The 41323-nt window shown below is 74.7% G+C and carries 41 protein-coding genes; 11 read left to right on the forward strand and 30 right to left on the reverse strand.

The window, feature by feature from the left end:
• The 3 genes from EPD83_RS12250 to EPD83_RS12260 form a co-directional block, all read right to left on the reverse strand.
• On the reverse strand, positions 1–488 hold a 488-nt coding region (locus tag EPD83_RS12250), incomplete at its 3' end, for an enoyl-CoA hydratase/isomerase family protein (RefSeq protein WP_235950560.1).
• A 12-nt stretch (positions 489–500) separates the two neighbouring features.
• On the reverse strand, positions 501–1709 hold the full coding sequence (locus tag EPD83_RS12255) for an acetyl-CoA C-acetyltransferase (protein WP_128366172.1): 1209 nt from the start codon (positions 1707–1709) through the stop codon (positions 501–503).
• A complete protein-coding gene (locus EPD83_RS12260; RefSeq protein WP_165566638.1) occupies positions 1702–2748 on the reverse strand; it encodes a helix-turn-helix transcriptional regulator in 1047 nt (348 codons plus the stop codon). Before EPD83_RS12260 ends, EPD83_RS12255 begins: the two co-directional genes overlap by 8 nt.
• 56 nt (positions 2749–2804) lie before the next feature.
• Between EPD83_RS12260 and EPD83_RS12265 the strand changes: the two genes are divergently transcribed.
• Positions 2805–3380 carry a dienelactone hydrolase family protein gene (locus tag EPD83_RS12265; protein WP_165566639.1) on the forward strand — a complete coding sequence of 192 codons (576 nt, stop codon included), beginning with the start codon at positions 2805–2807 and terminating at the stop codon, positions 3378–3380.
• Positions 3381–3414: 34 nt separating this feature from the next.
• Here EPD83_RS12265 and EPD83_RS12270 read toward each other — a convergent pair whose 3' ends face one another.
• The 11 genes from EPD83_RS12270 to EPD83_RS12320 all read right to left on the reverse strand — a co-directional run bounded on the left by EPD83_RS12270 (position 3415) and on the right by EPD83_RS12320 (position 15499).
• Positions 3415–4743, reverse strand: coding sequence for an extracellular catalytic domain type 1 short-chain-length polyhydroxyalkanoate depolymerase (locus tag EPD83_RS12270; RefSeq protein ID WP_165566640.1), 1329 nt, complete (start codon positions 4741–4743; stop codon positions 3415–3417).
• Positions 4744–4948: 205 nt separating this feature from the next.
• Complete coding sequence (locus EPD83_RS12275) at positions 4949–5818, reverse strand: peptidoglycan DD-metalloendopeptidase family protein (RefSeq protein WP_128368611.1); 870 nt, start codon at positions 5816–5818, stop codon at positions 4949–4951.
• A gap of 320 nt (positions 5819–6138) precedes the next feature.
• Positions 6139–6426: a DUF3072 domain-containing protein gene (locus EPD83_RS12280; RefSeq protein ID WP_235950562.1), complete on the reverse strand. Its 288-nt coding sequence runs from the start codon at positions 6424–6426 to the stop codon at positions 6139–6141.
• Between the two features lie 184 nt (positions 6427–6610).
• Positions 6611–7504, reverse strand: a complete 894-nt coding sequence (gene dapA, locus EPD83_RS12285) for a 4-hydroxy-tetrahydrodipicolinate synthase (protein ID WP_165566642.1) — start codon at positions 7502–7504, stop codon at positions 6611–6613.
• A 108-nt stretch (positions 7505–7612) separates the two neighbouring features.
• Entirely contained in the window at positions 7613–8866 is a 1254-nt protein-coding gene (locus tag EPD83_RS12290) for an ATP-binding protein (protein WP_128367327.1), read from the reverse strand.
• Positions 8867–9024: 158 nt separating this feature from the next.
• Positions 9025–10695, reverse strand: a complete 1671-nt coding sequence (locus EPD83_RS12295; RefSeq protein ID WP_128367328.1) for an alkaline phosphatase D family protein — start codon at positions 10693–10695, stop codon at positions 9025–9027.
• 362 nt (positions 10696–11057) lie between these two features.
• Entirely contained in the window at positions 11058–11393 is a 336-nt protein-coding gene (locus EPD83_RS12300; protein WP_128367329.1) for a rhodanese-like domain-containing protein, read from the reverse strand.
• A 126-nt stretch (positions 11394–11519) separates the two neighbouring features.
• A complete protein-coding gene (locus EPD83_RS12305) occupies positions 11520–12563 on the reverse strand; it encodes a hypothetical protein (RefSeq protein ID WP_128368406.1) in 1044 nt (347 codons plus the stop codon).
• 83 nt (positions 12564–12646) lie between these two features.
• A complete protein-coding gene (locus EPD83_RS12310) occupies positions 12647–13507 on the reverse strand; it encodes an Fpg/Nei family DNA glycosylase (protein ID WP_165566643.1) in 861 nt (286 codons plus the stop codon).
• A 43-nt stretch (positions 13508–13550) separates the two neighbouring features.
• Positions 13551–14705 (reverse strand): App1 family protein, encoded by a 1155-nt coding sequence (locus tag EPD83_RS12315; RefSeq protein WP_128366587.1) that lies wholly within the window; start codon positions 14703–14705, stop codon positions 13551–13553.
• Between the two features lie 23 nt (positions 14706–14728).
• On the reverse strand, positions 14729–15499 hold the full coding sequence (locus EPD83_RS12320; RefSeq protein WP_164896351.1) for a GAF and ANTAR domain-containing protein: 771 nt from the start codon (positions 15497–15499) through the stop codon (positions 14729–14731).
• Positions 15500–15590: 91 nt separating this feature from the next.
• Here EPD83_RS12320 and EPD83_RS12325 point away from each other — a divergent pair, with 91 nt between their 5' ends.
• Genes EPD83_RS12325 through EPD83_RS12335 form a run of 3 tightly spaced genes read left to right on the forward strand, consistent with a single transcriptional unit; the run spans position 15591 to position 18297 of the window.
• Positions 15591–16358: a fructosamine kinase family protein gene (locus EPD83_RS12325; protein ID WP_128366589.1), complete on the forward strand. Its 768-nt coding sequence runs from the start codon at positions 15591–15593 to the stop codon at positions 16356–16358.
• 8 nt (positions 16359–16366) lie between these two features.
• Positions 16367–17602 (forward strand): adenylate kinase family protein, encoded by a 1236-nt coding sequence (locus EPD83_RS12330; RefSeq protein ID WP_128366590.1) that lies wholly within the window; start codon positions 16367–16369, stop codon positions 17600–17602.
• Positions 17599–18297, forward strand: a complete 699-nt coding sequence (locus EPD83_RS12335) for a dienelactone hydrolase family protein (RefSeq protein ID WP_128366591.1) — start codon at positions 17599–17601, stop codon at positions 18295–18297. Before EPD83_RS12330 ends, EPD83_RS12335 begins: the two co-directional genes overlap by 4 nt.
• A 28-nt stretch (positions 18298–18325) precedes the next feature.
• Here the strand turns inward: EPD83_RS12335 and EPD83_RS12340 are convergent, their stop codons facing one another.
• The 6 genes from EPD83_RS12340 to EPD83_RS12365 form a co-directional block, all read right to left on the reverse strand.
• Positions 18326–18607, reverse strand: coding sequence for a MazG nucleotide pyrophosphohydrolase domain-containing protein (locus EPD83_RS12340; protein ID WP_128366592.1), 282 nt, complete (start codon positions 18605–18607; stop codon positions 18326–18328).
• A gap of 45 nt (positions 18608–18652) precedes the next feature.
• Entirely contained in the window at positions 18653–19318 is a 666-nt protein-coding gene (locus EPD83_RS12345; protein WP_128366593.1) for an LON peptidase substrate-binding domain-containing protein, read from the reverse strand.
• A gap of 71 nt (positions 19319–19389) precedes the next feature.
• The gene (locus tag EPD83_RS12350) at positions 19390–20679 is read right to left on the reverse strand and encodes a cation:proton antiporter (RefSeq protein ID WP_165566644.1); all 1290 of its coding nucleotides are present in this window, start codon (positions 20677–20679) and stop codon (positions 19390–19392) included.
• 2 nt (positions 20680–20681) lie between these two features.
• On the reverse strand, positions 20682–21977 hold the full coding sequence (locus EPD83_RS12355) for an ArsB/NhaD family transporter (RefSeq protein WP_205859516.1): 1296 nt from the start codon (positions 21975–21977) through the stop codon (positions 20682–20684).
• Positions 21978–21979: 2 nt separating this feature from the next.
• Positions 21980–22531 carry a CBS domain-containing protein gene (locus EPD83_RS12360; RefSeq protein ID WP_128367129.1) on the reverse strand — a complete coding sequence of 184 codons (552 nt, stop codon included), beginning with the start codon at positions 22529–22531 and terminating at the stop codon, positions 21980–21982.
• A gap of 61 nt (positions 22532–22592) precedes the next feature.
• Complete coding sequence (locus EPD83_RS12365; RefSeq protein ID WP_235950561.1) at positions 22593–23528, reverse strand: N-acetylglucosamine-6-phosphate deacetylase; 936 nt, start codon at positions 23526–23528, stop codon at positions 22593–22595.
• 60 nt (positions 23529–23588) lie between these two features.
• Here EPD83_RS12365 and EPD83_RS12370 point away from each other — a divergent pair, with 60 nt between their 5' ends.
• Positions 23589–24296 carry a M50 family metallopeptidase gene (locus EPD83_RS12370; RefSeq protein WP_128367130.1) on the forward strand — a complete coding sequence of 236 codons (708 nt, stop codon included), beginning with the start codon at positions 23589–23591 and terminating at the stop codon, positions 24294–24296.
• Between the two features lie 260 nt (positions 24297–24556).
• On the forward strand, positions 24557–26032 hold the full coding sequence (locus EPD83_RS12375) for a DEAD/DEAH box helicase (protein WP_165566645.1): 1476 nt from the start codon (positions 24557–24559) through the stop codon (positions 26030–26032).
• A 104-nt stretch (positions 26033–26136) separates the two neighbouring features.
• Here EPD83_RS12375 and EPD83_RS12380 read toward each other — a convergent pair whose 3' ends face one another.
• On the reverse strand, positions 26137–29178 hold the full coding sequence (locus EPD83_RS12380) for an ExeM/NucH family extracellular endonuclease (protein ID WP_165566646.1): 3042 nt from the start codon (positions 29176–29178) through the stop codon (positions 26137–26139).
• A gap of 287 nt (positions 29179–29465) precedes the next feature.
• On the opposite strand from EPD83_RS12380, the gene EPD83_RS12385 reads away from it, so the two are divergent.
• Both EPD83_RS12385 and EPD83_RS12390 read left to right on the forward strand, forming a co-directional pair.
• Positions 29466–29672 (forward strand): hypervirulence associated TUDOR domain-containing protein, encoded by a 207-nt coding sequence (locus tag EPD83_RS12385; RefSeq protein WP_128368279.1) that lies wholly within the window; start codon positions 29466–29468, stop codon positions 29670–29672.
• On the forward strand, positions 29669–29995 hold the full coding sequence (locus EPD83_RS12390) for a hypothetical protein (protein WP_128368278.1): 327 nt from the start codon (positions 29669–29671) through the stop codon (positions 29993–29995). Before EPD83_RS12385 ends, EPD83_RS12390 begins: the two co-directional genes overlap by 4 nt.
• A gap of 88 nt (positions 29996–30083) precedes the next feature.
• On the opposite strand, the gene EPD83_RS12395 is transcribed toward EPD83_RS12390, so the two are convergent.
• Together EPD83_RS12395 and EPD83_RS12400 are read right to left on the reverse strand one after the other, a co-directional pair.
• On the reverse strand, positions 30084–30671 hold the full coding sequence (locus tag EPD83_RS12395; RefSeq protein WP_128368521.1) for a GNAT family N-acetyltransferase: 588 nt from the start codon (positions 30669–30671) through the stop codon (positions 30084–30086).
• Positions 30664–31485: an alpha/beta fold hydrolase gene (locus tag EPD83_RS12400; protein WP_165566647.1), complete on the reverse strand. Its 822-nt coding sequence runs from the start codon at positions 31483–31485 to the stop codon at positions 30664–30666. Before EPD83_RS12400 ends, EPD83_RS12395 begins: the two co-directional genes overlap by 8 nt.
• Positions 31486–31646: 161 nt before the next feature.
• Here EPD83_RS12400 and EPD83_RS12405 point away from each other — a divergent pair, with 161 nt between their 5' ends.
• Positions 31647–32510: an aldo/keto reductase gene (locus tag EPD83_RS12405; RefSeq protein ID WP_128368624.1), complete on the forward strand. Its 864-nt coding sequence runs from the start codon at positions 31647–31649 to the stop codon at positions 32508–32510.
• A 349-nt stretch (positions 32511–32859) separates the two neighbouring features.
• On the opposite strand, the gene EPD83_RS12410 is transcribed toward EPD83_RS12405, so the two are convergent.
• Both EPD83_RS12410 and EPD83_RS12415 read right to left on the reverse strand, forming a co-directional pair.
• Entirely contained in the window at positions 32860–34041 is a 1182-nt protein-coding gene (locus tag EPD83_RS12410; RefSeq protein ID WP_128367930.1) for an acyl-CoA dehydrogenase family protein, read from the reverse strand.
• A 3-nt stretch (positions 34042–34044) separates the two neighbouring features.
• Entirely contained in the window at positions 34045–35670 is a 1626-nt protein-coding gene (locus tag EPD83_RS12415) for a long-chain-fatty-acid--CoA ligase (RefSeq protein ID WP_165566648.1), read from the reverse strand.
• Between the two features lie 552 nt (positions 35671–36222).
• Here EPD83_RS12415 and EPD83_RS12420 point away from each other — a divergent pair.
• Positions 36223–36774: a YdeI/OmpD-associated family protein gene (locus EPD83_RS12420; RefSeq protein ID WP_128368582.1), complete on the forward strand. Its 552-nt coding sequence runs from the start codon at positions 36223–36225 to the stop codon at positions 36772–36774.
• A 417-nt stretch (positions 36775–37191) separates the two neighbouring features.
• Here the strand turns inward: EPD83_RS12420 and EPD83_RS12425 are convergent, their stop codons facing one another.
• Genes EPD83_RS12425 through EPD83_RS12435 form a run of 3 tightly spaced genes read right to left on the reverse strand, consistent with a single transcriptional unit; the run spans position 37192 to position 38284 of the window.
• On the reverse strand, positions 37192–37503 hold the full coding sequence (locus tag EPD83_RS12425) for a DUF3618 domain-containing protein (RefSeq protein WP_128367633.1): 312 nt from the start codon (positions 37501–37503) through the stop codon (positions 37192–37194).
• The gene (locus EPD83_RS12430) at positions 37500–37940 is read right to left on the reverse strand and encodes a phage holin family protein (protein ID WP_205859517.1); all 441 of its coding nucleotides are present in this window, start codon (positions 37938–37940) and stop codon (positions 37500–37502) included. The genes EPD83_RS12425 and EPD83_RS12430 overlap by 4 nt, the downstream gene beginning before the upstream one ends.
• Positions 37937–38284, reverse strand: coding sequence for a hypothetical protein (locus EPD83_RS12435; RefSeq protein WP_128367632.1), 348 nt, complete (start codon positions 38282–38284; stop codon positions 37937–37939). Before EPD83_RS12435 ends, EPD83_RS12430 begins: the two co-directional genes overlap by 4 nt.
• 237 nt (positions 38285–38521) lie before the next feature.
• Here EPD83_RS12435 and EPD83_RS12440 point away from each other — a divergent pair, with 237 nt between their 5' ends.
• Positions 38522–39196, forward strand: a complete 675-nt coding sequence (locus tag EPD83_RS12440; protein ID WP_128367631.1) for a VOC family protein — start codon at positions 38522–38524, stop codon at positions 39194–39196.
• Positions 39197–39341: 145 nt separating this feature from the next.
• Here EPD83_RS12440 and EPD83_RS12445 read toward each other — a convergent pair whose 3' ends face one another.
• On the reverse strand, positions 39342–40274 hold the full coding sequence (locus tag EPD83_RS12445; RefSeq protein WP_128367630.1) for an NAD-dependent epimerase/dehydratase family protein: 933 nt from the start codon (positions 40272–40274) through the stop codon (positions 39342–39344).
• Between the two features lie 9 nt (positions 40275–40283).
• Positions 40284–41210: an arginase family protein gene (locus EPD83_RS12450; protein ID WP_128367629.1), complete on the reverse strand. Its 927-nt coding sequence runs from the start codon at positions 41208–41210 to the stop codon at positions 40284–40286.
• Positions 41211–41323 lie beyond the last annotated feature (113 nt).

Here is a 41323-nt window from a genome sequence, read left to right on the forward strand (position 1 = left end):
AGCCCGAGCATCCGCACCAGCCGGCTGACCCCGCCGCCACCCGGCAGCAGGCCGAGCGTGATCTCCGGGACCCCGAGCCGGACGTCCGGCCGGTCCAGCACCACCCGGTGGTGGGTGGCGAGCGCGACCTCCAGCCCGCCGCCGAGGGCACTGCCGTTCACCGCGGCGACGACCGGCCGGCCGAGCAGCTCGAGCCGGCGCATCAGCGCCTTGAGGTGGTCGATGTGCCGCGCCGCCTCGGGCGCGGTGTCGGAGGTGACCTCGCGCATGACGCGCAGGTCGCCCCCGGCGAAGAAGGTCCTCTTGGCGCTCGTGAGGACCACCCCGGTGACGGTCTCCCGCTCGGCCTCCAGCCGCTCGACCGCGGCCTCGTAGGCCCGCGACCAGGTGTCGTTCATCGTGTTGACCGTCTGGTCGGGGTCGTCCATCGTCAGGGTGACGATCCCGTCCTCGTCCCGCTCCCAGTACATGCCGCGGATGTCGCCCACGCCGTTCCTCCCTCAGACCCGCTCGACGACGGTCGCGATGCCCATGCCGCCACCGACGCACAGCGTGGCGAGGCCGCGGCGCAGGTCGCGCCGTTCCAGCTCGTCGAGCAGCGTCCCGAGGATGACCGCGCCGGTCGCGCCGAGCGGGTGACCCATCGCGATGGCGCCGCCGTTGACGTTGACCTTCTCGTGCGGCACCTTGAGGTCGCGCATCCACTTGAGGACGACAGCGGCGAAGGCCTCGTTGAGCTCGAAGAGGTCGATGTCGTCGACCGTAAGCCCGGCCCGCGCGAGCACCTTCTCGGTCGCGGGCGTCGGCCCGGTGAGCATGATCGTCGGCTCGCTGCCGACGACCGCCTGGGCCAGGACCCGGGCCCGCGGGGTGAGCCCGGCGTCCCGGCCGGCGGCCTCACTGCCGAGCAGGACGAGGGCCGCGCCATCGACGATGCCCGAGGAGTTGCCGGCCGTGTGGACGTGCTCGACGCGCTCGACGTGCGGGTAGCGCTGGAGGGCGACGGCGTCGAAGCCCGCCGTGGCGCCCAGGCCGGCGAAGGCGGGGGGCAGTGCGGCGAGCGAGTCGACGGTGGCGCCGGGGCGGCGGTGCTCGTCGTGGTCGAGCACGAGCATCCCGTTGAGGTCGCGGACGGGGACGACGCCGCGGTCGAACCGCCCCTCCTGCCAGGCCTGCTCGGCGCGCTGCTGCGAGGTGGCCGCGTAGGCGTCGACGTCCTCGCGGGTGAACCCCTCGATGGTCGCGATGAGGTCGGCGCCGATGCCCTGCGGCACGAAGTAGTGGTCGTAGGCCGTCGTCGGGTCCTGGTGGAACGCGCCGCCGTCGGAGCCCATCGGCACCCGGGACATCGACTCCACCCCGCCGGCGAGGACGAACCGGTCCCCGGCCAGCACCTTGGCCGCGGCGGTGTTGACCGCCTCGAGCCCGGACGCGCAGAACCGGTTGAGCTGGACGCCCGCCACGGTCTGGGGCAGCCCCGCGACGAGGGCGGCCGTCCGCGCGATGTCGCCGCCCTGCTCGCCGACCGGCGACACCACGCCGAGGACGAGGTCGTCGACGTCACCCGGGTCGAGACCGGGGTTGCGGAGCACCAGCTCGTGGACGAGCCCGACGACGAGGTCGACCGGCTTGGTGCCGTGCAGCGCCCCGCCGCGGTTCCGGCCACGGGGGGTGCGCAGCGCGTCGTAGACGTACGCGGTCTCAGGCATGCTCCGCCTCCGGGGCTCGTCGGTCCGGGGGACGCCGCCGGTCCGCGTCGTCCTCGGCGTCTCCAGTATGCGCAGCACCGCCGGAGGCGTCCGCGACGGTCGCGGCCAGGTGCCGCACGAGGTCGGCCATGGCCTCCCGCAGCCCGGGGCCGCCGACCACCACGAACGGGGCGCGGATCGTCGTGAGGTCGCGCGCGTAGTCGGCGAGGTTGCTCGTCGACCCCGTGAGCCGGGTCCGTCCGTCGCCCGCCGGCTCGAGGCGGCCGAGCGTGCGCGGCAGCCGGGCGAGGTCGGCGAGCGCGGCCTCGACGAGGACCTCCACGGGGTGCTCCCAGCCGCTGGCCAGGTGCTCCTCCAGCGCGGCGACGGGGTCGAGGTCCGCCGGGAGGTCGAAGCCGCGGGCCGAGGGATCGGCGGCGAGGATGCGATCGACCCGGTAGGCCCGCACCGACCCCGACCGGGTCGAGCAGCAGAGCAGGTACCAGCGGCCGTGCCGCACGACGACCGCCCACGGCTCGACCTCGGTGGCGAACTCGCGTCCGCTCTCGGAGCGGTAGCGGACCGTGACGCAGCGTCCCTCGCTGCGGGCCCGGACGAGGGCGACGGTGGTCGCCGGGTCCGGCCGCGCGGCGCCGCGGTCCGGGGCCGCCGCGGCGGTCCGGCGGACGACGTCCGCCTGGTCGGCGACGTGCTGGGGCATGGCCCGCAGGAGCTTGCCGACCGCGGCGCCCACCGCGTCGTCGGGATCGGCGGCCTGGTGGTGCCCGTCGAGGACCGCCATGACCAGGCCGAGCGCCTCGGCGCTGCTGAAGACCAGCGGGGGCAGCCGGGTGCCCCGGCCGAGCCGATAGCCGCCGGCGGGTCCGCGGACGGACTCGACCGGGATGTCGGCCTGGCGCAGGATGTCGACGTACCGCCGGACCGCACGTGAGGAGACCCCGAGCCGGGCGGCCAGCCGGTCCGCCGTGACGCCGGGCTGGTCCTGGATCGCCTCCATCGTGATGAGGGCGCGCGCGGCGGGGCTCGTGTCCGGTCTCACCGGCCCATGGTCATCCCGGACGCGATCCGTCCGCAACGGCTCCTACAGTCGTGGGCATGACCGAGATCCTCCTCGTCCACCACATCCAGGGCCGCACCCCGGGCGTCCTCGCCCTCGCCGACGCGCTGCGGGCCGGCGGCCACACCGTCGAGGTGCCGGACCTCTTCGAGGGCCGCACCTTCGGGTCCATCGAGGACGGGTTCGCCCACACGAAGTCCGTCGGGTTCGACACCGTCCGCGCGCCGGCCCTCGCCGCCGCCGACGACCTGGCCCCGGGCTTCGTCGTCGCCGGCGTCTCCTTCGGCGTCATGGCCGCGACCCAGCTGGCGACGAATCACCCCGGTGTCGCCGGTGCGCTGTTCTACGAGGCGTTCGCCGACCCGGCCGAGTTCGGCACCTGGCCGGACGGTCTGCCCGTCCAGGTGCACGGCATGGCCGACGACCCGTTCTTCGGGAAGGAGGGCGACGCCGACGCCGCCTGCGCCTTTGCCGAGGGCCGCGAGAACGCCGAGGTCTTCCTCTACCCCGGCGAGGTGCACCTCTTCACCGACAGCTCGCTCCCGTCGTCCGACCCGGACGCGACGGCCACCGTCGTGGAGCGGTCCCTGCAGATGCTGGCCCGTCTGGGCTGAGCCCTCGGTCCGCGCCGTCCGTACGGCGCCGTGGTCAGCAGGTCTCCCAGTAGCCGGGGGAGGTCTGCGCGAGGGACGCGGTGTAGTAGGTGTTGTAGAGCCCGAGGTTCTCGTCCGAGCCGACCGACCAGGCGTACCCGCCGGACTGGTAGGCGCGGCCCGCCACCACGTGGTCGTAGTTGCTGGACGTGATGCACTCCGACGTCGCGGTCGGCGACGGGGTGGCCGTCGGTGAGGCGGTCGGGGTCGCGGTGGCCGTCGGGGTCGGGGTCGCGGTGGCCGTCGGGGTCGGGGTCGCGGTGGCCGTCGGGGTCGGGGTCGCGGTGGCCGTCGGGGTCGCGGTGGCCGTCGGCGACGGGGCCCCGCCGCCGGTGAGACCGAAGAACGTCGCGTCGTGGTGGGCCGCGCACACCGAGACGTCGAGGAAGTAGGCGCCCGCCGTGCCGCACTGGGTCGGGCCGGTCCCGGGGTCGACGGCCGTGCCGTGCCCCATGCCCTCGACGCGGGTCACCCGCACCGCTCCGGCGTAGTCCTCCCAGGTGACCCCGCTCGTGATCGTCCCGGTGGCCGTCGGCGTCTGCGCGACCCCGGCGACGTCGGTGAACTGGTCGCGCAGCTCGCCGGCGTTCATCGGCGCGACGGTCGTGTCCGAAGTGCCCTGCCAGACCGAGACGAGCGGCCGCGGGCCCGAGTACCCGGGGTACGCGCCGCGGACGAGGTCGCCCCAGGCCTTGGGCGACTTGTCGACGCCGGGGTTCATGCACGAGAAGGCGGAGACGAGGGACGTCGCGCAGCGGTAGGGCAGGCCGGCGTTGACCGACCCGCCGGCGTAGCGGTCGGGGTAGGTGGCGAGCATGACGGCGGTCATCGCCGCCCCGGCCGACAGGCCGGTGACGTAGACGCGGTCGGCGTCCAGGCCGTACGCGGCGACGGCGTGGTCGGTCATCTGCGCGATGCTCGCGGCCTCGCCCTGACCGCGCGCGGTGTCGCCGGACTCGAACCAGTTGAAGCACCTCGAGGAGTTGTTCCCGCTGTTCTGCTCGGCGAGGACCAGCGCGAACCCGTAGCGGTCGGCGAGCTCGCGCCAGCCGCTGTTCGCGAAGTACGTCGCGGCGTCCTGCGAGCACCCGTGCAGCTCGACGACGAGCGGCGCCCCCGCGGGCAGGCCGTCCGGCCGGTAGCTGTACATGGCGAGGTTGCCCGGGTTGCTCCCGAAGGCGCCGACCTGCTGGAGCCCGGCCGCGCGCGCCGGGCCTCCGGCCGCGAGCACGAGGCCGACGGCGCCGATCACGGCGGCCGTGACGAGCGCCGCGAGCGTGCGGACACGAGCCGCCGGGGCGGGTGGGGTCGTGGTGCCGGTCATGACGTCCCTTCCGTTCCGGCCGTCCCCGTCGACGACCGGTGCCCGCCACGTTCGCACCCCGACGCGACCCTCCGGGTGGTCGCGGACCCCACAACGGGACATCGTCACTGGCCCCGCCGCCCATTGACCGGTGACGTGACGACCCGGCCGCCCGCGACGGGGATCGCGGACGGCCGGGCCGGGTGGTGGTGCCGGAGCGCTCAGCTCACTGGCAGCAGGCGTTGTACCCGCGGTCCATCCAGAACTGGGTCGGGACCGGGTTGACGAGCACGTTGTCGCTGCTGAAGGTGGCGGCGGTCTGCCGGCCGGGGCGCATCTCGACGTGGGTGTGCGCGCCGTTCGCGCCGCGGGAGGCCTCGGTGCCGATCTTCTGGCCGCGCGAGATCTTCTGGCCGACGGTGAAGGACAGCGGGTTCAGGTGCAGGTACACGATGGTCTTGTCGAAGCCCGCGTTGTAGACGGCCAGCGTCGAGAGCGAGCCCGAGGACCCCTCGGTGACCCGGGTGACGGTGCCGTTGAGCATCGAGTAGACCGGGGCACCGGGCTGGTAGGCGACGTCGATGCCCTCGTGCTTGCCCGAGGTGTAGCGGTAGCCGTCGAACCAGGCCGTGACCTGGGCCGCGCGGGTGTGGTAGACGCCGTACTCGAAGTTCTCGTTGCCCGTCACGCCGACGACGTGTCCGGCGTTCTCGTTCTTCATGTCGGCGCGCAGGTCGCCCTTGACGTCCTTGCCGAAGGTGTCGATGGAGCCCGACCAGCCGCTGTGGTAGAAGACGGCGACCGCGGCGGACTCGCGGTTCCAGACCGACGCGGCGTTGTTCTTGACGCACTGGCCGCGGCCGGTACCGCGGGACACGAACTTCACGCAGTTCGTGCCGGTGCCGTAGTCCTTGTGGCCGTTGGCCAGGTCGACCATCGAGCCCTGCTGTCCGGAGTTGTAGTACAAACAGAACTCGCCGGTCTCGCAGACACCGTTCCGGGCGGTGGCCGCCTGGGCGGTGGGTGCGGTGGCGACGGCGGTGCCGATCATCGCGACGGCCGCGGCGAGCACGGCGATCCTGGAGCGTGCGGACATGGGTGATCCCCCTCGGTGGTCGGGCCGCGCGCAAGCGCTACCCGTGATGATGTCGTCCCGCACCGAGGCGGTACGGGACCTTCCCCCGGGTCCGGTGGACCCGCCATCATCGTGCCGCAGCCGGGCGCGGCCCGCCACCGGAGGCGCGCCGGAGCGTCACGCTGCGCGCGTCGGGGCTGGTCGCAGCCGACGGACGTGAGGGCCGCGACGCCGGCCGATAAGGTGCCGGCGCACGGGGCTCGCCGCGCCGCCGTCGCGAGGGCTCCGTCGTCGGAAGGGACGGTCGCTCCGACGGCGCCGCCGTCAGGGGCGCTCCGTCGTCAGGAGGTGCCGTCCACCTTCTCCTGGAGCCGGTCGATGTGCTCGGACGCCTGCGCCTTGGTGAGGTCCGCCGGCAACTCCTCGCCCGCCCGCCGGGCGAGGGAGTCGAGGTAGCTGCGCTGGGGTCCGGTCATCGGCTCGTCGCCCGTGACCCACTCCTCCGGGTCGCGCTCGGGGCCGGACTCCGCGGTGGCGCTGCCGAGGGTGCCGCCCTCGGGGGCGCCGGCGGTCTCGGACGTGGCCGCGGCCCGCGTGCCGCCGGTCTGCTGCTCGGCCGGCTCGACCACGGGCTCGTCACTGCTGGGGATCGTCGAATCGCTCATGCGTTCGACCCTACGCGCCCCCACCGACACCCGTCGCGCGCCGTCCACACCTTCGACAGTCTCGCTCGTCCCGGCCGGCCGGCGGGGCGCCGGCCGCGAGGACGGTCCACGTCGCGCGGCAGGGCCCGGCCATGCGCCGCGAGAGGGCTCAGCCGAGCAGGCCGGCCGCGCCGAGACCGGTACGGAGCGCGTCGACCTCGTCGTCGTCGAGGGCGACGAGCGGACCGCGCACCCGGCGGTTGTCGAGGACGCCGAGCAGCTCCAGCGCCGCCTTGGCCGTCGTGGCGCCGTAGTTCTGCACGCCCATGACGGCGTCGAAGGCCGGGGACAGGCGCAGGTGCAGCCGCAGCGCCTCGGCGTGGTCGCCGGCGAGGAAGGCGTCGATGAGGGCCTTGAGGTCTCGGCTCGCGGCGTGGGCGACGACGCTGACGAGCCCGACGGCGCCGTAGGCGAGGTAGCCGAGCAGCTGGGAGTCGTCGCCGGAGTAGACGTCGTAGCCGAGCTCGGTGATGCGCGCCGACGACGCCGGGTCGCCGGTGGCGTCCTTGACCGACACGATCGTGTCGACCTCGCGCGCCGCCCGGTAGGTGGCGAGGTCGATGCGGGTGGCGGTGCGACCGGGCACGTCGTAGAGCATGACCGGCAGGTCGGTGGCCGCGGCGACGGCGCGGAAGTGGCCGAGGACCCCGGCCGGTCCGGGCTTGCTGTAGTACGGCGTGACGAGCAGGACGCCGTCGGCACCGACCTTGGCGGCCTGCTGCGCGAGCTCGACCGAGTGCGCGGTGCTGTTCGTGCCCACCCCGGCGATGACGACGGCCCGGTCGCCCACGGCGTCCTTGACCGCGGCGAGGATGTCGCCGTCCTCCCCCACGCTCGTGGTCGGCGACTCCCCCGTGGTGCCGGAGACGACGACCCCGTCGTTGCCGGTGTCGACGAGGTGCCGGGCGATGCGCTGGGTGCCCTCGAGGTCCACGCCGCCGTCGGCGTCGAAGGCGGTGGCCATGGCCGTGAGGAGGCGGCCGAACTGCGGGGTGCTGCTCATCGCCCCAGGGTATCCGCCCCCGCCCGGCGACCCCGGCGCCGAGAGGTCACGGCGCGCTGCACCCGCCGGCTCCGGTACGGCGCGTCGTGGCCCCTCGTCCCGGACGCCTCAGGTGTGGTCGCGCAGGTAGCGGCCGAAGTGCGGGACGGTGAAGGCGATGAGCCCGCGCTCCCCCGAGTAGATGAGCCCCTTCTTGAGCAGGGCGTCGCGGGCGGGGGACAGCGACTGCGGCTTGCGGCCGAGCCGGGCGGCGACCTCGGCGGTCGGGACGGCCTCGGGCTCGTCGGCGGGCCCGCCCGGCAGGGCGTCCGGCGCGGCCCCGGACGGACCGGTCGTCGCCGCCGCGACCTCGGCCATGGCGCGCAGGTACTCGCGCTCCCCCGGGGTCGCCCGCTCGTAGCGCGAGCCGAAGAACCCGACGGCGAGCTCGGCCTCGGCCTCGGGGCGGGCGACGTCGACGTCCGCGACCGTGATCGGCGAGCCGGGCGCGCGGTCCCAGACGGCCTTGCCGTACGCCTGGACGAAGTACGGGTAGCCGCCGGTCGCGGCGTACATCGCGTCGAGGGCGTCGGGGGCGTACTGCGCGCCCTCCTCGGCGGCCGGCCGGACGAGGGCGGCGTCGGCGGCGGACCGATCGAGGCGGTCGATCCGCGAGTAGCGGAAGAGCCGCTCGGAGTACGACTTCGAGGCCGACAGCACGGCGGGCAGGTGCGGCAGCCCCGCCCCGACGACGACGAGCGGCAGCCCGGACTGGCTGATCTCGTGGGCCGCCGCGCAGAGCGCGGAGACGTCGTCCGGGCCGAGGTCCTGCATCTCGTCGACGAAGACGGCGATGCCGCGCCCGGTGTCGGCGGCCATGCCGCCGAGGTCGGTCAGCAGCTCGACGAGGTCGATCTCGATGTCCCCGGAGTCGGCGCGCCCGGCGACGGCCGGCACCTGGATGCCGGGGTTCCAGCGGTCCTTGAGCCGGGGCGCCGACCGCCCGCGCCCGCCCCCCTCCGGCTCGCGCTGGGCGAAGGAGCGGACGACGCCGAGCGCGTGGTCGCCCGCGCCCCCGGACGGCCCGAGCTCACGGACCGCCTGGTGCACCGCCGAGGCCAGCGGACGGCGCAGGGACTGGTCCGGGCGCGCCTCGAGCTTGCCGGTCCCCCAGCCGGCCCGGACGGCCGCCGAGCGCAGGGTGTTGAGCAGCACCGTCTTGCCGACGCCGCGCAGGCCGGTGAGGACGACGGAGCGCTCGGGGCGTCCGCGGGCCACCCGCTCGAGGACGACGTCGAAGGCGTCGAGCTGCTCGTCGCGGCCGGCGAGCTCGGGCGGCCGCTGGCCGGCGCCGGGCGCGTAGGGGTTCCGGATCGGGTCCACGATCGCAGCGTATGGGCTTCTCTAGCGTCAGCCCGATACGTGGCCAGACACCCGTAGCGGCGTGTCGCCACCCGCCCGTCAGGCCCCGCCACCCCCTTCGTGGCGAGCGACCGGGCGAGAGGGGGGCGCCGAGTCCGGCGGACCGGCGCCCCCGGACCTCAGGAGGCGTCGCCGCCGGTCTCGGAGCGCAGGGTGTCGGCGATCTTCTGCGCGTCCGTCCGGCCCGCGGCCCGCAGCGTGGCCGAGCGCTGCGGCGCGTCCTGGGTCTGCCGCAGCCCGCGCTCGCCGTCGTCGAGGACGAAGGTCGCGCGGGTGAACGCCTCGGCGCCCGGGCTGGAGACGTACGGGACGCAGCGGTAGCGGGCCGTCAGCTCGGTGGGCGTCACCGTCGTCGAGACGTAGCCGCGCAGGTTGGTCCAGAAGCGCAGGTTCGGGTTCCACTCGGCCCACGGGTGGGTGCCGTCGGCCTCGTCGTACCCGTCCCCGCCGGAGGTGATCGAGGAGGTGATGAGCTCGGACCCGACGACCTCGCCCGGCTCGTCGTAGTCCAGGTACAGGTCCGAGGCCCAGTGCGCGTGCACGTCGCCGGTGAGGACGACGGGGTTGCGCACCCCGGCGTCGACCCAGCCCTGCGTGACGCGCCGGCGGGAGGCGGGGTAGCCGTCCCAGGCGTCCATCGAGACGACCGTCGCCTCCTCGGAGGCGTCGCGGTCGCGGCGGCCGAAGAAGACCTGCTGGCCGAGGAGGTCCCAGCGGGCGCGGGAGCGGCGGAAGCCGTCGAGCAGCCACGCCTCCTGCGCGGCGCCGGGCAGCGAGCGGGCGGGGTCGGCGGCGTCGGGGCAGTCCTTGTAGCCGTCGCCGCAGGCCTGGTCGTCGCGGTACTGGCGGGTGTCGAGCATGTGGAACGTCGCGAGGTCGCCGAACGCGACCCGGCGGTAGAGCTGCAGGTCCGGACCCTGCGGCAGCGAGGACCGGCGCAGCGGCATGTTCTCGTAGTACGCCCGGTACGCCGCGGCCCGGCGCTGGAGGAAGGTCGGGGCGTCGGCGGCCCGCTCGGGGACGTCGTCGGCGTAGTTGTTGTCGACCTCGTGGTCGTCCCACACGGCGAGCCACGGCGCGGCGGCGTGCGCGGCCTGCAGGTCCGGGTCGGTCTTGTACTGGGCGTAGCGCTGCCGGTAGCCCGCGAGCGTCGTTGTCTCCGGTCCGGCGTGGTGGCGGCCGACGCCGTCGCCCCCGCCCTCGTACTGGTAGTCCCCGAGGTGCAGGACGACGTCGGGACGCTCGGCCGCGAGCGCGCCGTAGGCCGTGAAGTACCCGGCCGGGAGGTTGGAGCAGGACACGAACGCCATCTGCAGCGCGCTCGGCAGGGTGCCGGCGGCGGGAGCGGTGACGGCGCGGCCCGGCGCGCTGAGGTGGCGGCCCAGGCGGAAGCGGTAGAAGTACTCGCGCCCCGGCTGCAGACCCCGCACCTCGACGTGGGCCGAGTGCGCCCAGGCCGGGTCGGCGGTGGCGACGCCGGCCTTGACGACGTCGGCGAACCGCTCGTCGGTCGCCACCTGCCAGACGACGCCGTAGGTCGAGGTCGGCATGCCCCCCAGCCCGTCGGGGGCCAGAGGGTCCAGGGCCAGGCGCGTCCACAGGACGAACCCGTCGGGTGTCGGGTCGCCGCTGGCGACACCGAGGAGGAAGGGGTTGCTGCGCGGCGGGACGGCGGCGGCCGAGGGGCGCGCGTCGGCGACGACGAGGCCGGCGGACGCGGCCCCGGCGGCGGCGACGACGCCGGCGCGCAGGACGGATCGGCGGGAGGAGGTTCTCGTGGTGGTGGTCATGCCGCACACCCTGTCCGGAGGCCGGCGACGCCCGGCGGAGCGGGACGTGAGCGCTCGGTGAAGGGTGTCCGACCCCCGGATGGCCGCCCGGTCTGCCGCAGGTCAGGCGCGGGTCAGGAGGGCGTCGCCCGTCCGCGCGCACGGCCGGTGTCGGCACCTGCCCGCCCCGCGCTCGGCGACCCGGGGCCGTGGGCACCGGCCGTCGCCTGCCGTCGATGCCCTCGTCTGTGCCTGTCTAGCGCGTAGGCTAGATCGGGCCAGACGGGCCGATCGTCGCTCCTCCGCGGCGCCGACGACCGCCAGACGCCGCGCGGGCTCCAGCGCGAGGGCGAGCAGGCTCGACCCCGCGGTCGACGCGGCGGTCAGGCGACGGTCGGGGTGCCGTTCTTGGCCTCCATCGGGCGGCCGGCCTCGTGCCAGGCCGTCATCCCGCCCTCGAGGTTGGCGACCTCGAAGCCCTGGTCCGCCAGCCACGGCAGCACCCGGGCGACGCGGCCGCCCGACTTGCAGGTGACGAGCAGCGGTCCGTCGGCGTCGCGGAAGGACGACAGCTCGCCGACGCGGTCGGACAGCTCGGACATCGGGATGTGCACCGCCTGCGGCGCGTGCCCGAGGTCCCACTCGTCCTGCTCGCGGATGTCGAGGAAGGTCGTGTCGTCGGAGACGTCGGACACCGGCACGTCGGGGAAGTCGCTCATGCCCCCAGTATCCCGGTGCCGCCCCGCCGGGGCAGCCCCGACCTCACCCACCCGGGGTCGCCGGCCGTCGCGGCGGGTCGCCACGCACCGGCGGACGAGGTCGGGCACGCCCGGAGGCGGGGGAGGTCAGCCCCTGGCGGCGAGGTAGCCCTCCCACGTCGTGACCGTCCGGCTGGGGGCCGAGGAGGGGACGCGGTCGTCGCAGTTGCCGAGGCCGTCGGCCCGGAACTTCCACTCGTAGACCTGGCAGTAGCCGCGCGGGTAGCCCTGGTCGAGGACGGCGGCGGGCGGCGTGGTGTCGCCGTGGACCGTCCACGCCATCTGGTAGTCGTTGACCGCGACGGCGTGGATGTGGTTGCTGCGCTGCCAGGCGGCGAACCCGACGTCGCGCAGCGCCTTGAGCCGGTTGCCGATGACGGTCTGGCTGCTCGTGTCGACGATGCGGACGTCGATGATGCCGCCGCCGTCGTGGGTGCCGTACGAGGTCGAGGCGCAGCCGGACCCGCAGTAGCCACCCTGGGTGACGACCATCGCCCAGCCGCTCTGGCCACGGCTCTTCATGAGGCGCCGGGCCTCGTGGAACATCGAGCGGGTGCGCTCGTTGACGACGTCCGTGCCGTCGTTGCTGACCCCGCCGGCGGCGACGCTCTTGAGCGTCACCCGGCTGCCGACGTCGTAGGACTTCACGACGTCGAACCGGTTCTTGCCGATCTGCCGCAGCTCCCACGGGCTCGGGATGCCGTTGCGGGTGTGCACCGCGTCCTGGCCGATCGACCGCTCGAAGGACGCCCACGCCGCGGTGGTCGTCGTGCCCCAGTAGCCGTCGGCCCACTGCGAGGCCAGGAACCCCTTGGCGACGAGCGCCCGCTCGACCCGCAGGACGTGGTCGTGCGCCGTCGTGGCGGAGTCGGTGCGGTAGGGGTCGATGGTGGAGGCGAGCATGACGCGTTGGGCGTCGACGTTCGGCAGCGCCGTGCACTGGTCGCCGGTGGGGCAGGCGGCGAGCGCGGGCGCGGCCGGCATGCCGACGACGGCGGCCAGGGCCCCGGCGGCGAGCACCCCGCGGACGACGGTGCGGCGGCGACCGGTGCCGGACGGGGCAGCACCCCTGGACACCGGGCTCCCCGACACGACGCCGCGGATGCCTCGGACGGAACGGATGACGGACATGGTGGGCTCCTCCCCTCGGTGCGCCAGCTCCCCCCGGCGCGACCCTGCGAACCCTAGCCCGGCCCCGCCGGACCTGCCACCGCTCACTTGAGGAACTTGCTCGTCCTGCGGTCCGCGAGCGGCTTGCCGCCGGTCTGGCAGGTGGCGCAGTACTGCAGCGCGGAGTCGGCGAAGGACACCTCGCGGACGACGTCGCCGCACTCCGGGCACGTCTCACCGGTCCGGCCGTGGACGCGCATCCCGGCGCGCTTGGCGTCCTTGAGCTCCTTGGCCGGCTTGCCCGACGCGGTGGCGACGGCCCGGGTCAGGGTCTCGCGCAGCGCGGTGTAGAGCCGGGTGACCTGGTCGCCGTCGAGCGTCGCGGCGAGCGCGAACGGGGAGAGCTTCGCGACGTGGAGGATCTCGTCGGAGTAGGCGTTGCCGACGCCGGCGATGACGGACTGGTCGCGCAGCAGGCCCTTCACCTGCTGGCGGTGCGCGGCGAGGATGCCGGCGAAGACCTCCTCGGTGAACCCGTCGGCGAGCGGGTCGGGCCCGAGCGAGGCGACCCCCGGCACGTCCTCGACGCGGTGGACGACGTAGGCGGCCAGCCGCTTCTGGGTGCCGGCCTCGGTGAGGTCGAACCCGGAGCCGTCGTCGAAGCGCACGCGCAGCGCGATCGGGGACTTGCCCGGCCGCAGCCGGGTGGCGGACAGGGCGTCCGACCAGCGGAGCCACCCGGCCCGCGCGAGGTGGAAGACCAGGTGCGTGCCCCCGGCGTCGAGGTCGAGGAACTTGCCGTACCGGCCGACCCCGTCGACCGGCGCCCCGACGAGCGCGTCCGGCGGCGGGGTGAAGGTCTTGAGGACGTGGAAGGACCCGAGCTCGACGCCGGTGACGACGAGCCCGTCCGTGCGCTCGCGCAGGAAGTCGCTGAGCGCCTGCACCTCGGGCAGCTCGGGCATGTGCCGAACCTACCGCCCGGCGCCGACACCCGGGAGGCGCCGGTCAGCGCTCGTCCGGGTCCTCGACTGTGTAGTCGGGCGGGTCCTCCAGGCCGCCGGTGACGACGGCCGAGGCGTACTCCCCCAGCGTCTGCCCGCCGACGACGTCGTCCCACACCTCCGCTAATCGCGGGCCCAGGGCGTAGCCGTCCGGTCCGCGCAGCACCGGGACCTCGAGGCGCGCCGACGGGGTCGGGGCGATGTCGTCGGTGGCCACCGGGATGGCGTGCGAGAGCACCTGCTCGCCGGCGGTCAGCTCGCGCAGCGCGATGCCGCGCACCCGGTCCGGCCGCCTGCTCGCGAACTCCGAGTACAGCGTGGGGTCGTGCTGGCCGTCGTCCCCGACGAGCAGCCAGCGCACGTTGGGCAGCTCGCGCGCCAGCCGGTGCAGCTGCGCCCGCTTGTGCTCCTGCCCGGAGCGGAACCAGCCGGTGTTCGTCGGTCCCCAGTCGGTGAGCAGCATCGGCCCGACGGGGTAGCCGTTGCGCTCGAGGAACCGGGTCAGCTGTGGCGCGGTGTTCCAGGCGCCGGTGGACAGGTAGACGACGGGAGCCTCGGGCCGCGACTCCAGCAGGTCGCGGTACATCGTGGCCATGCCCGGCACCGGGCGGCGGGCGCCCTCGGAGCGCACGAAGGTGTTCCAGGCGGCGATCATCGGCCGGGGCAGCGAGGTCGACAGCACGGTGTCGTCGATGTCGGAGATGATCCCGTGCGTCACCTGCGACCCGACGACGAGCACCGGCACGTCGATCGGCTCGGCGCGCGGGGAGTCGAGGAAGACCTGGTGCCACCCGGGCGTCAGCCCGTGGCCCCGCACCGTGAGGTCGAGGTAGCCGCCGCGGTCGGTGCGGGCCTGGACGAGCCGCTCGTTGACCCGCACCGTCACCGGCTCGTCGGCGACGGGCGTCGCGAAGAAGGCCCGCCAGCCGCGGGTCTCGGTCTCCAGCGCGCGCAGCCGGGCGGCGTACGTCGGCTCGGTGGGCTCGTCCTCGGGCAGACCGCGGGTCATGACGACCCGCCCGAACACCCGGATCTGGGTGGCGCTGCCGTACCCGGTGGACGGGACGATGCGGGTCACCCAGCCACGTCGTTCGAGGAGGCGCGCCTTCCGCTCGGTGTAGGCGTCCTCGACGAGTGCTGCGGCGTGGGGTCGCGCCATGTGGCGACTCTAGATCAGGAGGCTCAGTCCTGTGGGCGCAGGCCGTCGGAGCCGTGCACGACGCCCTTGACGACCTGCTCGGCGAGCAGCCGCACCTTGACGTTGCGGTCCTGGGAGGTCTTGCGCAGGATCTCGAACGCGTCGTGCTCGCCGACGCCGCGCAGCGCCATGATGACGCCCTTGGCCTGCTCGATGGCGGCCCGGCTGGCCATGGCCTGCTCGAGCTGGCCGGCGAGGCGTCGCATCCCGTCGTACTGGGTCACGGCAAGCACCGCGTCGGCGCACCGGCCGGCGGCCACGCGGACGAGGGAGGCCTCGAAGTTGTCGAAGGCGTTGCGCTCCCAGCCGTAGAGGTTCAGCGCCCCGACGCACTTGTCGCCGCTGACCAGCGGGACGGCGTAGAGGCTGCGCATCCCGTCCTCCCGCACGGCCTGGGCGAACGCGGGCCACCGGCCGTCGTCGTGGCAGAGGTCGCCGACCCCCTGCTCCTCGCGCTTCCGCGCGGCGTCGAGGCACGGGCCCTCGTCGAGCGCGTACTGGACGGCGTCGATCTCGAGGGTCTGCACGGTGGAGTACGCGGCGGTGTGGGGCCGGTCGGCGCTGAGGACGGTGATGCCGACCTCGTCGCACCCGCTGACGTGCCGCCGCACGGAGTGCACGACCCGTTCGAGGTAGTCCGAGAGCTCCTCCAGGGACTCCAGGACGCCGCCGATGTCGGCGCTCATCGCCTCCCAGGCTGCCTTGAGGTCGGTGTCCGCGTCGTCGGGAAGCGGGTGGGTCAGGGTCTCGGCCATCGGTCGGTCCTCCGGGATCGAACGTCGTGCGCACCCGCACGATAGCCCGTCTTCGGCCCGGCGCGTGAGCGCTCGATGCCACGATGGACGCATGACCCGCCGCCACCGCAAGTCCTCGGCGACGGCGCCGGCCGGCTACTTCGCCTGGGAGGCAGCCGGTCTGCGCTGGCTGCGGGCGGCCGACGGCGCCTCGGTGGTCGAGGTCCGCGACGAGGGCGAGGACTTCCTCGAGCTGCCGTGGCTGGAGTCCGCGGGGGCGACCCCGGAGGGCGCCGAGGCGCTCGGCCGGGGGCTCGCGCGGACCCACGCCGCCGGTGCCTCCGCCTTCGGCGCCCCGCCCGAGGGCTGGGAGGGCGACGGCTGGCTGGGACCGCTCAGCGAGCCGCTGCCGCTCACCGTCGGGGCCTGGGACTCGTGGGGCCGCTTCTACGGCGAGGCGCGGGTCCTGCCGATGGCCCGGGCCGGACGGGAACGGGGGACGTTCGACGCCACGGACGTGGACCGGCTGGAGGCCCTGGCGTCGCGGCTGGCCGGCGGGGAGCACGACACCGACGACGCCCCCGCCCGCCTCCACGGCGACCTGTGGTCCGGCAACGTCATGTGGACCGCGGACGGCGCCGTCCTCATCGACCCCGCGGCGCACGGCGGCCACCGCGAGGGCGACCTGGCGATGCTCGCGCTCTTCGGCTGCCCGCACCTGGACCGCGTGCTCGCCGCCTACGACGAGGCCGCGCCGCTGGCCGCCGGCTGGCGGGACCGCGTGCTGCTGCACCAGCTCCACCCGCTGCTCGTGCACGCCGTGCTGTTCGGCGGCTCCTACGTCCGGCAGGCCCTGGCCGCCGCCGACCGGTACCGGTAGGCCGCGGCATGGGTGCGCAGGGGGCCGGCGAGCCGCCGGTCGTGGACGCCTTCGGTGTGCGCTGGGTGCTGGACGTCGCCGGGCTGGGACCGGCGCTCGCGGACCGGCTGCTCGGGCTGTGGGAGCGCGCGGCGCTACCCGGCGTCACCCGTGCGTCCGTCGACCCCGACGAGGCGCCCCCGTACGTCGTGACGTGGGGCGAGGACGGACTGGTCTCGATCCACGGGGACGACCACCGCCTCGAGGAGGACGCCGTCCCCTACGCCGTGTCCCGGGGGCTGACCGTCGCCTCGATCGGCCGGCGGGTGGGCACCTGCCTTCTGCTGCACGCGGCCGGTATCGCGGCCCCGGACGGCGCGACGCTGGCGCTCGTCGCCGCCTCCGGCACCGGCAAGACGACCGCCGCACGGGTGCTCGGACGCACGCTCGGCTACGTCACCGACGAGACGGTGGCGGTCGAGTCCGACCTCACCGTGCGCGGCTACCCCAAGCCGCTGTCGGTCGTCGTCGACCCCGACGCGCCGTTCGACAAGGCCGAGTCCTCGCCCGACGAGCTCGGGCTGCTCGCCGCGCCGTCGCCGCTGCACCTGGCCGGGGTCGTCCTCCTGGACCGGGTGCGCCCGGACGACCCGCCGTCGGACGCACCGGACCTCCCGGACGGTCCGGTGCTCGAGCCGGTGGGGCTGGTCGAGGCGGCCGTGGCGATGATCCCCCAGACCTCGGCGCTGCTGCGGATGCCCGACCCGCTCGGGTCCCTGGCCAGGGCGCTGACCCGGGGCGGCGGGCCCTGGCGACTGCGCTACACCGAGGTCGAGGAGTGCGCTGACCTGCTCGCCGACCTGCTCCGGCAGGGCGACGCCGCCGGGGGTGGGTGCGCGTGGACGACGGAGGTGGGGCCCGAGGCCGTGGTCGGCCCGGAGGACGGCGTCTCCCTCCCGCCGGCGGTCGAGGTCCGCGCCCTGGCGCCGGACACCGTCGTCGCCCGCGCGCCGTGGCGGCACGCCCTCCACGCCGAGGGCTCCTCGCTCGTCGTCGTGGGCTCGGTCCCGCTCGGGCTGCCCGGGGTGGCGGCGACGCTGTGGCGGGCGGTGACCGAGCCGCAGCCGGTCTCGGCCGTCGTCGACGCGGCGGTCGCGACCCTCGGCGCGCACCCCGACGCCGCGGACGTCGTCGACGACACCGTCCGGAGCCTGCTGCGCACCGGCGCCTTCGTCCTGATCGACCCGGACATACTGGACGGATGAGCGAACGCATCGAGGTCGAGACCCCCGCCGGCGCCATGCCCGCCCACCTGTGGCTGCCGTCCACGGGCCGCGGCCCCGGCGTCCTGCTGCTCCAGGAGATCTTCGGGGTCAGCCCGTACATCCGGCGCCGTGCCGAGGACCTCGCCGCGCTCGGCTACGTCGTGCTCGCCCCCGAGGTCTTCTGGCGGATCGGCATCTCGGAGATCGCGAACGGCCCCTCGATGCTCGAGGAGGCCATGGCCGCCCTCGGCCGGCTCGACTGGGACGCGGCGGTCGCCGACTCGACGCTCGCCTTGGAGGCCCTGCGCGCCCGGCCGGAGGTCGCGAACGGCACCGGGGTCGTCGGGTTCTGCTTCGGCGGCGGTCTCGGGTACGCGGTCGTCGCCGGCGCTCCGGCGGACGCGCTCGTGTCGTTCTACGGGTCGACGCTGCCGAACCTCGTCGAGGCGGTGCCGTCGGTGTCGACGCCCTCGCAGCACCACTTCGGCGAGTCCGACTCCTACATCCCGATGGACCAGGTGACGCGGATCCGGGAGCAGGTGACCTCGGGCGGGGCGCCGGTGGACTTCCGCACCTACCCCGGCGCGGACCACGCCTTCGACAACGACGACTTCGTCAACCACGACCCCGTGGCCAGCGAGCAGGCCTGGAGCGCCACCACCGACTGGCTGACCCGCACCCTGCCCACCGGCTGACCGGCCCTCCCCCGGCCCGGGCGTCCGGTCAGGGGCAGGCGCAGGGCACCGACGCGCACTTCGGGCAGCCGTGGGCGTACCGCTCCATCGCCGCGTCGAGGTCGACACCGGTCTGGTTGGCCAGGCTGACCACCCACGCGAGCACGTCGGAGAACTCGTGGACGCGCTCCTCGTGGGTGCCCTTGCGGACGGCCTGCGCGAGCTCCCCGACCTCCTCGGCGATCCACGCCACGGTCGCCGGCGTGCCCCGTCCGCGGTCGCGCTCGCCGTAGGTGTCCTCGATGACGCGCTGCAGGTGACCGAGCTCCATGCCGGCCAGCGTACGAGCCGCCGGACCGGCCACCCGGACGGCGGCTCAGTTGAGCGCGGCCCCGCCGGGATCCGGCGGCGTCGGCAGCGCACCGAACCGGTCGACGATCGCGGTCTCGCGCTGCAGCAGCGCGAGCACGGTCCGCAGCCGGGTCGCGGCGTCGCCGCCCTCGAGGACCCGCTGCCGGTCCCCCGGGTCGAGGACCATCCGCTCGACGATCCGGTAGGCGAGGTCCCGCGGCCCGGACTCGACGGCGTCGGTGGTCGCCCCGAGCGTCGTGAGGTACGTGCGGTGCGCGGCGAGCGCCCGCCTCCCGAGCGTCTCGACCTCGGCGTCGCCGGCGGGGTCGGGCTCGGTGAGGAAGCTGACCTCGGCCGTGGTGTACGAGGTGACCGCGGCCTCGTCCAGCGCGTCGAGCCGGAAGCGCCGGGCGCCGCGGGCGACGAGGTGGACGACGGTGCCGTCGCCCGCCTCCGCGAGGGCCATCGCGTCGACGACCGCCTCGCAGCCGACGGCGTGCAGGTCCCGCACGGCGCCGTCGCCGACCTCGTGGCCCTGCCGGATGAGGACGATGCCGAAGCGCCGCTCGTCCTCGGGCTCGGCGGCGAGGCGCTGCGCGAGCTCGAGGTAGCGCGGCTCGAACAGCTGCAGCGGCATCCGCGCACCCGGCAGCAGCACGCCGCCGAGGGGGAAGAGCGGGAGGGAGGGCACGCGATCACTCTAGGCAGACCGGCGGCGACGGCGGACCCGTCGGACCGGGCGGGCGCCGCCGGCCGGGAACCTCAGGCGTGCGACTCCTGCGGGCTCGGCGAGGGGCCGTCGTCGACCGCGCCGGCCGCCGCGCGGCGGATGACCGGCATGACGGTGAGCCCCTGGACGGCGATGCTGAAGAGGACGACGGCGTACGTGGCGGTGACGATGACGGGTCGCTCGCCGACGTCCGGCAGCGAGAGGGCGAGCGCAATCGCGATGCCGCCGCGCAGGCCGCCCCAGGTGAGCAGCCGCACCGTCCACGGACCGAACCGCTGCCGGCTGCGCACGAGGGCCATCGGGATCGACACCGACACGAACCGGGCGGCGACGGTGACGGCGATGACGACGACGCTGGCGAGCACGAGCCCGGGCTCGCCGTCGGCGAAGAGGACGTCGAAGCCGATGAAGGCGAACAGGAGGATGTTGAGCACCTGGTCCAGCAGCTCCCAGAAGCCCTCGACCTGGTGGCGGGTCTCCCCGTAGTACGCGACCTCCTTGCCGGCCGACATGACGAGCCCGGCGGCGACCATGGCCAGCGGCCCGGACACCCCGAGCGCGACGGCGGCGCTGTACCCGCCGACGACCATGGCCAGGGTGATCATCACCTCGACGACGTGGCCGTCGATCGTCCGGCACAGCGTGTAGCCGACCCAGCCGATGGCGACGCCGAAGAGGATGCCCCCGACGGCCTCGCGCAGGAAGATCGTCGCGACCCCGGCCACCGACGGCGCCTCCCCGCCGTGGGCGCCGATGCCGACCGCGCCGGCGAGGACGACGAACAGCACGACGCCGATGCCGTCGTTGACGAGCGACTCGCCGGCGATGAGGTGCCGCAGCCGCTCCGGCACGCGGGCCCGCCCCAGCAGGTCGAGGATGGCGACGGGGTCCGTCGGGCTGATGAGGGCGCCGAAGAGGAAGGCCCACAGCAGGGGGATCCCCACCCCGAAGGCGCCGAACACCGCCCAGGCGCCCACCCCGACGAGCGCCGTGCTCACGAGGGTCCCGAGCACGGCGAGGGTGAGGATGGGGACCTTCTGCTGCAGGAGGCGCCGGGTGTCGAGCCCCAGCGCCCCGGCGAAGAGGAGGATCGCGAGCATCCCGTTGAGGACGAACTCGGTGAAGTCGAGGGTCTTCAGCAGGGTCTCGACCTGGTCGCGCAGCCCGACGCCGACCCCGACCGCGTCGAGGAGCGCGAGCACCCCGGAGGCCAGGGCCGCGGCCAGGGTGACCCCCACGGTCGTGGGGATGCGCAGGAAGCGCTCGTTGAGCCAGGCGAGCAGGGCCGTCGAGCAGAGGAGGACCGCGAAGGACGCCAGCATGCTCAGCCCACCCCGAAGTAGCGCAGCCACACGTACGGCACGCACAGCCCGATGGTGACGGCGGTGACGACGAGGCCGTACCTGGTGAAGGTCCAGAAGGAGATGGGGTGCTCGTTCCGCCTCGCGATGCCGGTGATGACGACGTTGGCGCTGGCCCCGATGGCCGTCGCGTTGCCGCCGAGGTCGGCGCCCAGCGCGAGGGCCCACCACAGGGACTGCCGCTCCGGGGGCAGCCCGTTCCCGGGGCCGACGAGGTCGTGGACCAGCGGCGCCATGGTCGCGACGTAGGGGATGTTGTCGACGATGCCGGACAGGATGCCCGACCCGAGGAGGATGCCCTGCGCCGCGAGGAGGTAGTCCTCCCCGATGGCTCCGGTGAGCTCCCGGGCCAGGACGGTGATGACGCCGTCGTGCACGAGGGCCCCGACCATGACGAACAGGCCGGCGAAGAAGAGCAGCGTCTCCCACTCGACCTCGGCGAGGTACTCCTCCGACGGCATCCGTGAGGCGAGGACGGCCGCCCCGGCGCCGAGCAGCGCGACGAGCGAGGGGTCCAGGTGGGTCCAGTTGTGGGTGAGGAACCCGACGAGCACGAGGCCGAGGATGACGAGCATCCGGCGCAGCAGCGTCGGGTCGGTGATCGTCTCGCGCGGGGTCAGCGCCATGACCGACTCCGCGCGCTCGGGGTCGTAGCGCAGGTGGCGGCCCCACAGGACCCAGGCGAGCCCGACGAAGACGGCGACGAGCACGACGACGACGGGCGCGAGGTGGACGAGGAAGTCGTCGAAGGTCAGCCCTGCGCGGCTGCCGATGATGATGTTCGGCGGGTCGCCGATGAGCGTGGCGGTGCCGCCGATGTTGCTCGCCATCGCCTCGGCCAGGAGGAACGGCACCGGAGCCAGGGCGAGGCGCTCGCAGAGCAGCAGCGTCACCGGGGCCACGAGCAGGACGGTCGTCACGTTGTCCAGCAGGGCCGAGGCGCCGGCGGTGATGACGACGAGCAGCGTCATCATCCGGAACGGCCGGGCCCGCGCCCGCTGCGCCGCCCAGATGGCGACGAACTCGAAGACGCCGGTCCGCCGCAGGATGCCGACGATGATCATCATCCCGAGCAGCAGGAAGATGACGTTCCAGTCGATGCCGGTGTCCTCGGAGAAGAAGACGTCCCGGCCGCGGACGGCGCCGATGAGCACCATCCCCGCCGCACCGGCCAGCGCCACCGCGGTGCGGTTGACCTTCTCGGACGCGATGAGGACGTACGCGACGACGAAGATGCCGACCGCGACGACGGCGGCCACCGTCATGGCGCCTCGCGGGTGGGGCCGGACTGCTCGGGGGTGCCGCGCAGGATGATGTCCTTCTCCAGCCGGCGGCGGATGAGGTCGCTGTCCTGCCCCGCGGCCGCGGCGATGGCGGCGACGACCCGGGACATCGTGATCACGCCGTGGAAGACCCCGTCACGGTCGCGCACGACGAGCATCGGGCTGTGGTGCTCGTCCATCGCCGACGCGATCTCGAGCAGCGTGTCCTCGGGCAGCACCGACGGGGTGTCGTCCGGCGTCAGCCGGCTCTCGTCGAGGAGCTCGCCGATCGTCGACCGGTTGAGGCGCCCGCACATCTCGTCGGCGCCCTTCTCGTCGTAGACGTGGGCGAGGCGCCGGTCGTCGCGCACCCAGCGGGGCAGGACGATGCCGAGCAGCTGGCTGCCGGGGACCACCGCGAGCGGGTCGCCGTCGTCGTCGACGACGAGCAGCGCGGCCAGCCGGTACTCGGCGAGGACGCGCGCGGCCTCGGCGCCGGTCGTCGCGCGGCCGACGGTGGGGACCTGCTCGAGGAGCTCCTGGGCGTGCACGGCGGCTCCTGGGTGTCGGGGGCGGTCGGGGGCGGTCGGGGGAGGTCGGCGGTGCCCGCGGTCAGGGCGCCGCGGCCGGCGCGACCGCCAGGCCCAGCGCCCGGGCGGGGGTGGTCGTCGCCGCGGCCGTGACGTCGGCCTCGGGCAGCCCGGCGACCTCGACGGCCCAGGCCACGCACTCGGCGAGGGTGCTCGTCCCGCCGGCGATGGCTCCGGACCCGGCGAGCCGGGCGGTCCCGTCGTCGACGACGACCTCGAGCCCGCCCAGGGTGTACTCGCCGTCGCCGAGGCCGGTGGCGGGCATGGCGTCGGACACCAGCGCGAGGGCGCCCGGGCCGACGGTCTCGAAGAGCATGCGGACGACCTCGGCGGAGACGTGCGTGCCGTCGGCGATGAGCTCGAGGACGGCCTCGCCGCGGGCCGCCGCCGCGAGCGCCGCCGCCACCGGTCCACCGGCCCGGTGGTGCAGCGGCGGCATGCCGTTGAAGACGTGCGTGACCAGGGCCGGCGCGCCCTGGAGGTCGGCGACCTCGGCCAGGGTGCGGGCCGTCGTCGCGGCGTCGGCGTCGGTGTGCCCCACCGAGGGCCGGATACCGTGCTCGACGAGCGCGCGGAGCAGGTCGACCGCCCCGGGCAGCTCGGGCGCGAGGGTCATGTGGCGCAGGGCGTCCGGGGCGCCGGCCAGCGCGGCGGCCTCGGCGAGCCGGTCGACGAGACCGGGGTCGGGGGCGGCGAGGGCGCCGGGGTCGTGGGCGCCGCGCCGCTCGTGGGCGAGGAACGGCCCCTCGAGGTGGATGCCGGCCAGCACGCCGTCGGCGACGAGCGGTGCCAGCGTCGACACCTGGGCGACGAGGGTGTCGAACGGGGCGGACACGAGGCTCGCCACGAGGTGCTCGGTCCCCATGGACGCGTGGTGCTCCACCGCCCGCGCGGAGTCCGGCCCCCCGAGCTCGGTCCCGACGGCCCCGTGGCAGTGGATGTCGACGAGGCCGCTCACGCTGCCCGACGGTACTCCTTCCCCCGGGCGCACAGACCGGGCGGCTACGGTCACCTGCCCATGGACGTCGGCGAGGTCTGGGACCGGATGCGCGCGAGCGGCGAGGTCGGCCTGACCGGCACCCCGCTCGTCGTCGTCCTCGTCGCGGCGCTCGTCGTCGTCGGGGTGCGTCCGCTGTGGCAGGTGCTGCGGCTCGGGGTGACGCTGGTCCACGAGCTCGGGCACGCGCTGGTCGGCATGCTCGTCGGGCGGCGGTTCACCGGGTTCGTCCTGCGCGGCGACATGTCCGGGGCCGCCGTCACCGTCGGTCGGGCGCGAGGGCCGGGACGGGCCGTGACGACGTGGGCCGGCTACCCCGCGCCGGCCGTCGTCGGGGGTGCCGGCGTCTGGCTCGGCGCCCACGGCTGGGCGGGCGCCGTGCTCGCGGCGGTCGTGCTCGTCCTGCTGCTCACCCTCCTGCGGGTGCGCTCCGGCCTGACCCTGCTCGTCGTCCTCGTCGTCGGAGCGGCGACGGCCTGGGTCTGGTGGGCCGGCGAGGACCTACTGCGCGCCCAGGTCGTCGTCGGGGCGGGGCTCGTCCTCGTGGTCGGCGCCTGGCGGCACCTCGGGGCGGTGACGGCGAGCCACGAGCCCGGCAGCGACGTGGCCGTCCTCGCCCGCCTCACCCACCTGCCGCGGGTGCTCTGGGTGGCGTCCTTCGCGCTGGTCTGCGCCGGGGCCACGTGGGTCGCCGCCGACACCGTGCTCGCGACGCTGCGCACCGGCTGACCGGGGTCCGCCACACCCCTGGCCGGGGACGTGCGGCGGGGCGGCGGCGTCCGCACCGCCCCCGAGCGCGTACAGTGGACGTCAGCGGTCCCGCCCCGTTCTGCCTCGGGGCCCGCTTTCTTTGATGTCGATGCCTGAGTGACGGACCTCGTCCGCACCGTGCGCCGCGGCCCCAGAGCCCGCCCGGCAGAACATCCCGCGTCGACGCCCCCGGCCCCGTGCCGCGCGTGCCGACACCAGTACCTGGAGTTCACATCACCGTGTCCACTGACACCTTCGGCGCGCTCGGCGTGCCCTCGTCCCTCGTCGACGTCCTCGCCTCCGGCGGGATCACGACGCCCACCCCCATCCAGGCCGCGACGCTGCCGGACTCCCTCGCGGGTCGCGACGTCCTCGGCCGCGGCCGCACCGGCTCGGGCAAGACGGTGGCCTTCCTCCTGCCCCTGCTCACTCGGCTCGCGCAGAGTCGCAGTTCGCGGACGCCCAAGCGGCCCCGGGCCCTCGTCCTCGCCCCGACGCGCGAGCTCGCCACCCAGATCGAGGAGGCGATGGCGCCGCTGGCCCGCGCCCTCGGTCTCACCTCCCGCACCGTCTTCGGCGGCGTCGGGCAGGGCCCGCAGGTCGCGGCGCTGCGCCGCGGCGTCGACGTGGTCGTCGCCTGCCCCGGCCGGCTCGAGGACCTCGTCGGACAGGGCCACGTCTCCCTGGCGAACGTCGAGGTCACCGTCGTCGACGAGGCCGACCACATGGCCGACCTCGGCTTCCTGCCGCAGGTGCGCCGGCTGCTCGACGCGACGCCGCGCGGCGGCCAGCGCATGCTCTTCTCGGCGACGCTCGACGCCGGCATCGGCGTGCTCGCCTCGCGCTACCTCGTCGAGCCGGTGACCCACGAAGCCGACTCCGCGCAGTCGCCGGTGAGCGCGATGACCCACCACGTCCTGCACGTGTCGTCCGCGGCGCACCTGCCGGTGCTGCTCGACCTCACCTCGGCGCCGGGCCGGACCATCGTCTTCACCCGCACCAAGCACCGCGCCAAGCGGCTCGCCCGCCAGCTCAACGACGCCGGGGTCCCGGCCGTCGAGCTGCACGGCAACCTCAGCCAGGGTCAGCGCACCCGCACCATGGAGGCGTTCCACAGCGGCGCCGCGCAGACCCTCGTCGCCACGGACATCGCCGCCCGCGGCATCCACGTCGACGACGTCGCGCTCGTCGTCCACGCCGACCCGCCGGTCGAGCACAAGGCGTACCTTCACCGCTCCGGCCGCACCGCGCGCGCCGGCGCCGCGGGCACCGTCGTCACGCTGATGACCGACGAGCAGGTGCGTGACGTGCGCGACCTGACCCGCAAGGCGGGCATCCGGCCCACGATCACCCGGGCCCACGCCCAGCACCCCGTCCTCGCCGAGCTCGCGCCCGGTGAGCGGACCCGGGAGGGCGCGTACGTCGCGGCCGCACCGGCCGGTGGGTCGCGTGGCGGCCGGGGCGCGGGCGAGCGGGCCGGAGGGTCCGGTCGTGGTGGCGGCCGCCGTCCGGGACGCGGCTCGCGCGCGGGCGGTCACGGTCGCGGGCAGGGCTCCGAGCAGCGCTCGGGCGGTCCCGGCGGCGGGTCCGGCGGCAGCCGGCGGCGCGGGTCGCGGCGCGGCGCCGGGCAGCCCTCCGGGGCCTCCGGCGGGTCCCGGCCGGCCAGGTCGGCGGCCTCCTTCTCGGAGCGGTCGGCTCCCCGCCGCTCCCGCTGACCCCGGGGTCCGGGGCGCAGCCCGGCGGCGCCCGACCTCACGCAGACGGACGGCCCCCGGCACGCAGTGCGTGCCCGGGGGCCGTCCGTTCCTGCTGCCGGCGACTAGCGGCGGAGCCGGAAGGTGCTCGTCACCGTCTGGCCGTTCCACGGGACGTGGACGACGACCGTGTACGTGACCCCGGTCCGCGGCAGGTCACCGGTGCGCAGCAGGTAGACCCACTCGCCGTTCTCGTACGTCATGTCGCCGGTGGCGACGACCTCGCCGTCGAGCTCGACCGTGACGTAGGGCTCGAGGAACGTCGGCACCGTGCCGTCCTCGGCGGTGAAGGTGGTCTTGACCGGGACGGTCGAGCCCTTCTTCACCGAGACGCCGTCCCGGCCCAGCTGACCCGTGACGCCCGGGGTGTCGAGCGTCGGGTTCGGCGACAGGCCGACGAGCACGGGGTCGTGGTCGCTGACCCGGTACTCGTCCGGCGCGTAGAGGCTCTCGATCTGGTCCGCCGACTTGAAGTTGGTGTTGTAGTCGAGGATCGCCGGCTCGTCGGCGTTGATGTGGTAGTCCGCGGTGCCGGTGACCTGGCCGGTCAGCGACTCCGAGGCCATGGCCTGGTCGAGGTAGCCCCACTGGCCGTCGAACACGTAGGAGTAGGCGTCCTCGCCCTGGTACTTCTCGACGAGGTTGGTGAAGCCGCCCTCCTCCAGCGTGCGGATCGGGGTCTCCTTCGCGTACGAGTTGTAGTCGCCGACGAGGAGGACGTCCTCGTCACCGGTGCCGGTCGGGTCGGAGTCGAGCCACTCCAGGAGCGCCCGCACCGCGGTGGTGCGCACGACGGCGCAGTTGCCCTGGCCGTCGCCGGTGTCGGGCGTCTCGCAGGCGGAGCCCTTGGACTTCAGGTGGTTGACGTCGGAGACGAAGACGCCACCGGTCGCGTTGACCTCCCAGGCCTGGGCCAGGGACGGACGGTTGCGCGGCGAGGCGTCGCCGCCGGTGACGAACTCGTCGGTGTTGAGCACCGCGGTCGTGCCGACCGGGGTGACGACGGACGGCTTGTAGAGCAGGCCGACCTTGATGGCGTCGTCGCCGAGGGCGTCGACCTGGCCGGTGCCCGCGTCCGCGTCGATGTACGCGTACGTGCCGGCGCCGACCTTCGCGTTCACCGCGTCGACGAGGTACCGCAGGGTCGAGCCCGCGCCGTAGCCGTCGTTCTCGATCTCGTTGACGCCGATGACGTCCGCGTCCATCGTGCTGATCGCGGCGACGGTCTTGGCCGTCTGGCGGTCCAGCTCGAGCTGGTTGTCGGCGCCACGGCAGTCCAGCGGCGGGCCGCTGACGCCGCCGGTGCACCCGCGGAAGTCGGTGAAGTAGTTGAGTAGGTTCATGCCGGCGACCTGCACGTCACCGCCGACCTCCGGCGGGCCGCTGGGGCGCGGGTTGTTCGCGACGAAGGTGATGCCGTCCCCGCTCTGGTCGAGCGGACGCAGGCGCCAGTTGTTCGGGCTCGCGTTGTTGCCCGCCCAGCCGTAGGTCATGACCCCCGTGGCGCCGGTGACGGTGTCGCCGCCGCGCAGGGTGTTCTCGGCGCTCAGCGGCTGCCCACCGCGGCCCCAGACGATCGGGTCCGGGTTCTGGTTCTGCAGCGTGTCGTCGATGATGAGCCGGTTGAGGTCGTTCTTCGCCTGGAGGGCGTTGGCCTCGGGACCGGGCGCCACGACGTTCGTCGGCTGCTGGAGGCGGCCGCCGGAGCTGACCGTCACCTGGGCGAAGCGACCGAGCAGGTAGTGCTCGGTCACCGACAGCGTCTGCGACATCGTCACGAGCATGCCCTCGTAGCGCTCCGCGGTCCCCGCGTCGGCGAACGGCAGGGTGACCTCGGTGGGGGCGACGGAGCCGGTGCCGCAGGCCTCGGTCGCGCTGACCGAGGAGATCTGGGTCTGGCCCTGGAACTCGCTAGCCGAGCCGGTGACCCGGACGACGTCGCCCTCGCTCACCGTGTCGGCGCCGCCGGTGAAGACGAAGATGCCGTCGGAGGTGGCGGGGTCGCCGTCACCCTTCAGGTCCTGGAGGTAGTAGCCGCGCAGGGCGGGCGCCGGGCCCTCGTAGTCCGCGACGACGACGCCCTTGGTCGTCACCGGGCCGGTGACGGCGGCGGTGGCGCCGGAGCCCTGGATGTCGTAGACCGGGGTGAAGCCCGCGTTGCAGGTGTCGACGACGGAGAAGGTCGAGGTGAAGTCCGCGGCCAGCGTGTCCGGCGGGTCGTTGGTGTCGACGTCGCTGACCCCGTCGGCGGCGACCGTCAGGGTGCAGGACTCGCCGTCCTGGAGGTCCGTGGCCGGGTCGACGGTCCAGTCGGTGGGCCCGCCGCCGAGCGTGACGGGCACGACGCCGGAGGCGGTGCAGGTCAGCGAGACGGCGCCGTCGGCGAGGGCGACGGCCTCGCTGAAGCCGACGACCGGCGACTGCGCCGGGGCCGCGGTGCCGCCGTCCTCGGGGGTCACCGAGGTCACGGTCGGCGCGGCGTCCTCGACCGGGCCACAGCTGGCGGTGTGCGCGCCGAGCCCGCCGAAGGTGTTGTTCGGGAAGCCGTCCCACTGGGCGGCGGGGTCGAAGGCGTCGTCGGTCGTCGTGTCGCCGACGCAGATCGTCGCCTTGCGGCGGAGGGTGTTGTCCGCGGTGCTCGTGTCGCCGGTGCCCCACTCGGTGTTCGGCCGCTCGCCGACCCGGCCGATCGAGTCGAGCACGGCGTCGCCCTTGCGCAGGACGATCGCGTCGTCGCCGTTGAACCAGCCGGAGCCGTTGGTCTGGTCGGCCTGCGCGATGATCTCGGGCGCGGCCGAGGACTGCGCGAGGACGAACACGTCGCCACTGGCCACCGTGCCGCTGAGGTTCACCGTGAGGCTCGGCGAGGTGCCGCCGTTGAAGTACATCTGGATCTTGTAGGCCCCGGCGCCGAGGTCGACCGGCGCGGCGGTGCCGTTGTAGATCTCGAGCGCCTTGTTGTTGCTCGATCCCTCCACGTACTCCGAGATGAACAGGTCTCCGGCGGCGGCCGACGCAGGGGGTGGCGTCAGCGCGACGGGTGCGGCCACGACGAGGGCGCCGGCGGCGACCCTTCCGACGAGCCGACGCAACGGCGTGCGGTTCATGCATCCTCCAGGGGTCGTGCGGGGAGCCGCCGACCTGTCATCGACACCTCGACCCGCGCACGTGCGCGGCGAACGTAACACCGCATCGCGCCGGGCGACAGTGGGACGAGGTCTCCGCCGTGTGAACAGGGGGATAACTGTCGGATAGCGCCGACAGACCCGCCCTCGGACTGTCGAAGGTCACGTAGCCGCAGGTCAGCGGCACACTGCCGGCTCGGGCGCCGGGCTAGCGTCGAAGCGGCCGGACGCAGGGTGCGCCCGGCCGGCACGGAACGAAGGAGAGGCACGTGGCCTACAGCAAGGGCGACAAGGTCAGCTGGAAGACCTCCCAGGGGAGCACCCACGGGAAGGTCGTCGAGAAGAAGACCAGCGAGTTCCAGTTCGACGGGCAGAAGTTCAAGCCCGAGGACGACGACCCGTACTACATCGTCGAGTCCGACAAGACCGGCTCGAAGGCGGCGCACAAGGAGTCCGCGCTGTCGAAGCGGTCATGAGTCCGGTCCCGCCGAAGGACGTCCAGCAGGCCGCCCAGCGCGCGGTCGACTGGATCGAGGACGGCAAGGCCGGCTCGAACTTCACCGACACCGGCCGCACCCGCGCGCGGCAACTGGCGAAGGGCGAGGACGTCAGCGACGAGGTCATCGGCAAGATGCACGCCTACTTCGCCCGGCACTCCGTGGACAAGGACGCCGACGGCTTCACGCGCGGGTCCGACGGCTACCCCAGCCCCGGCCGCGTGGCCTGGGACGCCTGGGGCGGCGACCCCGGTGAGCGGTGGGCCAACTCGGAGTACGACAAGCAGCACAAGGACGACTGAGCCGTCCCCGTCGCGGCGCCGGGCAGGGGGGCCCGGCGCCGCGACGGCGGTCGTCGCCTCCTCGGCCGGGTCAGGGCGAACGGCCGGGTCAGGTCGAGCGGTCGGTGAGGTGGCGGGGGTCGTCTGTGAAGACGTGCCGGGCCCGCCCCTCGTCGGTCGCGGTGGCGACCCGCACCAGGCCGGTCTTCTCCAGGACCCGGCAGGAGGCCGGGTTCTCCGCGTAGGCGTCGGCCCACACCGGGAGCCCGAGCTCCCGGCCGACGCCGGCGAGGACCTGGGCCAGCTCGGTGCCGAGCCCCTGTCCCCACGCCGACCGGGCCAGGGCATACCCGATCCAGAGCCGCGGCGCACCGCCTCCCTCGGTGACGACGCGCAGCATCCCGTCGCCGACGACCGTGCCGCCGACCTCGAGCACGACGCCACGCACGACGCGGTCGGCCCCCGGGGCCACGGGCCGCCCGTCGGTCAGGCGCAGGCGGAGCCGCTCGACGACGCCCGCGCGGTCGAGCACCCCGTGCGAGAGGTGGCGCACCACCTCGGGGTCGGACCGGTAGGCCCAGATGGCGTCGACGTCGTCGAGACCGACGAGGCGCACCAGGCCCCGAGGGCTCCGGCGCGGCCAGTCCAGCCGCGCGGGGTCCGGGAGGAGGGCGCGGTCCGGGGCCCGGTCAGACACCGCCGGTGGGGTGCTCGTAGGAGCCGGTGGCGGTGCGGACGAACTTCACGAGGACGTCGGCCATCGCCTCGGGCTCCCAGGAGTGACCGGAGCCCGGGACCTCGGCGACCGTCGCCCCCGGGAGGGCGTCCGCAATCCGCTCGGCGGCCTCGGGCATCCCGGGGAAGGTCTCCGTCCCGTAGACGGCGACGACCGGGACCTTGACGTCGTCGGCCAGGCTGCCGTCCTCGAGCACCGCCGTCGCCCAGGCGAGGGACTGGGCGTCGGCCACCTTCGAGCGTGCGGAGGCGGCGATGTCCGGCCAGGCCGGCGACGCCTTCGCGCCGGCCAGCCACTCCGGCGGCATGTCGCGCATGTACGTCTCGGTCGCGGCCTCGAGGTCGCCGTCCTCGACCTGGCGCTCGAAGTCCGACGCCCACTCGGCGGTCTCGGCCGCGGGCGCCGACACCGGCGCCTCCCACAGGACGAGCCCGTCGACCGGCAGACCGGCGGCCGCGGCGCGCAGGGCGATCGAGCAGCCCGAGGAGTGCCCGCACAGCACCGCCGACCCGCCGACGTGCTCGAGCAGCGCGGACAGTGCCCCCAGCTCGGCGTCGAGGTCGGCGTCGCCGCCGGTCTCGGTCTCGCCGCGGCCGAGCCGGTCGAAGACGACCGCGGTCACGCCGTTCTCCCCCGCGAGGCGCGCGGTCTCGGTCGTCACGGGGTCTTCGGCCCGGAACGGCCCGGCCCCGGCGACGAACACGAGCGCGGGCCCCTCGCCGTGGGCGTCGTAGGCGACGCGGTCGCCGCGGGTCGTGCTGACGAACTCGGTCATGCGGGCCTCCCGGGGCCGAGATGGACGTTCGACACCACTGAAGCAGACCCGACCGACAGGAACATCCGCGGCGGCGCGTGACTTGGCTCTGAGGTACCAGTTCGGCGGTCGCGCCCTCCCCGGCCGGCCGCCCCCCCCCGCCCCCACAGGAGTTGATGCACGTGAAGCAGCGAGCTCTCGGAGACGCACAGGTCAGCGCGATCGGCCTCGGCGGCATGCCGATGTCCATCGAGGGTCGTCCCGACGAGGCGCGCTCGGTGTCGGCGATCCACGCCGCGCTCGACGCCGGCGTGACCTTCGTCGACACCGCGGACGCCTACCACCGCGACCCCGGCGAGGTCGGCCACAACGAGGCCCTCATCGCCAAGGCGCTGAAGTCCTACGGCGGCGACACCTCGTCGGTCGTCGTCGCCACCAAGGGCGGGCACCTGCGGCCCGGCGACGGCTCGTGGACCCAGAACGGCCGTCCCGAGTACCTCAAGGAGGCCGCGAGGGCGTCGGCCCAGCGCCTCGGCGTCGACGCCATCGGCCTCTACCAGTTCCACCGGCCGGACCCCGACGTCCCCTACGCCGAGTCCGTCGGCGCGCTGCGCGAGCTCCTCGACGAGGGCGTCATCCAGCGTGCGGGCATCTCGAACGCGTCCGTCGCCCAGATCGACGAGGCCAACGAGGTCCTCGGCGGCCGCCTGGTGTCGGTGCAGAACCAGTTCTCGCCGGCCTTCCGCTCCTCGCGCGCCGAGCTCGAGCACTGCGCCTCGCTCGGCGTCGCCTTCCTGCCGTGGAGCCCGCTCGGCGGCATCAAGAAGGCCGGTGACCTCGGGTCCGAGCACTCCGCCTTCGCCGAGGTCGCCGAGGCCCACGGCGTCTCGCCGCACCAGGTCGCCCTGGCGTGGGAGCTCGCGCTGGCCGACGTCGTCCTGCCGATCCCGGGCGCCTCGCGTCCGGAGTCGATCACCGACTCGGTCAACGCCGCCGACCTCGAGCTCGCCGCCGACGAGGTCGCCCGGCTCGAGTCCGACGGCTGACCCCGCCTCCTCGTCCGACCGACGACGAGGTCGCCCGGCTCGAGTCCGACGGCTGACCCCGCCTCCTCGTCCCACCGACGACGACGGCCCGCGCCCTCCTGGACGGCGCGGGCCGTCGTCGTCGGTCCACCCCGACACCCCGGTTCGTCACCGAGACCCCACATCCGAACCGGGGCCTCGGCGACATTTCGGGGTCACCCCGAAATGTCCAGCGGGATGCCGGGTGCCGGCCCACCCCGACACCCCGGTTTGTCACCGAGACCCCACATCCGAACCGGGGCCTCGGCGACATTTCGGGGTGACCCCGAAATGTCCAGCGGGCGGGGGCGGGGGCGGGGGCGGGGGCGGCTCAGCCGAGATGGCCGCGGACGGAGGCGTGGCCCTTGAGGAGGTTGCGGGCGATGGTGCGGCGCTGGATCTCGTCGGTGCCCTCGTAGATGCGCAGCAGCCGCAGCTCGCGGTACCAGCGCTCCAGCGGCAGCTCGCGCGTGTAACCCATGCCGCCGTGCACCTGGAGCATCCGGTCGACGATCTCGTTGGCGTGGACGCCACCGTAGAGCTTGGCCATCGACTGCGCCTGCCGTGAGTCCTGGCCCTGGTCGACCTGCCAGGCCGCCGACAGCACGAGCCAGCGCAGCGCCTCGATGTCGACCGCGGAGTCGGCGATCATCCACTGGATGGCCTGCCGCTCGGCGATCGGCTCGCCGAAGGTCACCCGGTTGCGGGCCCACTCCATGCCCATCTCGACCATCCGCTCGCAGCCGCCGAGCGCCCGCGCCGGCAGCAGGTAGCGGCCCTTGCCGATCCACTGCATCGCGAGGGCGAACCCCTTCCCGACCTCGCCGAGCACTGCCGACGACGGCACCCGGACGTCCTCGAAGGTCAGGGCCGCCGGTCCCCACTCGCCCATGGTGTCGATCTGGTGGGAGGTCCAGCCCATGTCGCGGTCGACGAGGAAGCACGTCACGGACTCCCCGGTCCGGCCCTCCTTGTGCTTCTCGGGGTCGGTGACGGCGAAGACCATGACGAAGTCGGCCTCGTTGCCGCCGGTGATGAAGGTCTTCTCGCCGTTGATGACCCAGTCGTCGCCGTCCTGCCGGGCCGAGGTGCGGATGGCCCGGGCGTCGGAGCCCGCACCCGGCTCGGTGATGGCGAAGCAGCTCTTCCTCGTGCCCTCGATCGTCGGGCGCAGGTACTCCTCCTTCTGGGCGTCGTTGGCGTTGTAGAGGATGTTGTCGGCGTCGCCGGCCAGCCGGAACGGCACGAAGGACCGGCCGAGCTCGATCTCGATGAGCGCCGCCATGAGCGCCGACAGCCCCATCCCGCCGTACTCCTCGGGGGTGAGGACCCCGAAGAAGCCGGATTCGCGGGCGAGGTCCTGCAGGCGCTTGTGCTCGTCGGCGGGCAGCCCGCGCTCGCCCCTGCGCTCCCGGGTGAGGACGTCCTGCTCCAGCGGCATGACCTCCTTCTCGACGAAGGTCCGCACCCACTGCCGGATGTCGCGCTCGTCGTCGGTGAGGTTCAGGTCCATGGGTCAGGCCTCCTGGGAGTGGTCGGGCTGGTCGGGGGTCGGGGTGGTCGGGTGCTCGGGATCGGCAGGACGGACCGGGGGGTCGGCGGGGGGCGACGCACTCGCCGGGGCGGCTGACCGGGCGTCGGCGGCCGGTGGGGAGAAGCGGGCCCGCAGCTCGCGCTTGAGCACCTTCATGCTCGGCCCCAGGGGCAGGGCGTCGACGACCTCGACCCGGCGCGGGTACTTGTGCTTGCCGAGCCGCTCGCGCGACCAGGCGACGAGCTCGTCGGGGTCGAGGGTCGCGCCGTCGGCGGGGACGACGACGGCGCACACCTCCTCACCCTGCACCTCGTCCGGCAGCCCGATGACGGCGACCTGCCCGACGGCCTCGTGGCGGGAGAGGACGTCCTCGACGTCGCGCGGGTAGACGTTGAAGCCGCCCCGGATGACGAGGTCCTTGGTGCGGTCGACGATCCGGACGAAGCCCTCCTCGTCCTTGACGCCGATGTCGCCGGTCCGGAACCAGCCGTCGACCATCACCGCGGCGGTGGCGTCGTCGTCGTCGAGGTAGCCGGCGAAGACGTTGTGACCACGCACGACGACCTCGCCGCGCTCCCCGGTCGGCCGCAGCTCGATCCGCTCGGGGACGGCCTCGTTGGCGATCTCGACCTCGACGCCCCAGATGGGATGGCCGATCGTGCCGGCCCGCCGGCCGAACAGCCGCTGGTTGGACGTCGCCGTGGGCGAGGTCTCGGACAGCCCGTAGCCCTCGTGGATCGGCGTTCCGAAGACCTCCTCGAACCGCTCGAGGACGACGACCGGCAGCGACGCGCCGCCGGAGACGCAGTCCCGCAGCGCGGGCAGGCGCTCGGCGTCCTTCGCAGCCTCGAGGAGCTGGACGTACATCGTCGGGACGCCCATGAAGATCGTCGCGCCCTCACGGACCATGAGGTCGATGGCCTCGGCGGCATGGAAGCGCGGCTGCAGGACGAGGGTGGTGCCGAGCCGGAACGTCGTGTTCATCGCCACCGACTGCCCGTAGACGTGGAAGAGCGGCAGGCTCCCCATGACGACGTCGTCGCGGCGGATCTCGTTGCCGTCGAACGCGTTCGTCGTCGCGTTCATCACGAGGTTCAGGTGGGTGAGCAGGGCGCCCTTGGGCAGGCCCGTCGTCCCCGAGGTGTAGAAGACGACGGCCGTGTCCGACGGGTCCCGCGAGACGTACGTGCGCAACGGCTCGGCGCCGTCGCCGAGGCCGGCGAGGCTCACCGCGGGGATGCCGACCTCGTCCGCCGCCGCGCCGCCGAGGTCGGCGAGCGCGTCGTGCCGCAGCAGCACCCGGGCGCCGGAGTGCCGCAGGACGTAGCCGATCTCGCGGGCGCCGAGCAGCGTCGGCACCGGGACGACGACACCGCCGGCCGCGAGGATGCCGTAGTAGGCGGTGACGAAGCCGGTGACGTTCGGGGCGAGCAGCGCCACCCGGGTGCCGGGGCCGACGCCGCGCTCCCGGAGGTCGGCGGCCACCCGCAGCGCGTCCTGCCAGAGCGTCGCGTAGTCGGTGCGCCGGTCCCCCTCGACGACGGCGAGGCCGTCCGGCCGGCGCCGGGCGGACTCGGCGAGCAGCACGGCGAGGGACAGGGTGGCCATGCGGCGCCTCCTGGGGATCGACGGTGACCGGGATGCTCCCCTCAGCCTCGCTCCCCGGACCGCGTGAGGACACCCTCCGCGACCGACTTTCCCGCCCCATCCGCGAAAGCCGGGGTTCGCCGGGGAAGACCAGGCCCGCGAACCCCGGGTTTCCCCTGCGACCCGCCGAGTCTGCGCGACTTTCCCGCCCCATCCGCGAAAGCCGGGGTTCGCCGGGGAAGACCAGGCCCGCGAACCCCGGGTTTCCCGTGCGACCCGCCGAGTCTGCGCGACTTTCCCGCCCCATCCGCCAAAGCCGGGGTTCGCCGGGGAAGACCGGGCCCGCGAACCCCGGGTTTCCCGTGCGACCCGCCGAGTCTGCGCGACTTTCTCGCCCCATCCGCCAAAGCCGGGGTTCGCCAGGGAAGACCGGCCACGCGAACCCCGGGTTTCCCGTGCGAACCCCGGGTTGTGCATGCGAACCCGCGTGCCCCCGCGCCCGACGCCGCAGCCCTGACGCCCTCCCCACCACATCCGGTCCGCCCCACGGCCGCGCCTCGTACGCTGGTGGGCGTGGCGACGAAGCAGACGGCCGGGACGACGGTGCGGTTCAGCGGTGAGGTCGAGGTCATCGGGTCGACGGCGCTCGTGCGGCTGCCCGCCGACGCCAGCCGCGACCTGCCCTCGCGCGGCCAGGTCGCGGTGCACGCCACGGTCGCCGGGCACCGGGTGGACACCGTCGTCGAGCCCGACGGTCGGCGCGGCCACTGGTTGCGGGTCGGCCCGGAGCTGACGAAGGCCGGGGTGGCCGAGGGCGACACCGTCGAGGCCGAGCTCGAGGTCGCGGAGGACTGGCCGGAGCCCGAGGTGCCCGCGGACCTGTCCGCCGCGCTGGACGACGCCCCGGAGCACATCCGCGACGTCTGGGCCGACATCACCCCGATGGCGCGCTGGGAGTGGGTGCGCTGGGTGGGCGCGACGAAGAGCGAGGACACCCGGGCCAAGCGGGTCCGGGTGAGCCTGGACAAGATGGACCACGGCAAGCGGCGTCCGTGCTGCTTCGACCTGTCCTCGTGCACCGACCCCGACGTCGCCAAGAGCGCCAAGCTGCCCGACCGCGCCTAGGACGTCCGCCGCCGGCGCGCCCGATCGCGTCGAGGACGCCCGCCGGCCCCGCGGCCGAGCGACGAGGTCGTCCGCCGCCGGCGCTGCCGAGCGCCACGAAGACAGCCGCCGCCGGCGCGCCCGAGCGCCACGAAGACGTCCGCCGCCGGCGCGCCCGAACGCGCCTAGGACGTCCGCCGCCGGCGCTGCCGAGCGCCACGAAGACGTCCGCCGTCGGCAAGCCCCATCGCGTCGAGGACGCCCGCCGCCGGCGTCACCGCGCTGCTGCTCTCGTCCTTCGCCTCGGTCCACTGCCGGGCCCTCCAGCAGCGCGCCCGAGTGACGAGGACGTCCGCCGCCGGCGTGGCCGAGCGCCATTGGAAAGTCAGCCCCCGGCGCGCCCGAGCGACGAGGACGTCCGGCCGTGTGCCCGCTCGCTCAGCGGTCCCGCCGCCAGACGACGACGGCCGCGGCGAACGCGGCCACGGCCACGGCCCCCGCGAGGACGGCCTGGGTGGCCTTCGTCGGCCGGGGCTCCCCGTCCGGGGCGACGCCGAGGGCGCGGTGGACCCGGTCGCTCGCGCGGGTCCGCACGTCCAGCTTGGCGCCGAGGGCGTCGATCGTCTCCGCCAGGTCCTGGCGGGTCGCGGCGATGTGGGCCTCGATGACGTCCGGGTCCGTGGTGTCCCCGAGGGGCTCTCGCGGGCCGGGCGCCGCGGGCCGGGCCGCAGCGGGGTCGTGGGTGCTCATGGTGTCCTTCCCTCCGGCGTCGCCGCCGTCGTGTGCGGGTGCCGGACCGCCTCGACGTCGGCCTTGAGGCTGTCGGCGCTGTGCCGGACGGGCGGCGTGGCCTCGGCGACCTGACGCCTCCCCACCAGGGCGACGACACCGGCGACGAGGAGCAGGGCGACACCGACCAGCAGCGCCGCGAGCCACGCGTCGAGGACGAGCGCCAGCGCGAGCACCGCGGCCGCGACGAGCGCCCCGACCCCGAAGAGCGCGACGACCCCGGCGGTCCCGAACAGCCCGGCGCCGACCCCGGCGTGCCGCACCGACTCCTGGAAGTCGACCTTCACCAGCGCCATCTCCGACCGCACGAGATCGGACAGGTCCTGGCTCATCCGCGCGACGAGCTGACCGGTCGAGGCGTCCTCCGGCGTCGGGGTCGGCGAGGCAGCGGCCGTCACGACGACGACCTCTGCGCCGAGGCGGCCGCCGTCGTCACCCCGGCGGTCGGGTCCGGGTCGGGGCGCTGCGCGTCCCCGTCCGGTCCCCGGTCGCGCCCGACGGTGGCGCTCGCCGTGTGGCCGATCCTGCGTCCCGCGTCGCTCACCGTGGCTCCGACGGCGCGGCCGGCCTCCCGTCCCTTCCGCAGCGCCACCTGCCGGGTCCGGTCCCTGCCCTTGCGGACCGTCGGGCTCGACCACAGGTCCCGGGCCGTCGCGGCGATCTCGTCGTACCGCTCCCTCCCCGCGCGGGCGCCGAGCACGTAGCCCACTCCCGCCGCGGCCAGGATCGTCAGCTTCGACATCGTGTCGTCCTCTCGCTCGGACCGCCGAACGGGCGGGCCGGTGGTCGGGTGTCAGGGGGGTCCTACCCCGCTGCCGGCCGTGCCACACCGCCCACGGGCACGGCGGCTCCGACGGCTGGTCCCACATGCGCGCGGCCGCGCCCTCGCCGGCCCACGGGTCCCGGACGGATCCGGACGCGGACCGTCCGCAAGCCGTCCTAGCGTCGGTCGCGTCCACGACCCGAGGGGAGCACGACCATGACCGACGACCACCAGCTCACTCCGCCCGAGATCGCGGCGGCCGAGCCCGCGGACTGGCGCTACGTGCTCGGCCGCCTCAAGACCCGGTTCCGCACACCCGACTTCGCGACCGGATCGGCCCTCGTCGCCGACCTCGGGTCGCTGACGGCCGAGGGCCGCCGCCCGCAGGTGACCCTGTCCGAGACCGACGTCGTCGTCGCCGTGCCCGGACGCGCGGACGCCGGCATCACCCGCGGCGACGTCGAGGCCGCGGAGCGGATCACCGAGGCCGCGCGCCGCCACGGCGCCACCCCCGACCCGGGTGGCGTCACGCAGGTCGAGCTCGGGCTCGACACCTCCGGCCCCGACGGGCTCGCCCCCTACTACGCCGCGCTGCTCGGTTCCGAGGTGCAGCGCGGCGAGCCGGTGGACGTCAGCGGCCAGGCGCCCACCGTCTGGTGGCAGACCCCCGAGCCCGCCGACGACGGCGACCCGCTGCCCGACCCGGTCGTCCCGCAGCGCTGGCACCTCGACGTGTGGGTCGGCCACGACGAGGGTCCGCGCCGGCTGCAGGCGGTCCTCGACGCCGGGGGCCGGCTGGTCAGCGACGCCGCCGCGCCGTCGTACTGGGTCATCGAGGACGCCGACGGCAACCGGTCCTGCATCTGCACCCCGGCGAACCGCGACGGCTGAGCCGGCCCACCCGAGGGTCCGGTCCACCCGACCCGACCCGCCCACGACGCCACGCCCCGCAGGCTCTCGACGGCGCCGGGCGCCCGCCGGCCGGGCGGGCGCGAGACCGCCGGCCCCTCGACCGGACCCGACCGGCGTCGCACCCTCAGGCGCGGTGCTCCGCGACCCAGGCGTCGAGCGCGGACAGGACGGTCTCGCGCACGTCGTGCCGGGGCACGAACCCGAGCCGCTCCCGCGCCTTGGCCATGGAGAACATCGGCGCCCGGCCGATGTGGTCGAGCGTGACGGCCGCGTTGTCCTCGCCGGCGCGGGCGGCGAACTCCGCCCAGGGCACGAGCTCGATCCGCGGCTCGTGCCCGAAGTGCCGCGCCACGAGCTCGGCGTAGCCGCGCAGGGTCAGCGCCTCGGTGCAGACGCTGTTGAAGCTCTCGCCCGTCGCCGCCTCCGGCTGCTCGAGGCAGGCCCGGTGCAGGTCGGCGACGTCCTCGGCGTGCACGTGGTGGATCGTCTCCAGACCGCGGTCCGGCAGCAGGCACGACCCGTCGGCCCGCAGCGCGTCGACGACGGCGGGGTCGAGGTTGCCGGACGGGCCGATCGGCATCCACCCGGGACCGCTGATGTGGCCGGGGTGGACGACCGAGGCCCGCACCCGGTCCTGCCCGCCGAGGTAGCGCTCGACGGCGAGCTTGCCGACGCCGTAGTCGCCGTAGGGGTCCTTGACCGCGTCCTCGGTCGTCGGCACGACCGCGCTGCGCCCGTAGGACCACACGGTGCCGGTGTGCACGAGGTGCTGGCCGTCCAGCGCCTCGACGAGCTGCCGGGCCTGGTCGGTGGTGAAGCAGGTGAGGTCGACGACGGCGTCCGGGCGCTGCTCGGCGACGAGCGCGCCGAAGGTGCCGTCCGCCTCCGCGGCCTCCCGGTCGCAGACGACCGGGCGCGCCTCGTCCCAGGCGGGGTCGGGGTGGTAGGGCGTGGCCCGGCCGCGGGTCACCACCGTGACCTCGTGGCCGTCGCGGACGAGTCCGGGCACCAGCCAGGTGCCGATGTGTCCGGTGCCTCCGACGACGACGACTCGCATCCGGCGACGCTAACCCACGGGTGGGCGACCCCGGTCCGCCGGGGAGTCGGGGTCAGGACGGGCGACCGCGTGCAGCAGCGGCTCCAGCGCGCCGAGCAGACGGTCGACCGAGGAGCGCGATGTCTCCTCGTCGGGGCCGGACTCCAGCTCGCCGACCTCGACCCCGACGACCTCGGACTCCGCGAGCGCGCGCATCGCTCCGGCCAGGTCCTCGAGCGTCGGACCGCCGGGGACGTGATAGTCGGTGGGCACCGTGCCGCCGTCGAGGACGTCGCAGTCGACGTGGACGAACACCGGACGGCCGGCGACGGCTCGGCGCAGCCGTTCGGCCAGGTCGTGAGCGACGGGGACGTGGGTGACGACGCCGTCGTCGATGCGCCGCTGCTCGGGCGGGTCGATGTCCCGCGCGCCGACGAGGACCGCGTTCCCCGGCGTGAGTCCCGCACCGAGCCCGCTGTCCCACAGGCCGAGCGGACCGCTGAAGGCGAGACCACCGAGGTACCCGCTCGTCGTGTCCTCCGGGGTGTTGAGGTCGGCGTGCGCATCGAACCAGACGACAACGGCGTCCGGGCGGTGCCGCGCCACGACCGGCAGCGTGGCGAGGGCGACGGCACACCGGCTCGACGCGAGGACGGGCACGGCGCCGGCCGCCAGGTCCTGGTCGACCTGCGCCGCGACCGCGCGCAGGGTCGGGAGGGCGGCGTTCAGCTCCTCGGTCCATCCCACGGACAGCGCCGGCTCCGGCTCGCCGACGACGGCGGGCGGCACCCCGAGCCGTTCGGCCAGGGCCGCGGCGAGCCCGCGGGAGGCAGTCATCGCGCGGTCGTTGTGGTCCCCGGCGCGGCCGGCGTAGTGCGTCAGCGCGATGCCGCGGGTGCGGCCCGTCGATCGCGGTCCCGGGGTCTCTTGGGCGGAAGACGTTGCATCGTCGGTCATCGCTCCTCCTCACTCGTGGCGCCGCGGCCACGTCCGCCTCGTCACGCTAGGGCCGCCCGGACGCGGTGGCAACGGGCTTCGGGGCCCGGGACGCCCGTCGGCGACCCGCCCGG

Origin of the sequence: Phycicoccus flavus, from assembly GCF_004025965.2 — a bacterium.
In the GTDB taxonomy this organism is placed as follows: domain Bacteria; phylum Actinomycetota; class Actinomycetes; order Actinomycetales; family Dermatophilaceae; genus Phycicoccus; species Phycicoccus flavus.

What these genes read in the sequence shown, in the direction of transcription:
- EPD83_RS12325 (WP_128366589.1), top strand. Translation starts at nt 15,591, where the DNA reads ATGACCCGCCGCCACCGCAAGTCCTCGGCGACGGCGCCGGCCGGCTAC.
- EPD83_RS12295 (WP_128367328.1), bottom strand. Translation starts at nt 10,695, where the DNA reads ATGACCACCACCACGAGAACCTCCTCCCGCCGATCCGTCCTGCGCGCC.
- EPD83_RS12270 (WP_165566640.1), bottom strand. Translation starts at nt 4,743, where the DNA reads ATGACCGGCACCACGACCCCACCCGCCCCGGCGGCTCGTGTCCGCACG.
- EPD83_RS12350 (WP_165566644.1), bottom strand. Translation starts at nt 20,679, where the DNA reads ATGCTGGCGTCCTTCGCGGTCCTCCTCTGCTCGACGGCCCTGCTCGCC.
- EPD83_RS12380 (WP_165566646.1), bottom strand. Translation starts at nt 29,178, where the DNA reads ATGAACCGCACGCCGTTGCGTCGGCTCGTCGGAAGGGTCGCCGCCGGC.
- EPD83_RS12310 (WP_165566643.1), bottom strand. Translation starts at nt 13,507, where the DNA reads ATGCCCGAGCTGCCCGAGGTGCAGGCGCTCAGCGACTTCCTGCGCGAG.
- EPD83_RS12275 (WP_128368611.1), bottom strand. Translation starts at nt 5,818, where the DNA reads ATGTCCGCACGCTCCAGGATCGCCGTGCTCGCCGCGGCCGTCGCGATG.
- EPD83_RS12440 (WP_128367631.1), top strand. Translation starts at nt 38,522, where the DNA reads ATGACCGACGACCACCAGCTCACTCCGCCCGAGATCGCGGCGGCCGAG.
- EPD83_RS12300 (WP_128367329.1), bottom strand. Translation starts at nt 11,393, where the DNA reads ATGAGCGACTTCCCCGACGTGCCGGTGTCCGACGTCTCCGACGACACG.
- EPD83_RS12315 (WP_128366587.1), bottom strand. Translation starts at nt 14,705, where the DNA reads ATGGCGCGACCCCACGCCGCAGCACTCGTCGAGGACGCCTACACCGAG.
- EPD83_RS12370 (WP_128367130.1), top strand. Translation starts at nt 23,589, where the DNA reads ATGGACGTCGGCGAGGTCTGGGACCGGATGCGCGCGAGCGGCGAGGTC.
- EPD83_RS12330 (WP_128366590.1), top strand. Translation starts at nt 16,367, where the DNA reads ATGGGTGCGCAGGGGGCCGGCGAGCCGCCGGTCGTGGACGCCTTCGGT.
- EPD83_RS12445 (WP_128367630.1), bottom strand. Translation starts at nt 40,274, where the DNA reads ATGCGAGTCGTCGTCGTCGGAGGCACCGGACACATCGGCACCTGGCTG.
- EPD83_RS12425 (WP_128367633.1), bottom strand. Translation starts at nt 37,503, where the DNA reads ATGAGCACCCACGACCCCGCTGCGGCCCGGCCCGCGGCGCCCGGCCCG.
- EPD83_RS12410 (WP_128367930.1), bottom strand. Translation starts at nt 34,041, where the DNA reads ATGGACCTGAACCTCACCGACGACGAGCGCGACATCCGGCAGTGGGTG.
- EPD83_RS12400 (WP_165566647.1), bottom strand. Translation starts at nt 31,485, where the DNA reads ATGACCGAGTTCGTCAGCACGACCCGCGGCGACCGCGTCGCCTACGAC.
- EPD83_RS12335 (WP_128366591.1), top strand. Translation starts at nt 17,599, where the DNA reads ATGAGCGAACGCATCGAGGTCGAGACCCCCGCCGGCGCCATGCCCGCC.
- EPD83_RS12435 (WP_128367632.1), bottom strand. Translation starts at nt 38,284, where the DNA reads ATGTCGAAGCTGACGATCCTGGCCGCGGCGGGAGTGGGCTACGTGCTC.
- EPD83_RS12450 (WP_128367629.1), bottom strand. Translation starts at nt 41,210, where the DNA reads ATGACCGACGATGCAACGTCTTCCGCCCAAGAGACCCCGGGACCGCGA.
- EPD83_RS12320 (WP_164896351.1), bottom strand. Translation starts at nt 15,499, where the DNA reads ATGGCCGAGACCCTGACCCACCCGCTTCCCGACGACGCGGACACCGAC.
- EPD83_RS12255 (WP_128366172.1), bottom strand. Translation starts at nt 1,709, where the DNA reads ATGCCTGAGACCGCGTACGTCTACGACGCGCTGCGCACCCCCCGTGGC.
- dapA (WP_165566642.1), bottom strand. Translation starts at nt 7,504, where the DNA reads ATGAGCAGCACCCCGCAGTTCGGCCGCCTCCTCACGGCCATGGCCACC.
- EPD83_RS12265 (WP_165566639.1), top strand. Translation starts at nt 2,805, where the DNA reads ATGACCGAGATCCTCCTCGTCCACCACATCCAGGGCCGCACCCCGGGC.
- EPD83_RS12305 (WP_128368406.1), bottom strand. Translation starts at nt 12,563, where the DNA reads ATGTCCGTCATCCGTTCCGTCCGAGGCATCCGCGGCGTCGTGTCGGGG.
- EPD83_RS12415 (WP_165566648.1), bottom strand. Translation starts at nt 35,670, where the DNA reads ATGGCCACCCTGTCCCTCGCCGTGCTGCTCGCCGAGTCCGCCCGGCGC.
- EPD83_RS12340 (WP_128366592.1), bottom strand. Translation starts at nt 18,607, where the DNA reads ATGGAGCTCGGTCACCTGCAGCGCGTCATCGAGGACACCTACGGCGAG.
- EPD83_RS12390 (WP_128368278.1), top strand. Translation starts at nt 29,669, where the DNA reads ATGAGTCCGGTCCCGCCGAAGGACGTCCAGCAGGCCGCCCAGCGCGCG.